This window comes from Paenibacillus sp. LHD-38 (assembly GCF_031157315.1).
In the GTDB taxonomy this organism is placed as follows: domain Bacteria; phylum Bacillota; class Bacilli; order Paenibacillales; family Paenibacillaceae; genus Pristimantibacillus.
The window spans coordinates 1-47,026 of the sequence record NZ_JAVIFU010000049.1 but is presented as its reverse complement, the minus strand read 5'-3'; the positions used below and the strand labels follow the sequence as shown (position 1 = coordinate 47,026).

Genomic DNA, 47,026 nt, shown 5'->3' with positions numbered 1-47,026 from the left:
GTATTCCTCGTGATTATTCTGGTGATTCATAAAAGTCAAGCGTTTATCAGCGATTATTACAACAATTTTCCAACTCTATATCTTTCCCATTTAAATGGAACGAACTGCATAAGTCATGTAATGTTTACCGAGCTATCAACACCATTAAAGATACTCGGTATACGAATATTCAAGGATGAGAATGGTCACTATTGGTACAAAATCAAAAATAATAAACGGAAGCGTGTTTTTAAATAGACGGATTTTAGCGTTGATAAAGTTCGGAGCTTTCAACATAGGCCGTATATGCACAATTCGCTTTGTTCCCGCATTCTCTTTCATACCGCACGCAGTCATAGCAATTGAGAATTCGATCCAGCGCTTGACTGGCCCCTAACACCTCATCAGATTGGTAGGATTGGCTCATTAATAGCTTATCAACCATTTCCCGCCGCAACAACTCTATTGTTTGCTCTAGCTTGATTTTTTGTTGAAAAATATCTCTATTAATGATGATCTACTCCTCTCTGAGGAAGCCCATTATTCTCGTTATTTGTGAGTAAGGCCTCGCCAAACATATGTTCAAACCTACGTACCAGTTGGTTAGCGGCCAAATATTCACCATTACGCCTATAGCTATCTGTCAGTAATTGCGCGAGCTCCAAAAGCAGGTATTCCAGCCGGCTACGTTCCTGCAGCGCCCAATCATCGTACAAGCCCGGCAACAGTCCTTCTACTGTATAACTAAGCACTTCTTTAATGAGTCTGATTTTCGTTTCTTCGTCATTTTCATTACGGGCCTCTTCAAGCAGCAGCATCCAATCCATAATGTCGCAGTCCGATAAGCCTAACCTCTATCCGTTGAGCTGCTTTGCTTGGAATCTCCGCGTTCACTTGGCTGAACAACTCAACAATGTCGCTGTTCATAATTCCAAGCTGCGGATTTCCTGCATGAACAGTCTCCCTGCCGCTTAACGGATTAGCATAGAAATCCATAATCTTTCGAGCCGTGTAGATGGGGTTATCTATATAAACCATACTAGCCGCGTTTAAAACAGTAACTGAGCGAGCATTCGGAATAAACGCAGCTGTTATTTCTGACATATAGGATGGATAGAGAGTATCTTTCTCTCCACCTATAACCATGCAAGGTTTTGTTATTGCAGATAAATCATCCAATGGACTCGCGGTTGCGAAGAGTGACGCTAAATGAAAGTAAACCTTCATATCACATTGCCGATAAGCCTCTTTAATCCATCCTGCTTCCTCACTGTCCAGAGACAGGCAAGTGACTAGACGAGTCATTTGCTCACCAAGCTCCGCTGCCCCGCCATTCCCCGCGTAGCCCTGTCGTAGGCTTAAGGAGCGCTTAACAAGCCCCGGGGGATAAAACCCTACCGTTGAAATTAGAACGACTGTCTCCACCCGATCTGGGCGTGTTAATTCATATTTCACAGTTAAGCTGCCGCCTAAGCCATGACCAATCATATGCGCTTTTTCAATATCGCATTCGTGATACAGGTCGTCGAGATCATTGCACAGCAGCTCCCACGTTAATTCAGAGCCATCGTTCAAGCTTTTGCCGTGTCCGCGCATATCATATCGCAAAACATGATACCGTTCGACAAGCAATAAGACGAGCGGCTCCCAGGTGTGAGCATTCAGACCTAATCCATGTATGAGTACCACGACTTCCGCATTTGGGTTAGACGTACATCTATCGAATTGGTAGAACAAATTAAATATGCCCATAGTCCCCCTACATTGTCACTGCTGTATGATTCAGGATAGTTTGTAATGATAGTGTAATGTATATTTTAGTTCTATGGTAGGGGTCTACTAGCTAAATGATATAATTTTTTACAATCTATTTACAATTTTATTAAAACTGTGTCTGGATAGATAAAAGAAGACCAGCAATGCAGTCTATACGACTCACAGCTGGCCGTTATTCAAACCTTTAGCTTTTGTTATACTCAACAAAGAATCGGCAGTTAGCTTAAGACATGCTCTCCGCAATCTCTCTTCCTGCTTCAAGTTCTTTGTTAAACGCGGCCCGGTACTCAGCAATAATATCCGTTTTGTAGCCGTTAGTCGTCAGCGAAGTCGTTGTTTCTGACATAATAACCTCAAACTTTGCAGAGCAGTTGTTAACCTCTTGCAGACCTTTTTCCTTAATCTTAGGTTGATCTGCGGCACTTGCTGCAAGGTATTGCAGACCGATATCCATTAAAGTCGCCTGACAGCTAGCTTTTAGCGCTGCGAGCTTGGCCTCTGCATTTGCCGTAATTTGCTCATAGGTAGGCTTCACTGCACCTCCGCCATTACCAGTTCCTCCACCCGTTCCCGAAGGGATAACACCGCCGCCTTGCTCCGCCCGATAAGCAGCAGACTCACCGCTAACCATTTTTGTAACCGGATCATATCCGATTTGTGTTCCTACCGACTCCGACAAGAAACGAATCGGCACATAAATGGAGCCTTTATACCCAAAAATGGATTGGCCTGCTGGCAATGCTGCTACCTTCCCGTCAAATACTAGTGAAGCTTTTATAGGCTGCATTGTAATTTCAACACTTGGTTGCGGCTTCTGGCTGCCCGCAGCAGCTAATTGCAGCTGCTTCTTCAGCGCAGCAAGCTCTTTCTCCGTCGGCTCGGAGATTGCAGCCTTCGCGCCATCCCAATTCACTGACTTTTGCAGCGCATACGAGATATAACGGATAGGTACATATGTACGTCCTTCATAAATAAACGAATATTGACCATCAGGCAGCTTAAGCGCTTGTCCGTCAAAGGTTAGCTTTATCGGCTGCGTTTTTATTTTGATATTCGTTGATGCAGCCGATGCAGCGGTTGCAAGAACGGATGACAACATCATAATGGCTAGAAAAATAGATATTACACGTGACTTTTTCATAGGGCCTCCTCAGTCTAATAGGGCGTGCTAGTTGATAGAATTTGCAATAACAGCGAGTGCGTCAGCTCTTGCCGTAGCCTTTGCACTCTCATATTGCGAGCTCCAATCGGGCAAGGCTTGATTGCTTAATTCCGCTGCCTGATATTCGCCCTGAGCATTGCTAATTAATTGATTAAACTTCGCGTCACAAGCTGCCTCCGCAGAAAAAACCTTGTCCAGGTACTTACTCTGAATCGTCGCCAGCGTCGCTTCTTTATCATTGCTTAGCTCATTCGCAATTTGCTTCACTAAGCTGTTGCTGCTTGCCTGACAAGAGGACTTAAGCTGCTGCAGCTTGGCATTAACAGAAGCATCAATCTTCTTTTTCATCTGGGCCTTATCTTCCGAAGTAGTAGATTCTTCCCCTGGCTTCTGGCCCTTGTCTACGTTATCAGACGCAGGAACTGGTGTCAAAGTTGCGGTTGGGCTAGGCTGGAGGGCATCCTCAGGCTGAGCTGATGGAACTGGCTCTGACTCGGGTATTGATGTCTCTTCAGCATTAGCCGTTTGTTCCGGTTGTTCGCTCGGCTGATCCGATTTCGTTGGCGTTCCCTCTGCGTTATCAACCTCAGCCGCTTCTTCTAATCGACCATTTAACTCGTTCACCTGGTTTATCTTTGAATAAAGGCTCATGCTTCCATAGATGATTATTCCGATAACCACAATGGCACCAGCAATAATAAACCGAATTTTGTTTGTTTTATTCATTGTTTTTGGTTTCATAGGGCTATCACTCATACAATGAACCGCTATGATTCTCCTTACCCTTATTTTCAAAAAAACAAGCTGACGCTTGATGGTGATCAGCGTCAGCTTGAGCATATACCATTTAAAATCTATAAGCTGTACTCCACTTTATAGCTTAGGAGAGCGCGACATTCGCTAGTTTATTTTGGTGATAAACCATTTTCAAATAAATCTCCATTCGTTTTTCTTCATCCAAGCAGCCTTCCCAAAGCATTTCGTGAAACACAATACAAAGCTGGTGCCATTCACGTAAGAGCTGAGTGCGCATGAACATAGGAAGAACCTCCATTTTTCCACATAAACCTCGACGGGAGGCACGATATTCGGTAGCTGGCTGGCAGTCTTCATAAGATGAGCCCCTATAGCTTTGCGTCACCACTTTTCAATGGTTTTGCCTTTATCGTACGGTTTATGTAGTTGATTTGTTAAGGGTATATTAACAGAATGTGGGGCGGGTGTATAGGACTTATTAAAAGCATCAAGCAATACTTAACTGCCTTGCCCAATTATAACTTTATCCTCAACATCATGATAACCGTTGGGATTATTTAATTGCCAACGCCAAGCATCAGCACACATTTCTTCGATGCCTCTTTCTGCAACCCAACCTAGTTCTCTTTTTGCCTTAGAGGAATCTGCATAACATACAGCAACGTCACCAGGTCTTCTATCTACAATTATATAGGGAATGCTTTTCCCGGATGTTTGTTCAAATGCATGGACCATCTCTAGTACACTATATCCTTTACCTGTACCTAAATTATAGGCTTCAACACCCGTTACTATCATCACTTTATCTATGGCTTTTAAATGCCCCTTCGCTAGATCCACCACATGAATATAATCCCTAACCCCTGTGCCATCTGACGTTGGGTAGTCATCACCAAAAATACGAAGTTGATTCAGCTTTCCTACAGCTACCTGTGTAATATAAGGTGTTAAATTATTTGGTATGCCGTTCGGATCCTCACCAATTCGACCACTGATATGTGAGCCCACTGGGTTAAAATAACGTAAGAGTGATATACTCCAACTATTATCTGAAACATATAAATCTCGCAGGATTTCTTCAATCATCAATTTTGTACGTCCATATGGATTAGTGGCCCCCAAAGGCGAGTCCTCTGATATCGCCCCAGATGTAGTAGGAGAATATACGGTAGCCGAAGAGCTGAATACCATTTTCTTCACATTATATTTCTGCATAACCTGACAAAGAATAATAGTCCCCGTGATATTATTCTGATAATAACTGAGTGGCAATTCAACTGATTCACCAACTGCCTTAAATCCGGCAAAATGAATAACAGCATCAATCTTATTTTCCATAAAAACTGCTTCAAGATTTTCTCTATCTAATAAATCGATGTTATAAAATTGAATATGTTTGCCAGTAATCTTATCTACTCGATCTAGCGATTCCTTATTGCTGTTAGACAAGTTATCAACCACTACTACTTCATAGCCAATGTTTAATAACTCTAGACAGGTATGACTTCCAATATATCCTGCTCCACCTGTTATTAGTATCGCCATTAATGTGTTCCCCCTAGGTTAGAAATTAATCTACTTTCCTAAAAATTGAGTTTATTCTTTTTAATATATCTTTAAATGAACTACGATCTAAAAGAAAATTTCCAATAAAAATTAAAATAAAGCACCCAATACATAAAACAAATGAATCCATAATCCATTCAAACCAATTATTTGAATTTAAAGAAAATAGGGATGCAAACAGCAAATATCCTAATATTCCAATAACCAGATTAAACATAATATATACTAGTGACTTAACTGGGGGCCTATAAAGTATATGTTTATTAGCATAAAGAATTATATCAATAATCCTATAAATAGCTGCACATGCCGAACCTATAAGTACACCGACTATTCCCCACATTTGCACACATACAATCGAAATAATTATGCTTATTGCAGCTTCAACAATAGCACTAAATTTAGTTTCTTTAAAATGGCCAGCAGCATAAATTATAGTTAATGCTGGCACTCGTAAATTATTTATTAAAAACACTAATACAAACATATACGCTAACAATGGTTGTACATAGTCGGCATCCATTATTCCTTGTGTATATAGTCTAATAAACGGTAAGATCATTCCAAACGCTACCATATAAATCCATACAGTTACTGAATAATAAATATATTCAAATAATCTATAACCATTAGAAACTGTTTTAGTTTCTTTTGTTGCTAGCACCTCACCAAAACCCGCAATTAAACCATTAGAAAAAGCAGTAACAAAAGCTGTAATAATTGAGAATACCATAAGATATATAGAATAAACACTAACATCAGCTAAGGTACTAAACACAGTAAGAATAATAATTGGAGAATTAAACACTATCATATTAACAATCTGATGAATGAAAGCATCCCATCTTTTATCAATTGCTAGTATATCTGGTTTAGTATTAAAATTAATCTTGGGATACTTTCGAGTCACATAAGCAATTAATAAGAAAACACGAAGAATATATATTAATGAAGAAGCAATAAGAACTGTAACAACGCTAAAGCCCATAAGCATTAATATGATACTTGTAATAGTATTTAAAATTAATCCAATAATTTGCACTATGCAAAGCACATAACTTTTTTGATCTGCAGAAATCAAAACTCTATATTTTCCAATTAAATAATATTCAGCCACGCCACTACTACCTAATACTATTACCAAAATAGCTACCAAATAATTAGGTACATCATCACCAATAATAAATGGATATACACAAGCAAGTATAATAGTCATCAGAGCAAATAAACCACCTGATCGTATATAAAACTGACGTGTAGCTGAAAGTATACCATTTATGCGATGCGTATCTTTATTGGCTAATGGGCTATAAAGTGCTTGAGAAGCAGCTGCAGCAACACCCGCCTCGACTAAATTAAGGTATGAGATTATCTGTTTTATTGAAGAGACTAAACCATTAATTGTAGATCCATAAGTATTAATAAAAAGAATCGGTAGTATAAATCCGGAAATAGCTGTAAAAAATTGTAATGCCATACTAAAAGCAAGATTGAGTATAGCTTTTTTTGTCCTCAATATTCCACCAACTAACACTATTTATTATTGTTTTCTTTTAATTTATTGCAATAATTAATATAACTTTGTATATCATATAGCAATTTAATATTAGAACTTAATTCTTCAGAAGACCAATCCCACCATTTATGTTTAATATTCATAAGTTGATTAATTATTTCTGATGAAAATCTATATTTTATTACTTTAGCAGGAACACCACCCACAATAGCGTATGGCGGTACATTTTTCGTAACCACTGAACCTCCTGCTATTATCGCCCCGTCCCCAATGGTGATTTTGTCTTTTATAGTCACATTCCCCCCAATCCAAACATCGTTTCCAATGTTTATATCCACATTCTCCCCCGGCTTATTTATTGAAGGTGTAGATTCATTATTCATTAAACCTATACTGCGTTGCCAATACTTTTCATAAAGAATGGGGTGAGTAGTTAGAAGGTGTTGCGGATGGTTACCCAGACCTATATAAACATTCGGTCCTATAGAGCAATATTTACCAATTTTAGTTCCACTCTCAATTACAATAACACCCCATCCGCCATCATTTAAGTAAGTATAATTACCTATTATTACTCCAGCACCCACATGTGCGTGACGACCTGTAGAAGACTTCAAACCAAATACTGCATTAATAGATGCAAATGGACTTCTTATATCTGCCTTGTATTTATGATAAAAATACAATCTTTTCATTAAGTATTTTATAGTTTTAATTACTATTCAGCCCCTTAAAACTGATACATTTCATAATAAATATAAATAATATACTCAATCAGTATTGTATTTTGAGTATTTGTAAAAATATAATACAATTGCTGTTGGTATTGCTAACATAGTTAATAATTTAGCTGGAGAATCTTTTAAATAAAATTTATTTTTGGAAATAAAAACACAATTCACATATCTTACTGCATATAAATATCGCGTTTTAAAACTATGGCCAATTTTCATACGGTTTCGGAAATACATCGCAAATCCTTTTGGGTTTCTTAATAAAAGTTGTTTATCGTTAGCGGTATAACCATCAGAAAGGTATTCACATTGATATAAAACTTCATTTAGTAAAAGCCATTCATAGTTTTTGTCAATCTGGTCATATATAAGTGCTTCTGTAACGAATTTTTCGCCTTCAATAACAGGAAATTGATATTTCTTGATAATGTTGGCGTTAAATATCATTAATTTGTCACCTTGCACTCGAAATATATTATAAAGATCATACACTGTGCTAACCTTTAATTTTTCTGGTAGCATACTACCAACTACTAAACCTTTCATATTAGACTTACAAGCTATTATACCTGCATAGTGATTATTATTATTGCCCCATTTCTTGATAATAACTTCAATTGCATTATCTAAAAGGAGATCATCAGAATCCAAACACAAAAAAAGTTCTCCATCTGCCATAGAGACTCCTGTATTAAATGCTATATGTTTCCCCTGATTAGGTTGCCAATAGTATTTTATCTTAATAATATCTTCCGATATCCACATATTTATTAGTGTGCTTGTTTCATCGATCGATCCATCATCGACAATTATCCATATGAACTCAACCGATGTCTGCCTACACAAGCTCTCATAACATGCTACTAATGTATGGGCTCTATTATAAGTAGGAGTAAAGACAGTTACTTGACACAAAAAAATCACCCATTTCTTTACAAATAGTAACATTAACATGAAATTTGATTATTTAGATTTAATAACTGCTATAAATACATCATAAATTATATAAATACAATTCCCCTTATAATCATCACTCAGAAAATTATCATGTTATAAATAATTATGTCAACGGAAATATTTCCTTAATAAGTTAATTGATATATAAGGAACGAGTGCATAATAAACTTCATACCTAATTAGAAGAAGCGAATCACTTCTACTTGCGGTTATTAAAAAGTATAGCATTACTGCTACGAATACCTTACTTAATGCTATTTGATCAGAACTCCCCTTCGAAGGATTCAATATTTTAGCAATAAGGAACCCCAACAAAAACATAAAAATAACTCCAAGCCAACTAAAATTATAATAAGCCTCAGCAAGCAAGGAAAATCCTGGACCATAATTCATGTTTAGAACAGACATAAGCCAATTAGATAATGATACTCGGTCAATAATACCACCTGTAAGAAAATTCGGAAAAATAGCTAATAATGCTGCTAGGTAAGTCTCTCCATATTTAAAATCAAAGTTATTTGGAACAAGTTTCATCATTTCGATTAACGGGAACATTGACCCTCCCATTTCACCTATTGAGCCTATCACGGGATTTCTACTTGATATAATTTCTATAGACTGTTGAAATATATCATGTATGGTTCTCCCCTCATTGCCTCTTATCTCCCCAATGATGTTGAATACACATAGTAATAATATAGATCCAATTAATATTACTACCGTTGTTTTACCTTTAAATATTTTAATCTGTTCATGCCAAAGCACCATAAAACTAACTAACAACGCTGCAGCATCAGATCGTGCACCTGCAGCAAAATTCAATAATACCGCCGCTATTAAAATGAATACCATCAAATTTCTTGTAATTTTATTTTTTTTATATACTACAATTAGAAGAAATATTGCAGGAATAAAAAACAATTTTACTGTCAAGACAACATTATTCATAAAAGAAATGTTATTTCCAAAATCATTATTATTATAATTATATAGAGACATATATCCATAGGTCAGTGATTGAACCATATTTTGCCCGGTTTTATAAAAGTATATAATTGATGATAAAATAAACAATCCCCAAGCTATTACTTTTATAGATTTATTCAAGCTTTTATCTTGTATTTCAAAAATCTCTTGTACCCTAATTTTATTTTTTTGAGTACATAAAGCACCTAGGTGCATAAATGATAGGCCAAGAATTGTATATAAATGAGCTTGAAGAAGTGTTTCAGTGCTATATAATCTATATAAATCGAATGGTTCATGAATAATCCCTATCGATCTTAGAAAAGCTTGTCCATAAGTGAAGGTAAAAAAAGAAACCAGAAAAAAAATGTATGATGAAAATAAATTTCCATTAATTCTTTTCCAAGTATAGATTGAATATACCATTAGCGAGTTACCGATCCAGCACAAATAAAAGAGATTTTTTTCAGCGTTTCCATTAGATTTTAATAGCGTATTTCCAACAAACGCAATTAATAATATAACCACTATATACCAAAATATTACATATGGTTTTTGGGATACATAAAATTTCTTTTTATATTCATAAGAGTCTTTCAATTTCAATCCTCCGTAGTTTATATAAATCTAGATATAAATCTGAATTACTTTTAATATCATATTTATTAATTCTAAATTTACTCTTTATGTCTTTAACATCAATAATACAACCATCTGTTTTTTTGGCAAGAATTCTTTCCACCCATTCTTCATGATTTTGATCAATATTAACAAATTCCACCAAGCCTAATCCAATATCAGCTTCACTTGTTACTTTAGAAGAAACTATACACGGAATACCAGTAGCCTGTGCTTCAATAAGAGCAAGCGGTAGACCCTCATATAATGATGGCATAATAAAAAGATCAAATATATTTAAAAATAAGGGTACATCATTACGTAGTCCAACAAATCTAACATATGAACTTAAACCCTTCTCTTCGACTTCTAGTTCCAAATTCTTCCTTAGATCACCATCTCCAACAAATATCATACAAAATTCAAAACCTATATTTTTCAGCCGCTGAGCGATTGAAATAGAGTAATGATAATTCTTGATTTCATTTAAAGTTCCTACTTGTCCAATGATAAATATATTTTCCCCAATTTCTAGTTTCTTCTTTAAGTTAGTTATGTCGTCTGAAGAAACAGTAAGATATTTATCCAAATCTACTGCATTTGGAACAATCATACCCTTACGTTCAAACTCTTTCCCAAATAAAAATACACCTGCTTCTTTACCACAAGCTATTAAAGAATTTGCATTTCTGATTATTAAATGTTTCATAATACGCTGGTACATCTTTCTAACTATGTTATCATTTAAAGTATCTCGAGTACTATGAGCATGTGCTATTCTTAATTTTATTTTTTCCTTTCTTGCAGCTAAAGCTATTAAACCGATATTAAATAGAGTATGTGCATGTACTGCATGAAACGGTCCATTCTTCTGAATAACTTGCCTCAGATCTTCAATAAATCTCAACGGGTTTAGTAAGCTAAATGGCTTTACGTAAAAAATTCGACCACCTAGTTTTAGTATTTCTTTATCGTAATCACTTTCTTTATCTGTAAAAGTAATAAAATCAAAATTGAAACTCATGTAATTAATATTACGATATATGTTCATTATCATGGTCTCCGCACCACCACGATTCATTCTATCAACTACATGTAATATCCTTATGTCTTGACGGTTATTACTAACTTTATCACTAGACAAATTCCGCACCATTACGACCTCTCATTCAATTTATTAGCATTATTTTATTTCGAGAAAGTGATATTTAATAACTTTAAAAATGCCGTCAAGCTTTAATTACACTTTTTTGTTTAGTATTCATAATAAATAAGTACAGTAATAAACCAAATGGTAAAGCCAATAAAGTTATACTCTTAGCTGGCGATTCTAACAAAAACCTTTTATTTCGGGATATAATGCTACTTGAGACATAGTGAACTGCATTTCTAAATTTGACTTTAAAGCTCCCTTTCATCTTTAAAACTTCTTTTCTAAAATATGCAAAACCTTTTGGATTCTTGCGAAACTGAATTATAATATTCTGTGTTCCACCATCAGGCAAGTATTCTACGAAGCATAAAACTTCATTAAAAACTAGCATCTTGTATTTTAAATCAATTTTGTAATACTTACAGTCTAATGGAACATATTTCTCATCACTGAATAAAGGTATTGGATCGTTTTTAAGCAACTCGCTTCTAAAAACTAACTTATAATCACAATTTAGTCTTAAATTCTGTCTAATATCATATGTTGTGGTCTCTTTCATATTCAACTTCTGGCTAATTAAACTTCCATCAGGATATGCGTCTAATCCTATCATTCCACTGTATTCATTTGATCCAAACTTATCCCAATAATTTAGTACTTTTTCTATTGCATCATCTGCGAGATAATCATCTGAATCACAACACATACATAATTCTGTATCTATTAAGTTGTAGGCAGTATTATGTGCACCGTGCATTCCTTGATTTTCTTGCCACTTATATCTTATTGATATTTTCTCTTCTTTTATCCAACTTTCAACTAATTCCTTGGTATTATCAGTTGACCCGTCATCAACAATCAACCAAATAAAGTCACTATTTGTTTGCCTTATTAGACTTTTGTAACAGTTTTCAAGTATATAAGCTCTATTATAAGAAGGCGTAAAAATTGTTAACAACGTATGATTCATCCGATTTCATTACTCCTTTTAGAATCAATTAAACATGCTACAAGGCATAATTTGTACTTTATAAATTCATATACAGATCTTTCAGACGAGAATTCATAATATCCCATGAGTATTCTGCATTATATATACTTTGTATTCGATTCGTAATGCTACTCCATTTTTTTCTTTCTTCAGATATTTCTTCTAGTGCTTTTTCGAAGGATTCAGCATTATAGTCAATAGCTTTTCCAATTTCAAAATTCCGTACAATCACATCTATCCCTGTCCCATTTGCTACTATTATTGGTTTCCCTAGTATCATAGCCTCATATAGTTTATTTGGTGATGAATATCTGTGATTAGGTACATCTGGATCATAAGTTGCAAAGAGCACATCGCATTTTTGTTCAATTGCAATGACCCTTTCATACGGTATTCTTCCATAATAGATAATATTATTATTACTTTCCGCTATTTCTTTTATATAATCTTCATAAGGCCCAAAACCACCTATATGCAATTCCCATTCTTGATGTGCTTGAAACACTTTAAGTGTTTCTTTAAGTAGTCGGCCACTACTTAAGATACCTATATAAACAACTTTCAGTTTTTCATTTCTAAAAGCTATATTTTCATCATCTACGATTAGGTTTGATATATCTGGAGAATTATGAATAATATATAATTTTCGAGGTTTGCTCTTTGAAATTTGCTCTATACGGCTTTCGTTTACTATAATTACGGCATTTGCTGAGTTAATCATGACAGTGTCTATCTTTTCAACTATCGGCTTTAAAAATCCTGGCACATGAAAAGCATCAACATAATAGTCAAAAATATCATAAACATATTTTTTCTTGAATAACTTTGCACATATCCAAACAGGAATAACTGTGTCAAAATCACATGCGTGAATAATATCATATTCTTTCCGATTTCTAACAAGCCACCCTAATATACATAACTGAAACAATAATAGAGGAAATAAACTTTTCAATCCATTCCCATAAGAGGCATTAATGTTAAACCATCTTATTGGTAGTATTCCGTATTTAACCTTTATCTCTCCAGTTTTTTCTCTCTTATTTATCACTTGCCTATTCCAAGCTATTAGTTTAACTTTGTAGCCTAGCCTTAATAACGTATTCGCTTCTTTCTCTACACGTGGATCTGGTAAGATTGGATTAGATCGTATAATTATAATTCTCACATTGTCCTCCTTACTTTCATCCAATAATTGGTTTAATGTTTCTTATTCTATTGGCTTGAGATAGTTTGAGTATATTTGACTAGTCACAATATTAATTTTTTCTACTGAATAGTTTTCTATAATATTTTTATTTCTTTCACTAAACAATCTTCTTAACTCTTCTGAATTAAACAATTTTTCAATATAATAAGCAAAGCTTGATGAATCATTTATATCTACTACAAAACCATTTTTTTCATGTTTTATTAAGTCTCTGTTCCCTCTACAATCTGTTACTATAGTAGGTAGCCCAATTGCCATAGCCTCCATAATATTCACAGGAAGACCTTCTTGCCTGGACGCTGAAACAGCGACATCTGATAGCATCATAAAATTATTAATATCTTGACGATAGCCCAAAAATTCAATCTTCGATTTTAAGCCCAATTCATCGACAAGCTCTTCATAATTACTCAAGTACTCACCTTTACCTGCAAGTAACAATTTTATATTAGGTATTTTATCAGCGATAATATGTACTGTATTTATAAGTAAATCTTGATGTTTCCTATAGGAAAGTTCACCGGCATACATCAAAATAAAATCATTTTCTTGATAACCATACTTCTTGCGCAATAAACTCTTCTCATCCACAGTCGGTGGATGATATTTTTTTAAATCAATTCCAATTCCATTTACTAGTTTTAGGTCTTTCGCTTTAAAGTTTTTACTTGCTACTTGGTAGTCTTCTTCATTAATTGTGATTAGACAATCTGTAAATTTTGACAACCATTTTTCTATTGAATAATATATTATCCAATTTTTTTTTGATGCTCCGTTAAAAAAATGAAATCCATGAGCAGTATAGACTACCTTTGTATTGTTATGACGAGCTTTTCTAGCTGCAAGGCGAGCAATTACTCCTCCTATTGGTGAGTGACAGTGAATTATATCAAATTGCATTTCATCTATTAGTTTATGAATTTCTTTATAAGCGTTTATATTGCTAAGACTGATTGCATTGCGATCAATTAAAATATCATGCACTATTACACCAATAGATATCAGATGTTCTTTATATTCATCCACTCTTTCTTTTGAAGTTGTACTACCAAATTGGAAATTTGCAACTACATGAACTTCGCAATTCATTTGTTTGAATATTAATATATTGGATGTATTAAACTGATCGATCATTGATGCTACAGACGCTAGAATTAATACTTTTCTCAATCCTCTCCCCCCTTTAGTGTCATTTCAACAGATTTTTCAAAATCAACAACACAATAATTCAAATTACATTCCCTAGATAAATTTTTATCATAAACTTTATTTCCAAAAACTTTATTTAATAAACTTATACGTGAAGACAATATTTTTAATAAACCATTAAATATATTCGTAAATAGTATTTTTTTATTTTGTAGTTTTGTAGCAACTTCAATAATAGCTTTAGTAGAGACATACTCTTTGTTTTGTGGATAAAAAACACCTTCTAATTGAGTATCCATTGTCAACTTCAAAAACTCACATAAATTATCAATGTAAATCATGCTTCTTTCATTATAGATATTAACAAATAGAGGTGTATATCTTGCAAGTTTTAATAATTTAGGAAAGTTCCCTTTGCAATTGGGTCCATAGACTAATGGTGCTCTAACAATTACAGTTTTAAATTCATCACTTTTTAATTTTTGTATTGCTAAATCCGCTTCTAATTTGCTTCTCCCATAGAAATCTATTGGTAAAAATTTGGATTTAGAATCTATCACCTTACTTTCACCAATATTACTGTCTTCACCATAAATAATAATTGAACTCATAAATATGAATTGCCGAACACCTTCAGTTTTTGCTTTATTAGCAACATCAATCGCCATATCGCGATTTACTTTATAGTACAATGTTTCTAATTCAGGGTTTCTTGAAACATGAGCAATTCCAGCTACATGAATAACTACATCGTAGATACCGAAAAATATATTATTCCATTCGTTATTTCTAGTTTTCACCTTAGCCACATGATAATCATGAGAAGAGTTTGATAACCATCTTTCAAGAGAATTACCTATGTAACTATTTTCCCCTACAATTAATATATTCTTTTTTTTCATTTAGAAGACCTCATTTATTGTTATCTAAACTTGTTAGAGAAACACCTTCTCTTATTCCATCACTTTTAATCACTCTGAATATGGTCAATATAAATACCTTAATATCAAACACGAAACTCATGTTATTAACATATTCCGCATCATAGCTTACTTTAATGTTTAATGGTAGTTCATCCCTACCATTAATTTGTGCCCAACCAGTAAGTCCAGGATAAATTGCATTCACGTCATACTCATCCCTTTTAGCAATTAAATCATACTGATTCCAAAGTGCTGGCCTTGGCCCAATAATACTCATCTCTCCTTTAATTATATTGAATATTTGAGGCAACTCATCTAAGCTTGTTTTCCGTATAAACAAACCAATTTTAGTAATGTAGTTATTTGGATTTTGCAACATGTGTGTCGGTGTCTCTCTTGGAGCTTCTACTCTCATCGTTCTAAATTTCAATATGTAAAACTCTTTTTTATCTTTACCTATACGTTTTTGTTTAAAAAACACAGGTCCTTTTGAATCTATTTTAATCAAAATAGCTAATACAAAGAAAAACGGCCACAGAACTATTAGCGATATAACTGAAAAGAATAAATCTAAAATACGTTTAATATAGGAATAAAACATAAGTTCACCTTCTATAACAATTTTTTTATAAAAAAATGTACTTTGAAAAATATAATTTATTTTTTACTTTCTCCTATTAAACTTTGTTGCGTAATACCTAATAAAAATTCTAATAAACCTTCTCTTAGCTCTTCACGTTGTAACGCATATTCAATTGTTGTTTTAATAAAACCTATTTTTTCACCAACATCATATCTGATGCCTTCAAAATCATATGCATATACAGCCTCATATTTAATCAGTTCAGCTATAGCATCAGTAAGCTGGATCTCACCTGCAGCCCCAGGTTTTTGAGTATCTAAAATATTAAAAATTCTAGGGTTTAAAATGTATCGTCCCAAAACAGCAATATTAGAAGGTGCCTCATTTATCATTGGTTTCTCTACTAAATGATTAACACTAAATAAACGATTACTAGTTTCATTTCCATCAATAATTCCATACCTTGAAACCTCTTCGTTCAATACTCTTTGAACTCCAATTATCGATGCATTATAAAGTTCATATTGTTCCATTAACTGCTTTAAGCAGGGTTTACGGGCTTTAACAATATCGTCACCTAACAGCACGGCAAATGGTTCATTCCCAATAAACTTACGCGCACACCAAATGGCATGACCTAATCCTTTAGGCTCCTTTTGACGTATATAATGGATATCAACCATTTTTGAGGACTTTTGAACTTCTTTTAATAACTCATGTTTTCCTTTTTCAAATAAGTTTTGCTCTAACTCAAAGGAATTATCAAAATGATCTTCAATTGCTCTTTTTCCTTTTCCAGTAACTATAATAATATCTTCAATACCGGACTCTATTGCTTCTTCTACAATATATTGAATAGTAGGTTTGTCTACAATTGGAAGCATCTCTTTGGGCATAGCCTTAGTCGCTGGTAAAAACCTAGTTCCAAGACCGGCAGCCGGTATTATCGCTTTTCTAACCTTCACTCTTTACAGCTCCTCTTTAAAAACTTTACTACACCTGTTATAAATAAAACACAGTTCTCATTTTTACTTTTCTTGAATCACCTCATCATACGATTTCCCTTGGCTCATACCATATTTCTTAGCTACTTGAATCAATTCGTCATACTGCTCTGGAGATAACTTCTCTAAAATAATGCTGCGTGCTTTCTTCTTCTCTTCTAGTTCTAACCCACCGCTTGCCAATTCTTGAATTTGTTTAATATCTGATAGACTAAGCTCCTCAAGTAGCACGGTCGAAACTTTAGCTTTCTCTGAGACGGTTATTTTTTCTTGTACTTCTTTTGCTTTATCTACAGAAACTTCAGCGCTGTAAGATTCATTTGGCTTTTCATTTTGTTTATCATCATCCAATTCTTTACTCTCATTCTTATTATCTGCTTGATTAACCTTGTCAGTATCTTGCTCCGTTTGTTCTGCTCCGGAATTCAAATTGTTTGTTTCTTCCGTATTCTCTGCAGCGTTATTTTGTGAGGAATTGCTATCTACTATAGAACTATTATTATTTGGACTAGCGCTGGTATCATCAACAACGAGATTGCTCTCTAAATCTGCTGCCAATGTAGAGATGAACCTATCTACAGCATAGTTAGCGGCGAACAACCCACCTATGCCTAATATCAATACTACGGATATTGTCCATAACAATATCTTCTTCCACTTCTTCTTACGCATTTCCATTCGCCTCCATTTTCGATGCAGATTATTAGGATACGTGTGAATAGAAAGGAACGAGATGCTCAATTACATCCTTCACCGAGCTTTGGCTTTCGCCTAGAACCTTCTCAAAACGTTTGAATTGAAGCTCAAGCTCTGCTCGGTTAATCTGCGATGGCTTACCGATATAGATGCGCTCATGTTGGGTAGACGATACTGCCTCTTCATCCGTTAACAGCTCTTCGAAAAGTTTCTCGCCCTCACGCATACCGCTAAAGTTAATTTCAATATCTACATCCGGCTCATAACCAGATAACCGGATCAAATCCTGTGCCAAATCCATAATTTTGACAGGTTTGCCCATATCCAATACGAATATTTCTCCGCCTTTGGCGAACGAGCCCGCCTGAATAACCAACTGAACGGCCTCAGGAATCGTCATGAAATATCTAACCATATCTGGATGGGTTACAGTGACTGGCCCGCCTGCAGCAATCTGCTCTTTGAACCTTGGAATGACACTGCCACGGCTGCCGAGTACATTTCCGAATCGAACCGCTACAAACTGTGTAGCACTTGTTGTATTAATGCTCTGTATGTACATCTCTGCAATTCTCTTCGTAGCTCCCATAATGCTAGAAGGATTAACGGCTTTATCGGAGGAGATCATAACAAATCGTTCTGCTTTATACTTGTCCGCACAGTCTGCTACGTTTCTTGTTCCGAATACATTGTTCTTTACAGCTTCTGATGGATTACGCTCCATTAATGGAACATGTTTATGGGCCGCAGCATGGAACACGACCTGCGGTCTAAACTTTCGGAATACATCATCCATTCGATTACGATCCTGAATGTCCGCAATGACGGTTTCCAGCTGAACATCCGGATATTTACTTCTAAGCTCCATTTCAATCGTGTAAATACTGTTCTCTCCATGCCCCAAAAGCAACAAACGCGCAGGGTTAAATGAAGAGATTTGCCTGCACAACTCAGACCCGATGGAACCCCCTGCACCTGTTACAAGCACGACTTTATCCGATACATAATTGGCAATTCCCTCGAGGTCAGTCATTACAGGCTCTCGCCCTAGCAAGTCTTCAACTTCCACATTTCTTAGCGATTTCACAGCCAAACGACCTTTAATAAAGTCATTAATCGAAGGAATAATCTTGACCTTTGCGCCGGTGAGCTTGCAAATATTGATAATATCGGATATATGCGCCCTTTTTGTAGACGGCATTGCGATAATGATGTCATGGATATGGTATTTCTGTACAAGCTTTTCTATATGCAACCGATTCCCTAAAACCGGTAAGCCATAAACCTGCATATTACGTTTATGTAAATCATCATCAATAAAACCTATAATGCGATTGCCAGCGAAGCTATTGCTAGTCATGATTTCTTTAGCGATTAATGCACCGCAGTCACCTGCGCCTACGACAAGTATATTGTTTACCAAATCTTTCTTCTTCGTTCTGTTTACTCGGATTAATCGCCAGAGGAAACGCGAGCCTCCCATAAATAACAGCATTAACTCCAATGTTCGAGATGTTATCGAGATGGGTACTCGTTCTTCATAAAGCAAGTAGGTAGCTAAATAGGATAAGATTAAACCGATAATAATCGCCTTAGCCAGCTCAATGATTTCCCCAATACTGGCATATTGCCACATCCGTCGATACATTCGAAAGAACGCCAAGCTGCTACCGCATATTACTGTTGTTAATAAAGCAAATAAAAGCATCTGAGATTCGTAGAAGGGAGGAATCTTTCCATCAAAACGAAATAAATAGGATATTGAAATCGCGACCCATATAATACAAATATCAATTACCAGTATGATTAGCATTCTATTTCTATTGCTAAGCTTGCTCACCTTACTCATCCCTCCAGGATAGCTTTCTTCTACGAACTCTGTCTCTTTATTTATCTTGCACACCGTAATAATAGTAATAGGCCTCTTCATTAGCTTTACGCTTCACATTATTCAATACCACGCCTAGTATTCGAGCATTAACACTTTCTAAATTTTTCACTGCCTTGCCTGCAATGTCCCGTTTTACTTTACCTTGATCTACTACCAAAATGACGCCATCACTCTTCGTAGCAACAATTTGAGCATCAGTAACAGCGAGCAGCGGAGGCGTATCAATCAAGATAATGTCATACATCCCTCTTAATTGATCAATAATTGCAGTCATTCTCTTCGAGCCCATCATCTCAGCTGGGTTCGGTGGAATGGCGCCTGATGTAATAATATCTAAGTTAGGAATGTCGGTTACTTGAATCACTTCCTCTAGTGAGGATTGCTGCGAAATAACGGACGATAGACCCCATCGGTTGGAAATAGAAAAGGTATGATGAGCTGTAGGCTTACGAAGATCGGCATCAATAAGAACAACCTTCTTCTCCGATTGTGCGAATGTGACAGCCAGATTGGTAATAGTCGTCGACTTCCCTTCGCCCGGGCCTGCCGAGGATACCATTAACACCTGAAGCTTCTCGTCAATTGAAGAAAACTCAATATTGGTTCTTAATGCACGATAGGATTCTGAAATGGGGGAACGGGGATTCGTTAGCGTAATAATCTGACGCTTATTTCTCAATAGAGACACGCTCTAATTCACCTGCCTTGTAGGTTTGGTTGGCTTTGCTAGTTTGGCTTGAATTCGCATCCTCCGGGTTCATTCTTGAGATCATAGCAAGCGTAGGTTGCCCCAAAAATTCCAGCACGTCCGCTTCTGTCTTAATGGTATCGTCCAAATACTCAAGCAAGAATGTAATTCCGACAGCGATCATTAGTGATACGACCAATGCAATGGCAATATTAATGGGTACATTCGGTGATACTGGATCTGGCTGCGTATTTACTACAGCTTCATTCAGAATCGATACATTTTCGACCTTGAAAATATGTTGAATCTCTTCTTTAAAAACACGAGAGACGGCATTAACCACCTGAGCTGCTTGCTTGTAGTCCACATCCTGTACGACTAAAGTCATTACCTGTGTATTATTTACAGAGCTAACCTGGATCTTGTTAGCAAGCTCGATTGCTGTCAGACCAAGCTCAGGATACTGCTCGGCTACTTTATCCAATATAGCCGGCGTTTTAATAATTTCCTTATACGTACCAATCATTGTAATATTCGAGTTGATTTGATTAAGATCAAGCTGTCCTGTAGCCAATTGGGATTGCGTTTGGTTTACAATAATTTTCGTAGAAGCTTCATATACCGGGTTCTTTAAAAAGATGCTTATAGCTGCGGCTGCAGCTGTACAGATGAATACAAATAATATAATAAGCGCCAATCTCTTCTTAATGATTGCCATGTACTGTCGTAAATCCAGTTCTTTAGACACGCCATACTCCTCCGTCAGATATAGTCTTATAGACTATATATAGTTCATAAGATCTATCTCTTATCCCATAATAATCTACAATTCCACAATATCCTATGATTTTTCCGAAAAAAATCTTCCCCCCACCTACATGAGAGGAAGATTTTAACTCTATTGTAGCTTACTTGTCGAAATTCAGCGCCCGGTAAATAATGACAGCCGCTTCAGCGCGAGTCGCGTTGTTTTTCGGTAGGAATTTACCTGCATTACCGATTACGATTTTGTGTGTAGCAGCAAATGCTACACCGTCTTTCAACGTAGCATTAATTTTCCCTGCATCAGCGAAGCCCTTAAGAGCTGCATCAACATCCGTTACATCTACTGCACCTTTGGAAACCTTCAATGCGCGAGCAATCATTGTTGCCATCTCAGCACGAGTGATTGTTGCATTAGGGTCGAACTTCGATGCCGAGCGTCCGTTAATGATTTTAAGTTGAGCAGCTGCAGCAACGTATGGTGCAAACCAGTCAGCTGCATCCACATCTGCAAATGCTTCTGTTGCCGAACCATTTTCCAGGTCCAGAGCACGGATCAACATTTTTGCAAACTCAGCGCGAGTTACTTTATCCTGTGGAACAAATTTACCTTCCGATTTGCCTTCGATTGCACCTTTAGCAGCTACCACTTGAATTTCGCGGCCAGCCCATGCCTCAACCTTAGCAATATCAGTGAACGATACTTTGTTTTCTACAACGACATAGGATGAGAACGAATCACGTGATTCGATAATCGAATTGCCGGATACACGTCCGCCATGGAAGACTAGCTTGCCATCAACGATTTTCGCTACGGAAAGAAGTTCTTTATCAAGGCCTGTTGTATCGCCAAGCGGAAGGCTGATGACGATCGGTTGGTCAAATGTTGTTTTCGCAACTCCACCAATTGTCAAGTTGAAGTCGTAGACCTCCGATACCGGTTTCAATGTGCCTACTACCGCTGCACTTGCATCTGTTTTGCTAATAGCAAGTGAGATCGCAGATGAGAACGATCCGCCAACAGGAACAGTCACTTCGAACCCGCCGACAACAAATGTTGCGCCTGATACATTACCAGCTGCTGCTGCTTTCACTACTGCATCAGGAAGATTCAAGACAACATCTTTTAGGGTTACAGCACCTAGATCAAATTTCAAAGCAGTTTTCTGAACTGCGGAACCTGGAGCCAATTCTTTCACTTTCGCTGCAACAGCGTCGATTCCAGCAATAACGGACAATAGGTTGCTTTCATTTAGTTGAAGAACCGCTTTTCCGTTTACATTGCTAACATTAGAAGCAGCACTAATTGTCGCCAACTTTGTAATCTCAGCAGTCGCATCTGTAACGAATTTTGTGATAAGAGCCGCTTTCTCAGCTTCCGTCGCTTTATCTAGCGCCGCTTTCAAATCATTAAGCAATTTGTCCGTTGTTTCTGGTAGTGGTGCAGTTGGTGTAATAATAATACCGCCGCCACCGCCGCCGCCGCCTGACGAATTCAATGATTTATAAGCCGTAAACAATGCGCCTGCCGCAGCCGTAAACGTGCTGTCGTTATTAACTGCCGCTCTTGCTTCAGTCAACACGGAAAGCACATCATTCGTGTTTACACCATAATGCAGGAAAATTTTCTCGACGTTGTACTCGCTCTCTGGCAAAGCAGCTAGTACATCTCTCAGCAATTGTTGAACACTGCTTGAGTTCGTCATAATATCAAGCAAGCCCGCCAAATCCTTCGAACCTACTTGTGCAACAAGTTCTTCTTGAATATCGAAGAAATAAAGTGCAATGTCATCTACAGTAAGATCAGTAACCCCTGCTTCTGTAGCAAAGGATTGAAGCAAAGCTCCGTGCTCCGCACGCAGAGCTTCAAGTCCTGCAACCGAAGGATTGTAAGACAATGAAACGGCGTCGTAGAAAAGATTTTCTAATTGCGTTTCTTCCGAGGCGCTAGGCTGGAACTTGTCAACGATCGGCGCTACGATATCGCCTTTCACATGAATAGCCAGTCCATCCAAAGCATCTTGAAGTTCTTTAACTTTAGGAAGACCGCCTGTCGCAACGAGTGCGTCGTATAATTTCTTCACATCTTTTACAAGCTGGGAATCTTCAAGGGATGAAGCATAAGCTACCCCATTCACTCCAAGCTTCTCCGCTAGGCCTTTGTTACTAAGCGGAATTCCAGCAAAAGCCGTTAGGGCTACGCTTGCTGCAATCGTAGATACTGCTAGTTTCTTTCTTAATGTCACTTTCTCTCACTCCTAATATATTAAAATAGCGGCATTCATCTAGTAGATGAATGACTAATAACGCCGAAGGGGATTACCCGATATGTACTTGCTGTATTTTCCAACCATTCAAGAGCAGCCTATCTTTTGTAAAATAAGGAAGCAAAACGATGCACGAGGCCCTTGGAGGATTCCGATGCTGCGGGTTGATTTTGGAAAGATATGTCGTCTAATACAGATTTAGCATTGGACTGCAAATAATTAACCCACTGTTCGCCCATCCGCCTCTCAATGGCATCATATGCTTCGCGAAGTCGAAAACCGCGGCGGACAATATGATGAGCATCGGAAGAAACGATGTGGATACAGCCGGTTTGTAACAGCGACCAAGCGGATTGTTCAATACGTTTGCCAAACCCCCCTAACAGCGAATGGGTCGTAACCTGGGCGAAAGCTCCAGCTTCAATAAGCTCAGCTAATCGTTCCGGGTGCTTTACAACCTCTGCATTCCTTTCGGGGTGAGCAATAATAGGCTTTAGCTTTAGGATATTAAGCTCATGTATAAGCTCGATCATCGCTTTCGGTATACGAGAAGACGGCATTTCTATTAATACATAACTAGAACCGGCTAATGGGAGCAGTTCATTCCTATACCAGGCATCCAGCAAATCATCATGAACACGAATTTCTTGCCCAGTCCGGATAGTAACAGGCACACCCACTGCTATTAACTGTTCGTTAATCGCATGGGTGTGCTCGGCTACGTCTTGTGCTGTGTTTGTATAGGTCCCATTGGCGTGATGCGGAGTTGCAATAATGGTGGTGATTCCCTCTGAAGCGGCTGCCTGGGCCATGTCCAAAGTATCATTCCAACTCGCTGCACCATCATCCAATCCGGGTAATATATGTGTATGGATGTCTATCATGCTGATCTCACTTCCTATGTAGAATTTGATCAAAGCTACCTGATAGGCAGGTTTGAAACTATTCTACCACAAGAAGATAGATCTTTCAGCACTTCTCGATACAATTCGACAGTTCTTACGACAAAGACTAGTATAGCCTACGATTACCATAAATGTAAGACAAAATTTGTAAAAATTAAAATTTGTTCAGAAATTTTTCAGATCGAAGTTGGTATTACGATCTCTATTACAAAAGCTCCTTACGAAGCTCTGCTGCGGATTTCGGAGATAAGTAGGCATAGGGAATGTCAAACACGGTTTTTGCGCCAGTTTGTCCTTGCTTGGCCATCTTGTATGCCGCCCTCGCGTAAGCAACGAGAACACTCGCCGTGAATTCCGGATTGCTGTCAAGCTTCAGTCCGAATTCAATAATTTGTGTGCTATTTTCACCTGTCTTGCCGCTGCGCAGCACCGTGCCGCCGTGAGGCATCGAGGAGTGTTCAGCCTTCATTGTTGCTTCGTCGATAAAATGAACCGTTGTATTGTAATCAGAGAAATAGTTCGGCATGCTGCGAATTTCCTCGGCAATGGCCTCTTGATCAGCACCCTGCTCCGCAACGATGTAGCAATCGCGGATGTGCTTCTCACGAGTGGTCAGCTCCGGGTTCTCGCCGCTGCGAACACGATTAACCGCGTCTTCACTTGGAATGGTGTATTGCACGCCGTGCTTTACGCCTTTCACTCGGCGAATCGCATCCGAATGCCCTTGGCTCACGCCTTTGCCCCAGAACGTGTATTCCTTGCCCTCAGGCAGAATGGCTTCTGCAAGCAGACGATTCAAAGAGAACAAGCCTGGATCCCAGCCCGTTGATATTACGCTCACTTTTCCGCCTGTGCTTGCTACTGCATCCACTTGTTCAAAATATTCCGGAATACGCGCGTGCGTATCAAAGCTGTCTACCGTATGGAACATGCGTGCAAAAGCAGGCCCTTGCTCCGGAAGATCCGTAGCCGAGCCGCCGCAAAGAATCATAACGTCGATCTCATTGACGAAACGCTCAGCATCCTCAATGGAATACGCTTTAATAGCCGAAGGAATCGAAGCAGGGTCCCTCCGTGTAAAAATAGCATCCAACTTCATGTCCGGGCTTTGCTTTATTGCCAGCTCTACCCCGCGCCCCAAATTGCCGTAACCCACGATACCAATGCGAATCTGTTCTGTCATGCTGCCGCCACCTCAATTTTATTTTATATCGTGCTTAGATCCAGCCTCTAGCTTCCATTGCCGCTGCAATCCGTTTAATCGAAATCATATAAGCTGCCGTACGAAGATCGGTATGATGCTCTTTAGCAAGGTCGCGAACGGCCACATACGACAGAATCATGTTTGTCTCCAGCTTCTCCAGCACCTCTGCTTCGCTCCAGTAGTAGTTCATCAAGTTCTGTACCCATTCAAAATAAGAAACCGTCACGCCGCCCGCATTCGCAAGCACGTCCGGAATAACTGTAATGCCGCGGCTTGCAAGCACACGGTCTGCCTCTGGAGTCGTCGGGCCATTAGCCGCTTCCGCTACGATTTTTGCTTTAATACGGTCCGCATTCGCGGCTGTAATTACGTTCTCCAGAGCAGCCGGCACCAAAATATCAACATCCAGCTCAAGCAGCGCTTCGTTGGAGATGATGTAAGCTTCGCCATACTCGCGGATAGACGCTGTGTCTTTGAGCATAGAAATTTTCTCGATATCAATGCCGTTCGGGTCGTAAATACCGCCTTTGGAATCACTGACCGCTACGATTTTGCAGCCTGCCTCGCTAAGCAAACGCGCAGCAATACGGCCCGCATTGCCAAAGCCTTGAATGGCTGCAGTCGCGTTCTGTACAGGAATATTCATATCATTTAGCGCAGCCAAAATCGTATAAACACAGCCTTGCGCCGTCGCTTCGTTGCGCCCCTTCGAGCCGCCAAGAATAAGCGGTTTGCCGGTAATAACGCCTGGCGAGTTCACGCCTTTCAGCCTGCTGTATGTATCCATCATCCAGCCCATAATTTGCGGCGTAGTATACACATCTGGCGCAGGAATATCTTTATCCGGACCTACAAAATCAGCGATCGCTTCCATAAACGCGCGGCTTACGCGCTCCAGCTCATTTTTGCTAAGAAGACGCGGATCACAAATGACGCCACCCTTGCCGCCGCCGTATGGCAACCCGACAACGCCGCACTTGAAGCTCATCCACATGGAGAGCGCTTTAACCTCGTCAAGCGTTACATCCGGATGAAAGCGAATACCGCCCTTTGTCGGTCCAATCGCATCATTATGCTGGGCGCGATACCCTTCGAATACGCGGATCGATCCGTCGTCCATACGTACGGGAAAGCTAACCGACAGCACGCGCTTCGGCTGCTTCAAGATTTGCGTAACATGCTCAGGCAATTGCAGATGCGCTGCTGCCGTGTCAATTTGCTGCTGTGCGATTTGGTACGGATTCAATGTTTCTTCCACTAAACTCACTGTCATATCAGGTTCAGTCCTTTTTTCCGTAGAGTCCGACTCCCAATCCAGGAAAAGCCGCTTTTCTGATTCTACCTTTTTCAATAGTATTTTAAAAGAAAAATTTCGTTAAATAGTGCAAAAAATCTACACATTTATCCATTGTCATGTTAGGTTTCATTGAGTGACAGCAACAGTAACATCTGACATGGAATAGAAATAAATGTAATTCCCCATTCATGAAGCACACAAAAAAGAAAGGAGCAACAGAAGCCAGGCTCCCATCACTCCTTTCTATTAGTATGCACGGCTGCATACAGAAGTATAAATTTTATCAATGCCTCAGCACTCCTCTTTTATTTTATTGCCGTATAGGCTTCTTTAAGCACGCCGTAGCTGTCCACGATTTCTTGATGGAATGCATGTTTGCGCGAAATCCCCATATGCGAGGCGATGACATCATGAATTCCTGATTGTGCGATTGCCGCTTGCAGCGTAACCGCCTCCTCATCCTTCTCGTAATCGAACAGGAGCGCCGCAGCGATAGCGGATGTCAGATGAGGAACAGGAATGCCGAGCTCACGCGCCTGCAAAGCCGGCCTGACGAGCCGGTCATTCAAGGACAACTTACGGATCGGCGAGCGGCCGACGCGGATTACACTATCCGATAAGCGGGGGTTTGTGAATCTTTTCATCATTTTTTGAACATAACGATCATGCTTTTTCTTATCCCAATGGTACTTGGACGTAAGGATACTCCCGGTCTCATTCAGCACCTCTGACAATTCGGATCGAATCCTCGAATCACCCATCGCCTCTTGAATCGTTTCATAACCTTCAAGATAGCCGTGATAAGCCGCCGTGCAATGACCCGTATTAACGGTATATAGTTTACGTTCAATGTAAGGTTCAAGCGCGTCTACATACTTTACCCCCTCAATTTCAAGGTAGCCATCCATCATTGCTGAGCGGTCTACAATCCATTCAAAGTACGGCTCTACCGTAACTTTAAGCGGATCATCATGCTCTTGAACCGGAACGATGCGGTCAACGGCCGTATTCGGAAAAGCGATACAGCTATCCGCTTCTTCATGCCGCTCCGCCGGCAAATGCTCATACACACGCCGTTTGAGAAGCGAGCTGCCCGAAATCGCGTTCTCGCAAGCAATGATATGCAGCGGTTTAAGATTCCGACGCTGAAGACGCAGCTCGATGCCTGCTGCGATGGATTCAGCAATATGCTTCAGCGCCGTTACGCCAACCGCCGTCGTCACGATGTCGGCCGTCGCAACGACTGCTGCCACCGCCGCTCTGTTTTTGCCGCTAATCGCCGTTACGTTGTTCACAACCTCCGTGTCTCGCGCCTCGTTCGCAAGCGTGACCGAATATTGTTTGTTCTGCTGCAGCAAATGAATCTTTCTTTCATTCCGAGCTACAAACGTAACCTCGTAGCCCGCATGGGACAGAAGAAGACCGATAAAACCTCTTCCGATATTTCCAGCGCCAAAATGCACAGCCTTCATTGTCCGAACCCCCTTTTACTTGGATGGTATCGTCTCGCCCATAAAATTTCTGAATATTCTGATTTATTTAATTGCGCCAGGACACATTCGTGTTTCAACCTGATTCTTCACTTGATTACCGACTTTAAAGCGCGCCCGCTGCCATTGCGTGAAAATCAATATGCGACAAACATTCCGCATGGTAATAACGGTCAGATTTATCAAAGTCCAATGACTTCGTGATCGTATTCGGAACGATAATGCAGGACATGCCTGCAGCCAGAGCCGCTCGCGCCCCGTTAGGTGAATCCTCAATTGCTACCGCCTCGCTCGCCTCAACGCCTAGAGCAGCCAAGGTCTGCATATACAGCTCTGGATCCGGCTTAACCTTTGCCACATCATCCGCTGTCCGAATGGTTTCGAAATAGTGCGCAATTTCAAGCTGCTCCAAATATTTATCAATCCAAGCGCGCGGCGAGCTGGAAGCAAGGCCGATCCTCATGCCCAAATCCTGCGCATCATTCAAATAATCCAAGATGCCGGATCGAACCTGTTCGCTTTGCATAAGGGATGTATGCTGGAGATGCACCGATTCGCGGAAGGCATCCTTGTCTATCGGAAGCTTCAAATCCGTCATTAAATATTCATAGGGATTAAAGTTGTGCAAGCTCGTGCCGATACAGCCCGAGTATTGCTCTAAGGTGAGCTCAACCCCATGCTCCAAGTAAGCATCGCGAAATGCATGGTACCATGCCGTTTCTGTGTCAATAATCGTCCCGTCAAAATCAAAAATAATAGCTTTAATCATCAATACATCTCCTCCTGAATGTCAAAATGTTAGATTTGCTAACAAAACCGTAACATTATTTAAAAGCAGGAGTCAAGGAGGTAAAACGCCCAAAAGACCGTTTTCAAGGTTGTCCATCTCTCTTTGAAAAGAAGCGTAAACCGTTGATACCACTGGTTTTTTCATAATTCTTGCAAGCGCTTCGATAATTTACGAAAAAAATTTTCAGACAATTTCAATCAAACGCTTACATCCTCATTTCTCAGATTCCCTCCTAACCATCCGATACAAAAAGAGCATGCCATGGAAGCTTACTTCACCTCCCTGACATGCCCTATAAACAAGCGTAAACGGCTGTCGCCGTCCTCTGTGGCAAAAGCAGTCGTTTCGCGGAGATATATAAGCACATTTATATGTGAAAACATATAAATTCTTATATATTAACAAAGTGCGCAGCACTTCACATTAAATCATTTGTCCGCCTGTCTTCGAGGAAGGAACCACTGGCTCCGTCCGTTTTTTGCGCTCAATGCTGATCCAAATCAATCCTGCCGCCATACAGCCTGCACCGCACATTTGCAGCAGCGCGATTTTCTCATCGAACATCAAATAGCCTGCAATAACCGCAGCGGCCGGAACCGCATAACGGAAGAAATTAGACCGCGTGGCTCCCACCTTGAACATGCAGGCATTCCAGACCACAAAAGCCAGCACGGTACAGATCAGAACATTGTAACCAATAGATAAGTATTGGCCTGCATTCAGTGCGGACCAGTTCGTTTGCCCCCAAGAACCGAACGTAAGCGGCAGCATGAACAGCGATCCGAATGCAATCGTCCATGTGCTTACCCGAAGGGCTGAATATTTCTTCATAAGCGACATCGAGCTGAGATTGAATAATGGGCCGATAATGCTGACGCCAAACGCCATGGCGTTGCCGAGCATATTTTCGGAGGAAAGACTGAAACCCTCATCCCCGCCTAAAATGACGAAGCAAACGCCGACTATCGATATCCCGCCGCCAACGATGAGCCGCATCGTAATTGTTTCCTTCATAAACAGCGGCGCGAACAATGCGGCAAAAATCGGCCACGGCGCCACGTTTAAGAGTGAAGCATTCGCTAAAGTCGTGTACTTGATCGAGTACATGACCGTAATTTCGAGCAGCGTAATGCCGATAAGCCCGATTAACGCCAGCCTCGGCACAATGCGCCATGGAATGGCCACACTGCCCTCGGTTAGCTTAAGGATCAGAAAGAAAAAAGGAACGGCCAAGCCAAATCTCAGAAACGAGAACACGATCGGATTAAACGACTCCATTGCCAATCGAGAAATACCGAAGTTTGCTCCCCATACGACAGCAATTAGAATCAGTCCGCCGTAATTCAACCACTTGTTATTCATTCTTTTCGCCCCATCTATTCGCAATTGTTCTTATACGTAAAAGCTTCATTCATCATAGCATGGGGAATCGCAGAATAATGCACCGTTTTTGGCTCATTTCTTATGCATTTTAAACTCAAGGAACAGCTCGTTGTAATGGGCCAGCATTTTTTTGCCGAGATTGTCATACACCTCCAGCTTTCCCGTCAGCTCCTCATTCGGATAAAAACGTTCGTCGCCGGAAATTTCCTCGGGCAGCAAGGCCAGCGCAGCTTTGTTAGGCGTCGAATAGCCCACATATTCCGCGTTCTGAGCAGCTACCTCGGGGTCGAGCATAAAATTAATAAACTGATGGGCGCCCTCAATGTTTCGAGCCGTCTTCGGTATGACCATATTATCGAACCACAGGTTCGAGCCTTCCTCCGGCACGACGTAATCGAGCTTATCGTTCTCATCCATAATCTCCGAGGCATCTCCTGACCAGACAAGTCCTGCGGCCGCCTCCTCGTTCGCAAGCAGCATCTTAATCTCATCGCCCACTATCGCTTTGACGTTAGGCGTCATTTCCAGCAGCTTCGCTTTCGCCTCCTGCAAATGCGCTTCATTCGTATCATTGAGCGAATAGCCTAAACGGTTTAGACCCATACCCATAACCTCGCGCGCGCCGTCGAGCAGCAGAATCTGATTGCGCAGACGCTCATCCCACAAGTCATCCCAGCTGGAGAAGGTCAGGCCTCCTACAAGTTCAGGGTTATAAACAATGCCGACCGTTCCCCAGAAATAAGGAATCGAATATGCGTTATCGGGATCAAAAGATAGATTCATGAATCGCGGATCAATATATTTCAAATTCGGAAGCTTGGCATGATCGAGCTCTAGCAGCAGGCCTTCCGCATTCATTTTGCTAATCGCATACTCGGAAGGAACGCTCACGTCAAACGTCGTACCGCCCTGCTCAATCTTGGTCATCATCGCTTCATTGGAATCGAAGGTCTGATAAATGACCTTAATGCCGGTTTCCTCTTCAAAACGCTCCAGCAGCTCGGGGTCGACGTAATCGCCCCAATTGTAAATCGTGAGGGTACGGTCGCCGCTGTAGCCCTCGCTTGCATTCAAATAAGCCGTTAAGTACATGAGTCCGAGCGAAACGGCAATAACAACTACGAACATGCGCACAAGCTGCTTCATCCGCGCCCCTCCTTCACCGACGGCTTCGCGTTCCGCTGATTAATAAAGTAATAACCGACAACCAGAATAATCGTAAACAGGAAAATCAGCGTCGACAAGGCGTTGATCGACAATGATACGCCCTGGCGAGCCCTAGAATAAATCTCAACCGACAGCGTCGAGAACCCATTGCCCGTCACGAAGAACGTCACCGCAAAATCATCAAGCGAATAGGTCAGCGCCATAAAGAATCCCGCGAAGATGCCTGGCTTAATAAATGGCAGCACGACCCGCGAGAGCACCTGCCAGGAGCTGGCGCCTAGATCCCGCGCCGCGTCGATGAGGGTGGAGCTCATTTCCTGCAGCTTCGGCAGCACCATGATAACGACGATCGGCACACTGAACGCGATATGCGACAGCAGCACAGACACGAAGCCGAGCTTAATGCCGATTATCGTAAAAAGAATCAGGAACGAAGCGCCGATGATGACATCGGGACTGACGATCAGCACGTTGTTGAACGTAAGCAGCGTCTGCTTCGGACGGTTTCCCCTTACGTGATGGATAGCTATCGCTCCCATGACGCCTAAGATCGTCGAGATCGCCGCGGACAGCAGCGCGATGACGAATGTATTCAGCACGATGATAAGCAAGCGCGTATCAGCAAATACTTCTTTGTAGTAATCGAGCGTGAAGCTCTCGAAGCTGCGCATCGACCCGCCGCTATTGAACGAATAGAACATTAAATAGAATATCGGCGCATAAAGTACAGCAAATACAAGCACTAAATAGATGTTCGACCATTTATTTTTTCCGCGCATCCGCTGCACCTCGCTTTCGGTTGCCGGTCAGCAGCATCATGGCTGCCATTGCTAAGATGAGAAACACGGCGATCGTCGCCCCCATGCCCCAGTCCTGTGTCACGAGAAAATGCTGCTCGATGGCCGTGCCAAGCGTGATGACGCGATTGCCGGCAATGAGACGAGTAATCATGAACAGGGAAAGTGCCGGAATAAATACGGCCATGCAGCCGGATTTCACGCCGCTGATCGTGAGCGGGAAGATGACGCGGCGGAAGGTCGTCCACGCCGATGCGCCGAGATCCCTCGCCGCGTAAACGAGCGTCGGATTCATTTCCTCCAGCGCATTGAAAATCGGCAATATCATGAACGGGATAAAGATATAAACCGATACGAAAATAAAGCTAAAGTCCGTGAACAGGATCTGCTGCTTGCCTACACCGATAGCTTCAAGAACGGAATTGGCAAAGCCGTAAGTACCGAATAAGCCGATGAATGCGTATGCCTTGAGCAGCAGATTGATCCAGCTTGGCAAAATAATAAGCAGCAGCCACAGCTGTTTATGCTTCGTTCTCGTTAATAAATAAGCCGCGGGATAAGCCGTCAGCAAAGAAATAGCCGTAATGAGAAACGCATACCAGAACGAGCTGAGCGTCATGCGCATATAAACCGGCGTAAAAAACTTCGCGTAGTTACCGAACGTAAAGTTACCCTCAACATCAAAAAACGAATAATAAGCAACCAATACTATCGGCGCAACGACAAACAGCACGATCCAAGCCATATAAGGAACGAGATAAAAGGGGCGTGATTTATTTGACATCCGCGGCCTCGCTGTACGCTTCGAGGCGTTTATCGAATTCTTCTTCCGACTCGCCTAGACGCATGACGTGAATGGCTGCCGAATCGAAAGTTAGTCCTATCTGTTCTCCTACTGCTACTTTGCGCGTGGAATGGACGAGCCATTCATTCCCCGCTTCATCGTAGCAGCAAATTTCGTAATGAACGCCGCGGAACAACTGCGAATCCACGCGCACCTGCAATTTGCCATTCTCGGGAGCAGTTATCTCCAAATCCTCGGGCCTAATGACGATATCAACCGCTTCATTGGGACTCAGTCCTTGGTCCACGCAGGCGAAGGCACGCCCGGCAAACTCCACCTCGAAGTCACGCGTCATTCGGCCAGAGACAATATTGGACTCCCCGATAAAATCGGCAACAAACCGGTTGATCGGCTCATCATAAATATCCGTCGGCGTTCCGCTCTGCTGTATTTTCCCTTCATTAATAACAAAAATTTCGTCAGACATCGCGAGCGCTTCCTCTTGGTCATGCGTGACGAAAATAAAGGTGATGCCCAGGCGGCGCTGCAGCTCACGCAGCTCGTACTGCATTTCCGTGCGAAGCTTCAGATCAAGCGCGGATAGCGGCTCATCCAGCAAAATAATTTCCGGCTCGTTTACAATCGCGCGGGCAATCGCTACGCGCTGCCGCTGGCCGCCGGACATCTCCGAAATTTCGCGGGATTCGTAGCCGTCCAGGTTAACGAAGCGGAGTGCCTCCTTCACCTTGGCGGTCACAGCGGCATTTTTCATTTTTTTGATACGCAGCCCGAAAGCCACATTCTCGAACACGTTCAGATGAGGAAACAGCGCATAGTCCTGAAATACGGTATTCACCTGACGCTCATTCGCAGGCACCCGGTTAATCACCTTCCCGTTAAAATAAATGCGGCCCTCGGACGGCTCGGTAAAGCCGGCGATCAGCCGGAGGATGGTTGTTTTGCCGCAGCCGGATGGGCCAAGCAGCGTATAAAATTTGCCTCTTTCTATCGTAAAGCTGACAGCCTTCAATACAGCGGCAGCATTAGAATCATATTGCTTCGTTACATGCTCAAAGCGAATGATCGTTTGATCTTGCATATCGCATTCCCCTTTTGCCAATTTAGAAGAAACAATAGTGATTATACAGCATCCCCGCAAATCAGCAATAGGAAAAGAAAAATGATGGCAACAGCGTTCATGACGCAACCTGCTTTTCAATTGATTGAACATGAAAGCGCTATACATTACGATTAATTCAGGTTCACAAAGCAAACATTATTACTATTGGAGGTTGAAGCATGAGTAAACTGGCATCCGAAAAACCGGTCTCCGGCGGTGTTAAAGTTTCCATACAACGATTTGGTCGTTTTTTAAGCGGCATGGTCATGCCGAATATTGGTGCATTTATTGCTTGGGGACTCATCACAGCTCTATTTATACCGACAGGCTGGATTCCGAATGAGAGTCTGGCAACGCTGGTCGGACCGATGATCACCTATTTGCTCCCTATACTCATCGGTTATACCGGCGGACAAATGATTCACGGCGTTCGCGGCGGTGTCGTCGGCGCAATCGTCACGCTCGGCGTCATAGCGGGTGCTGATATCCCGATGTTCCTCGGTGCGATGATCGTCGGCCCCGCAGCTGCTTGGGTGCTCAAGAAATTCGATCGGTCGATTGACGGCAAAATTCCAGCAGGCTTCGAGATGCTGATCAACAACTTCTCCTCCGGCATCATCGGCGGCGGACTTGCAATCATCGCATTCAAAGGCATTGGACCTGTCGTTGAAGCATTGAGCAAGATTCTATCCTCTGGCGTGGAATGGCTTATCGACACAGGTCTTCTGCCGCTGGTAAACGTCTTGATCGAGCCAGCCAAGGTATTGTTCCTAAACAACGCCATTAACCACGGCATACTTGGACCGCTTGCACTGGATCAAGCCACGCAAACCGGTAAATCTATCATTTATATGCTGGAATCCAATCCAGGTCCCGGGCTAGGCATTCTGCTCGCTTACTGGCTGTTCGGCAAAGGCATGGTTAAGCATTCGGCTCCCGGCGCTGTCGTCATTCATTTCTTCGGCGGTATTCATGAAATCTATTTCCCATATATCTTAATGAATCCGCGTCTCATTCTGGCAGCTATCGCAGGCGGTGTGGCCGGTACCTTCACTTTCTCCTTATTCGGAGCAGGTCTGGTCGCCGCTCCGTCACCGGGAAGCATCATTGCCTACTTCTCCATGACGCCTAAAGGCGGAGTGCTGGCTATGCTCAGCGGCGTATTAGTCGCTACGATTGTTTCCTTCCTTGTGTCCGCCGTATTGCTGAAAACCAGCAAGCAGAGCGAGGACGATAGCAACGAGCTTGAACTCGCATCGCAAAAGGTTCAGCAAATGAAAGCTGAATCCAAAGGAAATGCCGCAGCTCATGCCGCGCAGCGAGATCAGCTTTCGAAGGAGCAAGTAAACAAGATCGTATTTTCTTGCGATGCCGGCATGGGCTCAAGCGCAATGGGAGCTTCCATCCTGCGCAAAAAAATAAACGCAGCCGAGCTGCCGATTACCGTCATTAATACGGCAATTAACGATATTCCTAGCGACGCGGACATTGTCATCACGCACAAAACACTCACCGACCGCGCGCGTCAGAAGGCGCCTAACGCTGAGCATATCTCTATCGATAACTTTCTCAAAAGTCCGGAGTATGACTTGCTCGTTCAAAGACTAAGTTAACAAGAGTAAAAGGTTAAACCTAATTTTCTATTTAAACCATACTTAACGCTGACAGATAACTGTCGGCGTTAAGTCCATTCTTCTGCTAAGGAGGATAACCTATCAAAGCCTCAACTAGGCAACGTCGGATTATTGAGCTGCTGCTTGAGCAGAAGCATGAAATAACCGCAGCGGATATCGCATCTATCGTCGGTACAAGTACGAGGACGATCCATCGCGAGCTGAGCGATATGGAGCCTCTTCTTGCGGCCAACGGTATTCTTCTTCACAAAATCGCAGGGCTCGGCATTCGAGTCGAAGCAAGCGACGACGCTCTTGAGCGTTTCAAGCAATCGTTTGACCGATCAGACTCACTCGAATATTCGGCCGAAGAACGTAAAATCCTTATCTTTTGCAGCCTGCTGGAGCATGAAGAGCCCGTAAAGCTGTTCTCGCTCGCGCACGAGCTGCGCGTAACGATGCCGACAATCAGCCATGACCTTGATGAGCTGGAAGAGTCCATCGTCAAGCAAGGCTTAACGCTCGTAAGGCGCAGAGGCTACGGCGTTGAAATTATCGGACCAGAAGAAGCGAAGCGCCATGCGGTCAGCTTGCTTGCGATAAACCATCTTGACGATTCCGATTTATTCGGACAGTTCACGGACTTGGCGGTTTCGAATCCGATCGCCGCCCAACTGCTCGATATGATCGGCAAAGAAAATTTCAAGAAGCTCGAGCAGGCCCTATGGGAGCTGAGCGATGATTGGTCGAACACGCTCTCTGAATCTGATTACACGAGATTGCTTATTAAACTGTCCGTTGCGCTAACGCGAATAGAGCATGGCAACGTGATTCCAGCGGGCCGTTCCATTCGGTGTGAGGTTATTCCTTTGCTTCAAAGCCTGCTGGATGTTTTAAATATAGAGCTTCCGATACAGGAACAAGCTTACCTTTCCCATTTGCTCGACCAAGAAGCTTTTCCGGAAAGCAGCCTGCTGATCCACCATGACGATATGCCGACTATCGAGGGGGTTAAGCTGCTCATCCGCCGCGTAGAGGCACAACTGCACATGTCGCTGACACATGACCACTCTCTTGAAGAAGGCCTCATTCAGCATATAAAGCCGGCTTTCCAGCGAATCAAAGACGGCATCGCCATCCGCAATCCCATGCTTGCTCAAATCAAGAAGGACTACGGCGTGTTGTTTTCCATCGTGCGGAACGGCGTAAAAGAGATCTATCAGACGATCAAAGTGCCGGACGAGGAAATCGGCTATATTGTCATGCATTTCGGCGCTTCCTTGGAGAGGTTAAAGCCTTATCCCAGAAAAGTAAGAGCCGTCCTCGTCTGCACGAGCGGCATCGGCTCCTCCAAGCTCCTGGCTGTAAAAATCGCCAAGGAGCTGCCGCAAATCGAATTAATTGGCCATTATTCATGGTTTGAGGCGAGAAGGCTTCCACCCAGCCGCTATGATCTTATTATTTCAACGGTTGATTTGCCGCTGGAGCCGGATCATTACATCAAGCTCAGCCCGATGCTATCACCCGAAGAATCCAAAAAGCTTCGCACTTATATTGAGGACACTACATTAAAGAAGATCAGCTCTGCCGCCAATGAGACCGATGCGTCCGGTCAATCGCCTTTAGATCGTTTGCATCTGGTGCAGCTGTACTCCGGCATCGTCCTGCGGCTGCTTGACGGCTTCCGCGTGCATGACTTGTCCTTGCCGCAAGGCCAAGCGCATTTGGAGCAGCAGCTTCCATCCATGCTTTCCTTAATCGGCGAGCCGTATATCGATACGCATCTAGCGAAAATCAACGAGCAGCTGCTCGCAAGAGAACGACAAGGGAGTGTAGTCATTCCCGATACCGAGCTCGCTTTGCTTCATACGCGAAGCGAATGGATCGAAGCGCCTTTGCTCGCCTTGTATAGATACGATAGGCCTCTGCAGCTTAGCGAGGATGGCGAGGTCCAGGCATTGCAGGTTCTTATGATGCTCGGACCTCTGAAGCTGGATACGTACAGCTTGGAGCTGCTGAGCGAAATTAGCGCTATGCTGCTGCTGCCTGAGCTGCTTACCGTGCTGGAGCATGGTAATACGGCAAGCATCAAGCTGTTTATCTCCAAAAAGCTGGAGCATTATATAAAAACAAAATTGGATTGGAGAGAATCATAATGACCATTCTATCAACAGACAAAGTAAAGCTAAACGTTAGCGTGAAAGATAAATACGAGGCCATCCGCCTAGTCGGGCAAATGCTTGTTGACGCAGGACATGCGCCTGCGGATTATATCAATAAAATGATCGAACGCGATGAATCGCTGTCCACCTACATCGGCGGAGGACTGGCCATGCCTCATGGCACCAATGAATCGAAGGCGCTCATCCGGTCAACGGGCATGGCCGTTATTATCGTGCCGGACGGCGTAGATTTTGGCGGCGAGGAACCTGCTCAATTAGTAATCGGCCTGGCTGCGGTCGGCGACGATCATCTGGATATTTTGACAAGCGTTGCCATGCTCGTATCCGAGGAAGATGACATGCAGCGTATTTTGAACGCTGCTTCGGAAGAAGAGTTGATCGCTATTTTTGAATCGGGGATGGAATCATGAAGGCCGTTCACTTTGGAGCAGGCAATATCGGCAGAGGCTTTATCGGAGCGCTTCTGCATGATGCCGGCTACGAGATTTGTTTTGTCGATGTGAACGACAAGCTCGTTTCGGAGCTGCAGCAGAAGGGACAATATGCGGTGAAACTTGCCAACGAGCAAGCAGATACCTATTTGATCGATCACATTACCGCCATTGACGGCAAGGATACCGCATTGGTCGCAGAGACGATTGCGGATGCCGATATTGTTACGACGGCGGTCGGCGTATCGATTCTCAAGCATATTGCAGCCGTAATTGCTAAGGGCATTTTGCTGCGCGCGGCGAGCGGCAAAGCCGTTCTTCCTATTATCGCGTGCGAGAACGCGCTGGGCGGCAGCACGATTTTGAAACAATTTGTGTATGAGCATCTCTCGGCGGAACAGCAGGCGTATGCTGATCAGCATGCTGCTTTTCCGGACGCAGCCGTAGACCGTATCGTACCGCTGCAGCAGCATGAGGACTCGCTTCAAGTGACCGTTGAGCCCTTTTACGAGTGGACGATTGAGCGCTCTCCCCTGCTGGCTTCACTGACCGAAATTGAGGGCGTACATTACGTCGATCGGCTCGAGCCGTACATTGAACGCAAGCTGTTCACAGTGAATACGGGGCACTGCGTCGCAGCATATCACGGTTATTTGAGGGGCTATGCGACGATACAGGAAGCGATGAAGGACCCGGCAGTTGTTGCCGAGGTAAGAGGCACACTGCTCGAGTCGGGGGCCGCGCTTATCCGAGCTTATCAATTCGACGAGAAAGCGCATGCCCAATATGTGGAGCAAATTTTGGAACGCTTTATTAACCCTTATTTGGTAGACGAGATTGCAAGAATCGGCCGCTCGCCGATCCGCAAGCTTTCTCCGAACGACCGCTTGGTGAAACCAGCCTTATCCGCTTACGGATACGGCATACCCGTCACTCATTTGACCGCTGCAATAGCGGCTGCCTTATATTTTGATTTTAAAGATGATCCCGAATCCGTAGAGCTCCAAGCCTCTTTACGCGAGAATGGCCTGCATGCCACGCTTGCAAAATATACCGGTTTAAAGGAACAGCATCCGCTTCATATTCAAGCCGCAAAGCAGTACGGCGAGCTGGGGCAGCCGCTCAGACACGCAGAGAAAGGAATGAGTAAATGATGTCACTAAAAGGCATAGCAGCATCGCCGGGTATTGCCATCGCTCGCGCTTTTTTCATAGCGGCTGAACGCTTCATCCCAGCTCGGCAAACGATCCAAGACAGCTCGGCCGAGATCGTGCGGTTTCGCCAAGCCGTCGCAGTCGGACGGGATGAAATCGAGGCGATTCGCGCCTCTGCTGAGGAACGCTTCGGATCCGAAAAAGCTGAAATTTTCGAGGGTCATCTCATGATTCTGGAGGACCCGGACTTCATTGATGCAATCGAGCATAAAGTAGTTGATGAAGCTATAAACGCCGAGTTCGCGCTGCATGAGGTAGCAGCCTCATTTATCGAGCTGCTCCAGTCGATGTCCGATGAATTGCTGCGCGGACGCGCGATCGACATCGAGGATGTCTCCGGCCGGATCATGAGTCATTTGCGCGGCGTTCCCCATATGGACCTTGCAGGCATGTCGGAGGAATGTATTATTATTGCACGAGATCTGACACCGTCGGATACGGCGCAGCTCAATTTGGACTATGTGCGCGGCTTCATTACCGAGGTTGGCAGCCGCACCTCCCATTCTGCCATTATGGCACGGTCGCTCGAAGTTCCCGCAATCGTCGGGATCGGCCAAGCGATTGATGATATACCCGAGCAGGCTATCGTTATCCTTGATGCGAATCAAGGAGTCGTTATTGTCGATCCAACTGCGGAGGAGCTGGCTTCCTACCGGGTCAAGAAGCAGACGGATGACCTTCGTAGAAAGGAATTAAGTTTGCTGAAGGATCAGCCTACTAAATCGAAGGATGGCAAACAGGTCGAGCTGGCAGCCAATATCGGCAAGCTTGAGGATATTCAGCGGGCAATCGATAATGGCGCGGAAGGAATCGGACTTTTTCGCACCGAGTTTCTATACATGGGACGCAGCTCCCTCCCTACCGAGGAAGAGCAGTTCACGAGCTACAAATTTGCGCTTGAGAAAATGAACCCGAAACCCGTCGTGATTAGAACGCTCGATATCGGCGGCGATAAGGAGCTTCCTTACATGGAGCTGCCGAAGGAAAGCAATCCGTTCCTTGGACAGCGCGCGCTGCGTCTATGTCTGGATAGACAGGACCTGTTCCGCACGCAGCTGCGGGCATTGCTTCGCGCAAGCCGTTACGGGAATCTAAAAATCATGTTCCCCATGATTGCCGTGCTGGAAGAGCTGCTCGAGGCTAAGCGCCTGCTCGAAGAAGAGAAACAGAAGCTTATTGCCGAGGGCGTTCCGCTTGCCGATAATATCGAAATCGGAATGATGGTCGAAATCCCCGCCGCTGCTGTCGCTGCGGATATGTTCGCGCCTGAGGTCGATTTTTTCAGCATCGGCACGAACGACTTGATTCAATATACGATGGCGGCAGACCGGATGAATGAAAACGTAGCTTACCTGTACCAGCCATGGCATCCCTCCTTGCTTCGCCTGATTCGCTTCGTTATTCAAGCGGCGGAGAAGGAAGGCAAATGGGTCGGCATGTGCGGCGAGATGGCAGGCGATGAGACAGCGATACCTTTGCTTCTGGGGCTAGGCCTGCATGAATTCAGCATGAGCGCAGGCTCAATTCTGCAAGCGAGAGAGCTGATCGGCGAGCTGGACCAAGCAGAATGGGCAGGACTAGCAAATCAAGCCCTGACCATGCGGAGCACATCGGAAATCACAAATTTTGTAGAACGCACAAGAAACGGAGTGATTCATAATGGTAAGTAAAACCTTCACGATTTTGAACCCTACTGGCTTCCATGTACGCCCGTCGAAAACCTTCGTACAAACGGCCAGCACATTCCCTTGCAAGGTGTATGTCCTTAATAAAGGCAAGAAAGTAAACGGAAAAAGCTCGCTGAGCATGCTCACGCTAGGCATCGCAGCAAAAGAGGAAGTCACCCTGGAGATTGACGGCGAGCAGGAGGAGCAGGCACTCGAAGCACTCGGCCAGCTGCTCACGGAAATCCACGAATAAGGAGTCATCCTTAAATCAAAAAGGCTGTCCCGCAGGTAATTTACCTCACGGTGACAGCCTTTTGGCTTCCTCTCGCACGTTCATTACAGCTGCTCTCACATTTTCATGCACACTCATAACTACAAAACCAGAACCAGCACCAGAAACAGCACCAAACTCACATCAACTTTAACTTTAACTACAACTACAACTACAACTCTACATCAACATCTACATCCACATCAATATCAATATCAATATCAATATCAATATCAATATCAATATCAATATCAATATCAATATCAATATCAATATCAATATCAATATCAATATCAATATCAATATCAATATCAATATCATTATCTACACCAATACTCACATCAACATCCACAACTACATCAATACCTACACCTACACCTACCCCTAATCCAAAACCAAATCTAACAACAACACAAACATCTATATGTACATCTATTTGCACATCTATATGTACATCTACATCTTCACCAATACATACACCAATACTTACACCTATCTATCAACACAATCACTAACACAAACACCCACACCTAAACCAACACCAACTAACTCTACTGCACTTTCTACAACAGAAACCTGACATGACACCCGACTAAATGAGCTACGTTGCAGAAAGTACAACAGAATCCCCAAAACACGCCACAAAACTGCTCCGAGACATGGTTTCTATTGCAGAAACTGCAGTGTAGCGAGTTAGTTGACGATTGAGCACGAGTCACGTTGTACAAACTGCAGTGTAGGAGATGAGGTGGATTTGCTCTTGATTTGAGATTAAGTTACTTTTAAACCTCAACACCAACATAAATATACACACCTACACCTATATCTAAATCTACATCCACATCCACATCCACTAATTATACTGCACTGCACTTTCTACAACAGAAACCTGACATGGCAACCGACTAAATGAGCTACGATGCAGAAAGTACAACAGAATCTCCCAAACACACCACAAAACTGCTCCGAGACATGGTTTCTATTGCAGAAACTGCAGTGTAGCGAGTTAGTTGACGATTGAGCACGAGTCACGTTGTACAAACTGCAGTGTAGAAAGCGGGATGATTGGAGTATGATTTGGAAGAAGTTACTTTTACACCGTAAAACCAATTCAGCATCCACACCCAAACACCGACACCGACACCTGCATATGAATCTACATTAACACCAACTTCCACTCCAAAACACCATCATCAACACTTATATCTACATCTATATCTACTTTCACACCATCACCAATACTATCACCGACACCATACAACGCTACACCAACTAATTCCACTGCACTTTCTGCAACAGAAACCTGACATAGCAACCGACTTAATGAGCTACGTTGCAGAAAGTACAACAGAATCTCCCCAACACACTACAAAACAGCTCCGAGACATGGTTTCTATTGCAGAAACTACATTGTAGCCAACTAGTTGGCGATGGAGCACGAGTTACATTGTACAAACTGCAGCGTAGGAGATGAGGTGGTGGATTTGCTCTTGGTTTGAGATGAAGTTACTTTTACATCTCAAGATCAACATAAATATTCCAAACCCAAACCTATACCAATACAAATACAAATACAAATACCTATATCTATATCTATATCTATATCTATATCTACACTAACTTCTACATCTATATCTATATCTACACTAACTTCTACATCTATTTCCACATCTACACCTACACCTACACCTACACCTACACCTACACCTACACCTACTAATTATGCCACACTGCACTTTCTGCAACAGAAACCTGACATAACACCAGACTTAATGAGCTACGTTGCAGAAAGTGCAACAGAATCACCCCAATACGCTACCAAACTGCTCCGAGACATTCTTTCTATTGCAGAAACTACATTGTAGCGGACTAGTTGGCGATTGAGCACGAGTTACATTGTACAAACTGCAGTGTAGGAGCATGAGCAGCATGAGGAGGAGCGTGTTAGCTCTTGATTTAAATTTGTTTAGCTTTAGCGAAGGGTAACGCAGAAGCTGAACTTTTACTCATAAGGTACAAGGTGATTGATCAGTGGGAGCTCAATAAAGAGCCGCAGCTTTTTAAAATCGGCAAAAAAAGAACAGCGAATACCTTCGCTGTTCTTCTTTATAAACTCGAGCTCTTAAACAGCCGCAGTTGCCGGCTGCTCCGCCACGCTGTCACTCTTCATTTTGCGATGAGATAACGTAAAGTAAAGGTAAGATAGCACCGCGAACAGGAGCGCAATACCTCCAAGTGTCGCAACATATCTGCCCATCAAGCTATAATCGCCGCTGGATACGATATCTCTAAACCCTGCAACTGCATAAGTCATTGGCAGGAAAGGCGATATCTTTTGCAGCCAGCCGGGTACGAGCTCTATCGGGAACGTGCCTGCTGAGCTCGTAAGTTGGAAAATCAATAGAATTACTGCGATAAAACGCCCCGGATTGCCCATCGATGCAACCAAAAATTGAATAATCATCATGAACGTAATGCTTGTTAATATCGAGTAGAACAAGAATAACCCTACACTCTGCACTTCAAGTTTGAGCACGAATAGCAGTGCGGCGTCAGCAATGAGCGCCTGTATGACACCAATAAGCGACAAGGTGAGCGCCTTGCTCCAAAACCAGCTCCAGCCATTCACCGGTCGAACAGCCGGCTCGCGTACGGAATATACGATGGTAAGCAGCATTGCTCCAACAAATAGCCCCAGCGACAAGAAGTAAGGAGCAAGCCCCGTACCATAGTTGTCGACCTTCGTTATTTTCTCCACATCAAGCTTCACGGGATCCGAAAACATATCCACCATTGAATCGGTCAGCTTCAAATCAGCTGTTTTGTCTGATGCTTCACCCAGCTTGCCAGACAGCTCTTGCGTGCCGTCCTCCAGCTTCAGTAACCCAGAAGCAACCTGCTGCGCGCCGTCCTCCAGCTTAACGGAGCCATCTACAAATGGCGTTACGTTAGCAGACAACTGCGAAAGCCCTGCTGTCAGCGTGGTTGCTCCGTCGTTAAGCTGCTTAGCCCCCGCTGCGAGTTTGGACGCTCCACCGCTTGCTTCCGTCAGCTTAGCTCCAAACTGCGTCATTCCGCCGGAGAACTTCTCCGCCCCAGCAACTACCTGCTCTCCTCCTGCTCCCAGCTGCTTGCCAGCTGCCGCCGCTTCCTGCGCTTTTTTGTCAAAAGCTCCTAGACCGTCCGAGACTTTCACGAGGCCCTCGTTCAGCTTGCCCGCTCCGTCACTCAGTTGTGTCTGGCCAGCCGAGGACTTCTCCAAGCCCGCCGCCAGTTCCCGGCTTGCTTTCAATAACGACGCGAAGCTTTCGCTCTCCGCCAGCTCCGGATTCGCCTGACCCAGCTGCGCCAGCCCGATCGCAAGCTGCGCCGCACCTACCTTCAGCTGCTCCTCACCAGAAGCTGACTCCTTTAGACCGCCCGCCAGCTGCCCTGCAGCCTGCTGCGCGTCCAATGCGCCCTCCGCCAGCTGTCCGCTTGCTTCGGCCAGCTGCTGCAAGCCGTCGCTCAGCTTCAACGCTCCGGCCCCAAGCGAACCCGCGCCGTCGCCAAGCGAAGCTGCTCCTGCGCCCAGCTGCTGCTGCGCAGCCTGAAGCTGCGCCAGGCCGCTTGCCAAGCTCGACGTGCCAGCGCTTAGCTCGGCACTTCCCTTGCCTAACGCTGCGCCGCCGTCATTCAGCTTCGCGACACCCTCCTGCAGCGTCAAGGATCCGCTGACGAGCTTCGCAAGATTTTGCTCGATGAGCACCGCTCCATCTTTCGCTTTCGTGGTGCCGTCGGCAATTTCACCTGCGCCGTCGCTCGCTTGACCGATTCCGTCCACGAGCTCTTCCATCTGGTCGAATACTGTTCGCGTATAAGCAGCCGTCACTTCTTGACCAAGCTCAACCTTCATTGTGTCAACGACTTTGCTGCCGATTTGCGAGGCTAGAAAGTTATAGCTCTCGTTAGCCAAGTATGTCAGCTGCGCAGGCGTCGGATTATCCGAAGTCAGCGATGTTGTTTTCTCCGAGAAGTCGGAAGGTATTTCAATTGCCATGTAATAGCTGTGATCCTCGATGCCTGCCTCCGCTTCTTCCTTGCTCACGAAATGCCATTCGAACGTTTCGTTTTCCTTTAACTGTTCCTCAAAATCATCGCCAATATGCAGCATTTCATCGTTATACTCATAACCCTTATCCGCATTCACGATGGCTACGGGCATTTTATCCAAATGTCCGTAAGGATCCCAGAATGCCCCCAGAAACATTGAAGAATACATAAGCGGAATCATCAGCACGCCGATAACCGAAATTAGCAGCATCTTATTGCGTGCAATCCCGGAAAGCTCCTCACCAAACTGTTTTAATCCTCTGAACTTCAACGCGTCCACTCTCCTCATTACTAATTGACCATTTATGTCATTTGGTCATTTTATTTTGTAAAAAAAGGCATCCAGCCTATTCCGGAGCCAATCCTACTTGCATATAAAACCGCAGCTGTTCCGCCACTTGCTGCTTATCCAGTGGTTCATGCGTCTTTTTCCATTCCACCGTAAGCGCCATATACAGCCTCAGCATAACGAATGCCGTCATTTCCGGATTGCAGGGCTTAATCTCGCCCTTGTCCATAGCCAGTTGCACCTGATACTGAATATAGCCGACAACTGCTTTCTCGATTTGCTGCATGCCCTCTATCGCCATCGGCGTGCCAATCTCCCGTACCTCATGCGACAGCTTAAGCGCCAGCTCATGCTCCTCGCGGAATTCAAGCAGCTGCTCCAACACAGCATTCAAATTGTCGAAAAACCGGCGATTCGGATCCACAACCTTCTCCGCAACCTGCTTCATTTCAAGAATGAGCCTCTTCATAATTTCATGAAACAGCTCTTCTTTATTCGTAAAGAACGTATAAATCGTCCCTTTGCCAACGTTCGCTATCTTTGCAACCTGATCCATCGTGGTTGCCTTGTATCCAAATAAGGCGAACGACTTCGCCGCCGCATCCACAACCTGTTGTCGCCGATCCACTGCCATTTCGACACCTCCGAACCCGTAACTTTCTTAAAAATGACCAAAAAACCAAAACGGTCATTTTGACTGAAGCAATCATAGCACGCCATATATACGATTGCAATACCTAATTGATAACGGGTCTTGGTCTTATTATTAGGTCTTGATACTTTTACATCTTAATACTATGCATCCTGATACTATTGCACCCATTCCTGTAATTCTGCAGGTAATTCGTATGTAGCTAAATGAGTGTGACGACTCCCCATGCCTAAAGGCAGGGGCTTCTCAGATCATCGGGATTCGTAACCTCACCCCTCCTTGAAGGCTCCGTCCGAGCCTAATGCTTTTCATGGTTACGATACTAAAGCG

The 47,026-nt window shown here is 42.8% G+C and carries 44 protein-coding genes and 1 riboswitch; of the genes, 6 read left to right on the top strand and 38 right to left on the bottom strand.

Features of this window, described 5'->3' with window-relative positions; translation table 11 throughout:
* Positions 1-244 precede the first annotated feature (244 nt).
* The 33 genes from RCO25_RS34955 to RCO25_RS28175 form a co-directional block, all read right to left on the bottom strand.
* The gene (locus tag RCO25_RS34955; RefSeq protein ID WP_374992181.1) at positions 245-445 is read right to left on the bottom strand and encodes an aspartyl-phosphate phosphatase Spo0E family protein; all 201 of its coding nucleotides are present in this window, start codon (positions 443-445) and stop codon (positions 245-247) included.
* A gap of 40 nt (positions 446-485) precedes the next feature.
* Entirely contained in the window at positions 486-806 is a 321-nt protein-coding gene (locus RCO25_RS28330) for a hypothetical protein (protein ID WP_308999432.1), read from the bottom strand.
* Positions 784-1,731, bottom strand: a complete 948-nt coding sequence (locus RCO25_RS28325) for an alpha/beta fold hydrolase (RefSeq protein ID WP_308999431.1) — start codon at positions 1,729-1,731, stop codon at positions 784-786. Before RCO25_RS28325 ends, RCO25_RS28330 begins: the two co-directional genes overlap by 23 nt.
* Positions 1,732-1,978: 247 nt before the next feature.
* Positions 1,979-2,896, bottom strand: coding sequence for a stalk domain-containing protein (locus tag RCO25_RS28320; protein ID WP_308999430.1), 918 nt, complete (start codon positions 2,894-2,896; stop codon positions 1,979-1,981).
* Positions 2,897-2,923: 27 nt separating this feature from the next.
* A complete protein-coding gene (locus tag RCO25_RS28315) occupies positions 2,924-3,658 on the bottom strand; it encodes a hypothetical protein (RefSeq protein ID WP_308999429.1) in 735 nt (244 codons plus the stop codon).
* A gap of 139 nt (positions 3,659-3,797) precedes the next feature.
* Positions 3,798-3,956, bottom strand: a complete 159-nt coding sequence (locus tag RCO25_RS28310) for a hypothetical protein (protein ID WP_308999428.1) — start codon at positions 3,954-3,956, stop codon at positions 3,798-3,800.
* 48 nt (positions 3,957-4,004) lie between these two features.
* Positions 4,005-4,088, bottom strand: a riboswitch (cyclic di-GMP riboswitch).
* An 83-nt stretch (positions 4,089-4,171) separates the two neighbouring features.
* Positions 4,172-5,218 carry a UDP-glucose 4-epimerase GalE gene (galE, locus tag RCO25_RS28305; protein ID WP_308999427.1) on the bottom strand — a complete coding sequence of 349 codons (1,047 nt, stop codon included), beginning with the start codon at positions 5,216-5,218 and terminating at the stop codon, positions 4,172-4,174.
* A 25-nt stretch (positions 5,219-5,243) separates the two neighbouring features.
* Positions 5,244-6,755 carry a lipopolysaccharide biosynthesis protein gene (locus RCO25_RS28300; RefSeq protein ID WP_308999426.1) on the bottom strand — a complete coding sequence of 504 codons (1,512 nt, stop codon included), beginning with the start codon at positions 6,753-6,755 and terminating at the stop codon, positions 5,244-5,246.
* A gap of 17 nt (positions 6,756-6,772) precedes the next feature.
* On the bottom strand, positions 6,773-7,450 hold the full coding sequence (locus tag RCO25_RS28295) for a CatB-related O-acetyltransferase (RefSeq protein ID WP_308999425.1): 678 nt from the start codon (positions 7,448-7,450) through the stop codon (positions 6,773-6,775).
* 75 nt (positions 7,451-7,525) lie between these two features.
* Positions 7,526-8,437: a glycosyltransferase family 2 protein gene (locus tag RCO25_RS28290; protein WP_308999436.1), complete on the bottom strand. Its 912-nt coding sequence runs from the start codon at positions 8,435-8,437 to the stop codon at positions 7,526-7,528.
* Between the two features lie 117 nt (positions 8,438-8,554).
* On the bottom strand, positions 8,555-10,012 hold the full coding sequence (gene wzy, locus RCO25_RS28285; protein ID WP_308999424.1) for an O-antigen polysaccharide polymerase Wzy: 1,458 nt from the start codon (positions 10,010-10,012) through the stop codon (positions 8,555-8,557).
* Positions 9,996-11,111, bottom strand: a complete 1,116-nt coding sequence (locus RCO25_RS28280; RefSeq protein WP_308999435.1) for a glycosyltransferase family 1 protein — start codon at positions 11,109-11,111, stop codon at positions 9,996-9,998. Before RCO25_RS28280 ends, wzy begins: the two co-directional genes overlap by 17 nt.
* A gap of 148 nt (positions 11,112-11,259) precedes the next feature.
* Positions 11,260-12,153 carry a glycosyltransferase family 2 protein gene (locus RCO25_RS28275; RefSeq protein WP_308999423.1) on the bottom strand — a complete coding sequence of 298 codons (894 nt, stop codon included), beginning with the start codon at positions 12,151-12,153 and terminating at the stop codon, positions 11,260-11,262.
* A gap of 58 nt (positions 12,154-12,211) precedes the next feature.
* Entirely contained in the window at positions 12,212-13,342 is a 1,131-nt protein-coding gene (locus tag RCO25_RS28270) for a glycosyltransferase family 4 protein (RefSeq protein WP_308999422.1), read from the bottom strand.
* 42 nt (positions 13,343-13,384) lie between these two features.
* Entirely contained in the window at positions 13,385-14,554 is a 1,170-nt protein-coding gene (locus RCO25_RS28265; RefSeq protein ID WP_308999421.1) for a glycosyltransferase family 4 protein, read from the bottom strand.
* Complete coding sequence (locus RCO25_RS28260) at positions 14,551-15,435, bottom strand: NAD-dependent epimerase/dehydratase family protein (protein WP_308999420.1); 885 nt, start codon at positions 15,433-15,435, stop codon at positions 14,551-14,553. The genes RCO25_RS28265 and RCO25_RS28260 overlap by 4 nt, the downstream gene beginning before the upstream one ends.
* Before the next feature lie 10 nt (positions 15,436-15,445).
* Positions 15,446-16,057, bottom strand: coding sequence for a sugar transferase (locus tag RCO25_RS28255; protein WP_308999419.1), 612 nt, complete (start codon positions 16,055-16,057; stop codon positions 15,446-15,448).
* 56 nt (positions 16,058-16,113) lie between these two features.
* Complete coding sequence (gene galU, locus RCO25_RS28250) at positions 16,114-17,004, bottom strand: UTP--glucose-1-phosphate uridylyltransferase GalU (RefSeq protein WP_308999418.1); 891 nt, start codon at positions 17,002-17,004, stop codon at positions 16,114-16,116.
* A gap of 63 nt (positions 17,005-17,067) precedes the next feature.
* Positions 17,068-17,715: a hypothetical protein gene (locus tag RCO25_RS28245; protein ID WP_308999417.1), complete on the bottom strand. Its 648-nt coding sequence runs from the start codon at positions 17,713-17,715 to the stop codon at positions 17,068-17,070.
* A gap of 31 nt (positions 17,716-17,746) precedes the next feature.
* A complete protein-coding gene (locus RCO25_RS28240) occupies positions 17,747-19,588 on the bottom strand; it encodes a polysaccharide biosynthesis protein (protein WP_374992180.1) in 1,842 nt (613 codons plus the stop codon).
* A gap of 37 nt (positions 19,589-19,625) precedes the next feature.
* Positions 19,626-20,318 carry a CpsD/CapB family tyrosine-protein kinase gene (locus RCO25_RS28235; RefSeq protein ID WP_308999416.1) on the bottom strand — a complete coding sequence of 231 codons (693 nt, stop codon included), beginning with the start codon at positions 20,316-20,318 and terminating at the stop codon, positions 19,626-19,628.
* Positions 20,299-21,066: a YveK family protein gene (locus RCO25_RS28230; RefSeq protein ID WP_308999415.1), complete on the bottom strand. Its 768-nt coding sequence runs from the start codon at positions 21,064-21,066 to the stop codon at positions 20,299-20,301. The genes RCO25_RS28235 and RCO25_RS28230 overlap by 20 nt, the downstream gene beginning before the upstream one ends.
* Before the next feature lie 160 nt (positions 21,067-21,226).
* Positions 21,227-23,326, bottom strand: a complete 2,100-nt coding sequence (locus RCO25_RS28225) for an S-layer homology domain-containing protein (protein WP_308999414.1) — start codon at positions 23,324-23,326, stop codon at positions 21,227-21,229.
* A gap of 119 nt (positions 23,327-23,445) precedes the next feature.
* Positions 23,446-24,231 (bottom strand): tyrosine-protein phosphatase, encoded by a 786-nt coding sequence (locus tag RCO25_RS28220; RefSeq protein WP_308999413.1) that lies wholly within the window; start codon positions 24,229-24,231, stop codon positions 23,446-23,448.
* Between the two features lie 226 nt (positions 24,232-24,457).
* A complete protein-coding gene (locus tag RCO25_RS28215) occupies positions 24,458-25,435 on the bottom strand; it encodes a diaminopimelate dehydrogenase (RefSeq protein WP_308999412.1) in 978 nt (325 codons plus the stop codon).
* Between the two features lie 34 nt (positions 25,436-25,469).
* Positions 25,470-26,729 carry a Glu/Leu/Phe/Val family dehydrogenase gene (locus RCO25_RS28210; RefSeq protein ID WP_308999411.1) on the bottom strand — a complete coding sequence of 420 codons (1,260 nt, stop codon included), beginning with the start codon at positions 26,727-26,729 and terminating at the stop codon, positions 25,470-25,472.
* Positions 26,730-27,058: 329 nt separating this feature from the next.
* Positions 27,059-28,225: a mannitol-1-phosphate 5-dehydrogenase gene (locus RCO25_RS28205; RefSeq protein WP_308999410.1), complete on the bottom strand. Its 1,167-nt coding sequence runs from the start codon at positions 28,223-28,225 to the stop codon at positions 27,059-27,061.
* A 124-nt stretch (positions 28,226-28,349) separates the two neighbouring features.
* Positions 28,350-29,012 (bottom strand): HAD family hydrolase, encoded by a 663-nt coding sequence (locus RCO25_RS28200; protein WP_308999409.1) that lies wholly within the window; start codon positions 29,010-29,012, stop codon positions 28,350-28,352.
* A gap of 444 nt (positions 29,013-29,456) precedes the next feature.
* The gene (locus RCO25_RS28195; protein WP_308999408.1) at positions 29,457-30,395 is read right to left on the bottom strand and encodes a DMT family transporter; all 939 of its coding nucleotides are present in this window, start codon (positions 30,393-30,395) and stop codon (positions 29,457-29,459) included.
* Positions 30,396-30,488: 93 nt separating this feature from the next.
* The gene (locus RCO25_RS28190; protein ID WP_308999407.1) at positions 30,489-31,562 is read right to left on the bottom strand and encodes an ABC transporter substrate-binding protein; all 1,074 of its coding nucleotides are present in this window, start codon (positions 31,560-31,562) and stop codon (positions 30,489-30,491) included.
* Positions 31,559-32,362, bottom strand: a complete 804-nt coding sequence (locus RCO25_RS28185; RefSeq protein WP_308999406.1) for an ABC transporter permease — start codon at positions 32,360-32,362, stop codon at positions 31,559-31,561. Before RCO25_RS28185 ends, RCO25_RS28190 begins: the two co-directional genes overlap by 4 nt.
* A complete protein-coding gene (locus RCO25_RS28180) occupies positions 32,346-33,164 on the bottom strand; it encodes an ABC transporter permease (protein ID WP_308999405.1) in 819 nt (272 codons plus the stop codon). Before RCO25_RS28180 ends, RCO25_RS28185 begins: the two co-directional genes overlap by 17 nt.
* Positions 33,154-34,263, bottom strand: coding sequence for an ABC transporter ATP-binding protein (locus tag RCO25_RS28175; RefSeq protein WP_308999404.1), 1,110 nt, complete (start codon positions 34,261-34,263; stop codon positions 33,154-33,156). The genes RCO25_RS28180 and RCO25_RS28175 overlap by 11 nt, the downstream gene beginning before the upstream one ends.
* Before the next feature lie 200 nt (positions 34,264-34,463).
* On the opposite strand from RCO25_RS28175, the gene RCO25_RS28170 reads away from it, so the two are divergent.
* From RCO25_RS28170 to RCO25_RS28145, 6 genes are all read left to right on the top strand, one after another.
* Positions 34,464-35,897 (top strand): PTS mannitol transporter subunit IIBC, encoded by a 1,434-nt coding sequence (locus tag RCO25_RS28170; RefSeq protein ID WP_308999403.1) that lies wholly within the window; start codon positions 34,464-34,466, stop codon positions 35,895-35,897.
* Positions 35,898-35,998: 101 nt separating this feature from the next.
* On the top strand, positions 35,999-38,053 hold the full coding sequence (locus tag RCO25_RS28165) for a BglG family transcription antiterminator (RefSeq protein WP_308999433.1): 2,055 nt from the start codon (positions 35,999-36,001) through the stop codon (positions 38,051-38,053).
* The gene (locus tag RCO25_RS28160; protein WP_308999402.1) at positions 38,053-38,490 is read left to right on the top strand and encodes a PTS mannitol transporter subunit IIA; all 438 of its coding nucleotides are present in this window, start codon (positions 38,053-38,055) and stop codon (positions 38,488-38,490) included. The genes RCO25_RS28165 and RCO25_RS28160 overlap by 1 nt, the downstream gene beginning before the upstream one ends.
* Positions 38,487-39,665: a mannitol-1-phosphate 5-dehydrogenase gene (locus RCO25_RS28155; RefSeq protein ID WP_308999401.1), complete on the top strand. Its 1,179-nt coding sequence runs from the start codon at positions 38,487-38,489 to the stop codon at positions 39,663-39,665. Before RCO25_RS28160 ends, RCO25_RS28155 begins: the two co-directional genes overlap by 4 nt.
* A complete protein-coding gene (gene ptsP / locus RCO25_RS28150; RefSeq protein WP_308999400.1) occupies positions 39,662-41,395 on the top strand; it encodes a phosphoenolpyruvate--protein phosphotransferase in 1,734 nt (577 codons plus the stop codon). The genes RCO25_RS28155 and ptsP overlap by 4 nt, the downstream gene beginning before the upstream one ends.
* Positions 41,385-41,645, top strand: coding sequence for an HPr family phosphocarrier protein (locus RCO25_RS28145; protein ID WP_308999399.1), 261 nt, complete (start codon positions 41,385-41,387; stop codon positions 41,643-41,645). Before ptsP ends, RCO25_RS28145 begins: the two co-directional genes overlap by 11 nt.
* A 190-nt stretch (positions 41,646-41,835) precedes the next feature.
* Here the strand turns inward: RCO25_RS28145 and RCO25_RS28140 are convergent, their stop codons facing one another.
* The 5 genes from RCO25_RS28140 to RCO25_RS28120 form a co-directional block, all read right to left on the bottom strand.
* The gene (locus RCO25_RS28140; protein ID WP_308999398.1) at positions 41,836-42,105 is read right to left on the bottom strand and encodes a hypothetical protein; all 270 of its coding nucleotides are present in this window, start codon (positions 42,103-42,105) and stop codon (positions 41,836-41,838) included.
* Positions 42,106-42,819: 714 nt separating this feature from the next.
* On the bottom strand, positions 42,820-43,011 hold the full coding sequence (locus tag RCO25_RS28135; protein WP_308999397.1) for a hypothetical protein: 192 nt from the start codon (positions 43,009-43,011) through the stop codon (positions 42,820-42,822).
* 177 nt (positions 43,012-43,188) lie between these two features.
* A complete protein-coding gene (locus tag RCO25_RS28130; RefSeq protein WP_308999396.1) occupies positions 43,189-43,332 on the bottom strand; it encodes a hypothetical protein in 144 nt (47 codons plus the stop codon).
* Between the two features lie 453 nt (positions 43,333-43,785).
* Positions 43,786-46,026 (bottom strand): YhgE/Pip family protein, encoded by a 2,241-nt coding sequence (locus RCO25_RS28125; RefSeq protein WP_308999395.1) that lies wholly within the window; start codon positions 46,024-46,026, stop codon positions 43,786-43,788.
* Between the two features lie 76 nt (positions 46,027-46,102).
* On the bottom strand, positions 46,103-46,678 hold the full coding sequence (locus tag RCO25_RS28120; protein WP_308999394.1) for a TetR/AcrR family transcriptional regulator: 576 nt from the start codon (positions 46,676-46,678) through the stop codon (positions 46,103-46,105).
* Positions 46,679-47,026: the final 348 nt, after the last annotated feature.

Bases quoted from the DNA above. Each gene is read 5' to 3' on its own strand.
- RCO25_RS28330 (WP_308999432.1), bottom strand. From the start codon at position 806: ATGGATTGGATGCTGCTGCTTGAAGAGGCCCGTAATGAAAATGACGAA.
- RCO25_RS28325 (WP_308999431.1), bottom strand. From the start codon at position 1,731: ATGGGCATATTTAATTTGTTCTACCAATTCGATAGATGTACGTCTAAC.
- RCO25_RS28320 (WP_308999430.1), bottom strand. From the start codon at position 2,896: ATGAAAAAGTCACGTGTAATATCTATTTTTCTAGCCATTATGATGTTG.
- RCO25_RS28315 (WP_308999429.1), bottom strand. From the start codon at position 3,658: ATGAAACCAAAAACAATGAATAAAACAAACAAAATTCGGTTTATTATT.
- RCO25_RS28310 (WP_308999428.1), bottom strand. From the start codon at position 3,956: ATGTTCATGCGCACTCAGCTCTTACGTGAATGGCACCAGCTTTGTATT.
- galE (WP_308999427.1), bottom strand. From the start codon at position 5,218: ATGGCGATACTAATAACAGGTGGAGCAGGATATATTGGAAGTCATACC.
- RCO25_RS28295 (WP_308999425.1), bottom strand. From the start codon at position 7,450: ATGAAAAGATTGTATTTTTATCATAAATACAAGGCAGATATAAGAAGT.
- RCO25_RS28290 (WP_308999436.1), bottom strand. From the start codon at position 8,437: ATGTTACTATTTGTAAAGAAATGGGTGATTTTTTTGTGTCAAGTAACT.
- RCO25_RS28280 (WP_308999435.1), bottom strand. From the start codon at position 11,111: ATGAATCGTGGTGGTGCGGAGACCATGATAATGAACATATATCGTAAT.
- RCO25_RS28275 (WP_308999423.1), bottom strand. From the start codon at position 12,153: ATGAATCATACGTTGTTAACAATTTTTACGCCTTCTTATAATAGAGCT.
- RCO25_RS28260 (WP_308999420.1), bottom strand. From the start codon at position 15,435: ATGAAAAAAAAGAATATATTAATTGTAGGGGAAAATAGTTACATAGGT.
- RCO25_RS28255 (WP_308999419.1), bottom strand. From the start codon at position 16,057: ATGTTTTATTCCTATATTAAACGTATTTTAGATTTATTCTTTTCAGTT.
- RCO25_RS28245 (WP_308999417.1), bottom strand. From the start codon at position 17,715: ATGCGTAAGAAGAAGTGGAAGAAGATATTGTTATGGACAATATCCGTA.
- RCO25_RS28240 (WP_374992180.1), bottom strand. From the start codon at position 19,588: ATGAGTAAGGTGAGCAAGCTTAGCAATAGAAATAGAATGCTAATCATA.
- RCO25_RS28220 (WP_308999413.1), bottom strand. From the start codon at position 24,231: ATGATAGACATCCATACACATATATTACCCGGATTGGATGATGGTGCA.
- RCO25_RS28215 (WP_308999412.1), bottom strand. From the start codon at position 25,435: ATGACAGAACAGATTCGCATTGGTATCGTGGGTTACGGCAATTTGGGG.
- RCO25_RS28210 (WP_308999411.1), bottom strand. From the start codon at position 26,729: ATGACAGTGAGTTTAGTGGAAGAAACATTGAATCCGTACCAAATCGCA.
- RCO25_RS28205 (WP_308999410.1), bottom strand. From the start codon at position 28,225: ATGAAGGCTGTGCATTTTGGCGCTGGAAATATCGGAAGAGGTTTTATC.
- RCO25_RS28200 (WP_308999409.1), bottom strand. From the start codon at position 29,012: ATGATTAAAGCTATTATTTTTGATTTTGACGGGACGATTATTGACACA.
- RCO25_RS28195 (WP_308999408.1), bottom strand. From the start codon at position 30,395: ATGAATAACAAGTGGTTGAATTACGGCGGACTGATTCTAATTGCTGTC.
- RCO25_RS28190 (WP_308999407.1), bottom strand. From the start codon at position 31,562: ATGAAGCAGCTTGTGCGCATGTTCGTAGTTGTTATTGCCGTTTCGCTC.
- RCO25_RS28185 (WP_308999406.1), bottom strand. From the start codon at position 32,362: ATGCGCGGAAAAAATAAATGGTCGAACATCTATTTAGTGCTTGTATTT.
- RCO25_RS28180 (WP_308999405.1), bottom strand. From the start codon at position 33,164: ATGTCAAATAAATCACGCCCCTTTTATCTCGTTCCTTATATGGCTTGG.
- RCO25_RS28175 (WP_308999404.1), bottom strand. From the start codon at position 34,263: ATGCAAGATCAAACGATCATTCGCTTTGAGCATGTAACGAAGCAATAT.
- RCO25_RS28170 (WP_308999403.1), top strand. From the start codon at position 34,464: ATGAGTAAACTGGCATCCGAAAAACCGGTCTCCGGCGGTGTTAAAGTT.
- RCO25_RS28160 (WP_308999402.1), top strand. From the start codon at position 38,053: ATGACCATTCTATCAACAGACAAAGTAAAGCTAAACGTTAGCGTGAAA.
- RCO25_RS28155 (WP_308999401.1), top strand. From the start codon at position 38,487: ATGAAGGCCGTTCACTTTGGAGCAGGCAATATCGGCAGAGGCTTTATC.
- ptsP (WP_308999400.1), top strand. From the start codon at position 39,662: ATGATGTCACTAAAAGGCATAGCAGCATCGCCGGGTATTGCCATCGCT.
- RCO25_RS28145 (WP_308999399.1), top strand. From the start codon at position 41,385: ATGGTAAGTAAAACCTTCACGATTTTGAACCCTACTGGCTTCCATGTA.
- RCO25_RS28120 (WP_308999394.1), bottom strand. From the start codon at position 46,678: ATGGCAGTGGATCGGCGACAACAGGTTGTGGATGCGGCGGCGAAGTCG.